The sequence below is a fragment of the Pseudomonas sp. GW821-FHT09H03 genome (genome assembly GCF_059415945.1).
Window position 1 is genome coordinate 1 of the sequence record NZ_JBWKOF010000003.1, and the last position, 55,144, is coordinate 55,144.

The 55,144-nt window shown below is 59.7% G+C and carries 54 protein-coding genes, 2 tRNA genes, 1 rRNA gene and 1 riboswitch (1 of these 58 cut by a window edge); of the genes, 27 read left to right on the plus strand and 30 right to left on the minus strand.

Features of this window, described 5'->3' with window-relative positions:
• Positions 1-205: 205 nt before the first annotated feature.
• The 4 genes from rrf (at position 206) to AC07OG_RS04870 (ending at position 4,025) form a co-directional block, all read left to right on the plus strand.
• Positions 206-321 (plus strand): 5S ribosomal RNA (rrf, locus tag AC07OG_RS04855).
• A 138-nt stretch (positions 322-459) separates the two neighbouring features.
• On the plus strand, positions 460-1,119 hold the full coding sequence (locus tag AC07OG_RS04860) for a paraquat-inducible protein A (protein WP_495066362.1): 660 nt from the start codon (positions 460-462) through the stop codon (positions 1,117-1,119).
• A complete protein-coding gene (locus AC07OG_RS04865; RefSeq protein ID WP_495066363.1) occupies positions 1,106-1,729 on the plus strand; it encodes a paraquat-inducible protein A in 624 nt (207 codons plus the stop codon). Before AC07OG_RS04860 ends, AC07OG_RS04865 begins: the two co-directional genes overlap by 14 nt.
• Positions 1,722-4,025: a PqiB family protein gene (locus AC07OG_RS04870; protein ID WP_060542303.1), complete on the plus strand. Its 2,304-nt coding sequence runs from the start codon at positions 1,722-1,724 to the stop codon at positions 4,023-4,025. Before AC07OG_RS04865 ends, AC07OG_RS04870 begins: the two co-directional genes overlap by 8 nt.
• 203 nt (positions 4,026-4,228) lie before the next feature.
• Here AC07OG_RS04870 and mksF read toward each other — a convergent pair whose 3' ends face one another.
• The 3 genes from mksF to mksB are packed head-to-tail and all read right to left on the minus strand — an operon-like array spanning position 4,229 to position 9,034.
• The gene (mksF, locus tag AC07OG_RS04875; protein WP_495066364.1) at positions 4,229-7,069 is read right to left on the minus strand and encodes an Mks condensin complex protein MksF; all 2,841 of its coding nucleotides are present in this window, start codon (positions 7,067-7,069) and stop codon (positions 4,229-4,231) included.
• A complete protein-coding gene (gene mksE, locus AC07OG_RS04880) occupies positions 7,066-7,767 on the minus strand; it encodes an Mks condensin complex protein MksE (protein ID WP_218424725.1) in 702 nt (233 codons plus the stop codon). The genes mksF and mksE overlap by 4 nt, the downstream gene beginning before the upstream one ends.
• A complete protein-coding gene (mksB, locus tag AC07OG_RS04885) occupies positions 7,757-9,034 on the minus strand; it encodes an Mks condensin complex protein MksB (protein ID WP_495066365.1) in 1,278 nt (425 codons plus the stop codon). Before mksB ends, mksE begins: the two co-directional genes overlap by 11 nt.
• 233 nt (positions 9,035-9,267) lie before the next feature.
• Here mksB and AC07OG_RS04890 point away from each other — a divergent pair, with 233 nt between their 5' ends.
• Both AC07OG_RS04890 and rimI read left to right on the plus strand, forming a co-directional pair.
• Entirely contained in the window at positions 9,268-10,020 is a 753-nt protein-coding gene (locus AC07OG_RS04890) for an energy transducer TonB (protein WP_495066516.1), read from the plus strand.
• A complete protein-coding gene (gene rimI, locus AC07OG_RS04895; protein ID WP_060539405.1) occupies positions 10,013-10,465 on the plus strand; it encodes a ribosomal protein S18-alanine N-acetyltransferase in 453 nt (150 codons plus the stop codon). The genes AC07OG_RS04890 and rimI overlap by 8 nt, the downstream gene beginning before the upstream one ends.
• Before the next feature lie 53 nt (positions 10,466-10,518).
• On the opposite strand, the gene AC07OG_RS04900 is transcribed toward rimI, so the two are convergent.
• A complete protein-coding gene (locus AC07OG_RS04900; RefSeq protein WP_060539406.1) occupies positions 10,519-10,923 on the minus strand; it encodes a hypothetical protein in 405 nt (134 codons plus the stop codon).
• A gap of 168 nt (positions 10,924-11,091) precedes the next feature.
• Here AC07OG_RS04900 and can point away from each other — a divergent pair, with 168 nt between their 5' ends.
• Positions 11,092-11,736: a carbonate dehydratase gene (gene can / locus AC07OG_RS04905; RefSeq protein ID WP_060539407.1), complete on the plus strand. Its 645-nt coding sequence runs from the start codon at positions 11,092-11,094 to the stop codon at positions 11,734-11,736.
• A gap of 64 nt (positions 11,737-11,800) precedes the next feature.
• Here can and AC07OG_RS04910 read toward each other — a convergent pair whose 3' ends face one another.
• A complete protein-coding gene (locus AC07OG_RS04910; protein WP_060539408.1) occupies positions 11,801-13,219 on the minus strand; it encodes a short-chain fatty acid transporter in 1,419 nt (472 codons plus the stop codon).
• Between the two features lie 200 nt (positions 13,220-13,419).
• On the opposite strand from AC07OG_RS04910, the gene AC07OG_RS04915 reads away from it, so the two are divergent.
• On the plus strand, positions 13,420-14,733 hold the full coding sequence (locus AC07OG_RS04915; protein ID WP_060539409.1) for an MFS transporter: 1,314 nt from the start codon (positions 13,420-13,422) through the stop codon (positions 14,731-14,733).
• Positions 14,734-14,857: 124 nt separating this feature from the next.
• Here the strand turns inward: AC07OG_RS04915 and ggt are convergent, their stop codons facing one another.
• From ggt to AC07OG_RS04930, 3 genes are all read right to left on the minus strand, one after another.
• Positions 14,858-16,690 carry a gamma-glutamyltransferase gene (ggt, locus tag AC07OG_RS04920; RefSeq protein ID WP_495066366.1) on the minus strand — a complete coding sequence of 611 codons (1,833 nt, stop codon included), beginning with the start codon at positions 16,688-16,690 and terminating at the stop codon, positions 14,858-14,860.
• A 365-nt stretch (positions 16,691-17,055) separates the two neighbouring features.
• Positions 17,056-17,132: transfer RNA gene (locus AC07OG_RS04925), tRNA-Met, on the minus strand.
• A 146-nt stretch (positions 17,133-17,278) separates the two neighbouring features.
• Positions 17,279-19,336, minus strand: a complete 2,058-nt coding sequence (locus AC07OG_RS04930) for a methyl-accepting chemotaxis protein (protein ID WP_495066367.1) — start codon at positions 19,334-19,336, stop codon at positions 17,279-17,281.
• A 332-nt stretch (positions 19,337-19,668) separates the two neighbouring features.
• Here AC07OG_RS04930 and AC07OG_RS04935 point away from each other — a divergent pair, with 332 nt between their 5' ends.
• A complete protein-coding gene (locus AC07OG_RS04935) occupies positions 19,669-20,880 on the plus strand; it encodes an MFS transporter (RefSeq protein ID WP_060539412.1) in 1,212 nt (403 codons plus the stop codon).
• A 186-nt stretch (positions 20,881-21,066) separates the two neighbouring features.
• Here AC07OG_RS04935 and ychF read toward each other — a convergent pair whose 3' ends face one another.
• From ychF to AC07OG_RS04975, 8 genes are all read right to left on the minus strand, one after another.
• Positions 21,067-22,167 (minus strand): redox-regulated ATPase YchF, encoded by a 1,101-nt coding sequence (gene ychF, locus AC07OG_RS04940; RefSeq protein ID WP_060539413.1) that lies wholly within the window; start codon positions 22,165-22,167, stop codon positions 21,067-21,069.
• A gap of 22 nt (positions 22,168-22,189) precedes the next feature.
• On the minus strand, positions 22,190-22,774 hold the full coding sequence (gene pth, locus AC07OG_RS04945; RefSeq protein WP_046030136.1) for an aminoacyl-tRNA hydrolase: 585 nt from the start codon (positions 22,772-22,774) through the stop codon (positions 22,190-22,192).
• A 169-nt stretch (positions 22,775-22,943) separates the two neighbouring features.
• Entirely contained in the window at positions 22,944-23,543 is a 600-nt protein-coding gene (locus AC07OG_RS04950; RefSeq protein WP_060539414.1) for a 50S ribosomal protein L25/general stress protein Ctc, read from the minus strand.
• A 141-nt stretch (positions 23,544-23,684) separates the two neighbouring features.
• Positions 23,685-24,626, minus strand: a complete 942-nt coding sequence (locus AC07OG_RS04955) for a ribose-phosphate pyrophosphokinase (protein WP_003171603.1) — start codon at positions 24,624-24,626, stop codon at positions 23,685-23,687.
• A gap of 45 nt (positions 24,627-24,671) precedes the next feature.
• Positions 24,672-24,746, minus strand: a tRNA-Gln gene (locus AC07OG_RS04960).
• A gap of 36 nt (positions 24,747-24,782) precedes the next feature.
• Positions 24,783-25,634: a 4-(cytidine 5'-diphospho)-2-C-methyl-D-erythritol kinase gene (ispE, locus tag AC07OG_RS04965; protein ID WP_495066368.1), complete on the minus strand. Its 852-nt coding sequence runs from the start codon at positions 25,632-25,634 to the stop codon at positions 24,783-24,785.
• Between the two features lies 1 nt (position 25,635).
• Positions 25,636-26,253 carry a lipoprotein insertase outer membrane protein LolB gene (gene lolB / locus AC07OG_RS04970; RefSeq protein WP_060539416.1) on the minus strand — a complete coding sequence of 206 codons (618 nt, stop codon included), beginning with the start codon at positions 26,251-26,253 and terminating at the stop codon, positions 25,636-25,638.
• A gap of 4 nt (positions 26,254-26,257) precedes the next feature.
• Positions 26,258-27,982: a tetratricopeptide repeat protein gene (locus tag AC07OG_RS04975; RefSeq protein ID WP_495066369.1), complete on the minus strand. Its 1,725-nt coding sequence runs from the start codon at positions 27,980-27,982 to the stop codon at positions 26,258-26,260.
• 314 nt (positions 27,983-28,296) lie between these two features.
• On the opposite strand from AC07OG_RS04975, the gene hemA reads away from it, so the two are divergent.
• The 6 genes from hemA to AC07OG_RS05005 all read left to right on the plus strand — a co-directional run bounded on the left by hemA (position 28,297) and on the right by AC07OG_RS05005 (position 33,658).
• Positions 28,297-29,586 (plus strand): glutamyl-tRNA reductase, encoded by a 1,290-nt coding sequence (hemA, locus tag AC07OG_RS04980; protein WP_060539420.1) that lies wholly within the window; start codon positions 28,297-28,299, stop codon positions 29,584-29,586.
• The gene (prfA, locus tag AC07OG_RS04985; protein ID WP_060539421.1) at positions 29,583-30,662 is read left to right on the plus strand and encodes a peptide chain release factor 1; all 1,080 of its coding nucleotides are present in this window, start codon (positions 29,583-29,585) and stop codon (positions 30,660-30,662) included. The genes hemA and prfA overlap by 4 nt, the downstream gene beginning before the upstream one ends.
• Entirely contained in the window at positions 30,659-31,489 is an 831-nt protein-coding gene (gene prmC, locus AC07OG_RS04990; protein ID WP_060539422.1) for a peptide chain release factor N(5)-glutamine methyltransferase, read from the plus strand. The genes prfA and prmC overlap by 4 nt, the downstream gene beginning before the upstream one ends.
• Complete coding sequence (locus tag AC07OG_RS04995) at positions 31,483-32,238, plus strand: molybdopterin-synthase adenylyltransferase MoeB (protein ID WP_495066370.1); 756 nt, start codon at positions 31,483-31,485, stop codon at positions 32,236-32,238. Before prmC ends, AC07OG_RS04995 begins: the two co-directional genes overlap by 7 nt.
• The gene (gene murI / locus AC07OG_RS05000; protein ID WP_060539424.1) at positions 32,231-33,022 is read left to right on the plus strand and encodes a glutamate racemase; all 792 of its coding nucleotides are present in this window, start codon (positions 32,231-32,233) and stop codon (positions 33,020-33,022) included. The genes AC07OG_RS04995 and murI overlap by 8 nt, the downstream gene beginning before the upstream one ends.
• Before the next feature lie 117 nt (positions 33,023-33,139).
• A complete protein-coding gene (locus AC07OG_RS05005) occupies positions 33,140-33,658 on the plus strand; it encodes an acyloxyacyl hydrolase (RefSeq protein WP_495066371.1) in 519 nt (172 codons plus the stop codon).
• A 127-nt stretch (positions 33,659-33,785) separates the two neighbouring features.
• Here AC07OG_RS05005 and AC07OG_RS05010 read toward each other — a convergent pair whose 3' ends face one another.
• The 6 genes from AC07OG_RS05010 to AC07OG_RS05035 all read right to left on the minus strand — a co-directional run bounded on the left by AC07OG_RS05010 (position 33,786) and on the right by AC07OG_RS05035 (position 39,640).
• Positions 33,786-34,091, minus strand: coding sequence for a YkgJ family cysteine cluster protein (locus AC07OG_RS05010; RefSeq protein WP_060539426.1), 306 nt, complete (start codon positions 34,089-34,091; stop codon positions 33,786-33,788).
• Between the two features lie 122 nt (positions 34,092-34,213).
• Positions 34,214-34,996 (minus strand): SDR family NAD(P)-dependent oxidoreductase, encoded by a 783-nt coding sequence (locus tag AC07OG_RS05015; protein ID WP_495066372.1) that lies wholly within the window; start codon positions 34,994-34,996, stop codon positions 34,214-34,216.
• 84 nt (positions 34,997-35,080) lie between these two features.
• Positions 35,081-36,535: a deoxyribodipyrimidine photo-lyase gene (phrB, locus tag AC07OG_RS05020; RefSeq protein WP_218424718.1), complete on the minus strand. Its 1,455-nt coding sequence runs from the start codon at positions 36,533-36,535 to the stop codon at positions 35,081-35,083.
• A 20-nt stretch (positions 36,536-36,555) separates the two neighbouring features.
• Positions 36,556-37,497 (minus strand): MerR family transcriptional regulator, encoded by a 942-nt coding sequence (locus AC07OG_RS05025; protein WP_495066373.1) that lies wholly within the window; start codon positions 37,495-37,497, stop codon positions 36,556-36,558.
• On the minus strand, positions 37,497-38,456 hold the full coding sequence (locus AC07OG_RS05030; RefSeq protein ID WP_495066374.1) for a YbgA family protein: 960 nt from the start codon (positions 38,454-38,456) through the stop codon (positions 37,497-37,499). The genes AC07OG_RS05025 and AC07OG_RS05030 overlap by 1 nt, the downstream gene beginning before the upstream one ends.
• 197 nt (positions 38,457-38,653) lie before the next feature.
• On the minus strand, positions 38,654-39,640 hold the full coding sequence (locus AC07OG_RS05035; protein WP_495066375.1) for an NAD(P)/FAD-dependent oxidoreductase: 987 nt from the start codon (positions 39,638-39,640) through the stop codon (positions 38,654-38,656).
• Between the two features lie 196 nt (positions 39,641-39,836).
• On the opposite strand from AC07OG_RS05035, the gene AC07OG_RS05040 reads away from it, so the two are divergent.
• Positions 39,837-40,739, plus strand: a complete 903-nt coding sequence (locus tag AC07OG_RS05040) for a TIGR01777 family oxidoreductase (protein ID WP_495066376.1) — start codon at positions 39,837-39,839, stop codon at positions 40,737-40,739.
• Between the two features lie 13 nt (positions 40,740-40,752).
• A complete protein-coding gene (gene hemH / locus AC07OG_RS05045; RefSeq protein WP_495066377.1) occupies positions 40,753-41,775 on the plus strand; it encodes a ferrochelatase in 1,023 nt (340 codons plus the stop codon).
• 189 nt (positions 41,776-41,964) lie between these two features.
• Here hemH and AC07OG_RS05050 read toward each other — a convergent pair whose 3' ends face one another.
• On the minus strand, positions 41,965-43,239 hold the full coding sequence (locus AC07OG_RS05050; RefSeq protein ID WP_060539434.1) for a uracil-xanthine permease family protein: 1,275 nt from the start codon (positions 43,237-43,239) through the stop codon (positions 41,965-41,967).
• Positions 43,240-43,241: 2 nt separating this feature from the next.
• Positions 43,242-43,880: a uracil phosphoribosyltransferase gene (upp, locus tag AC07OG_RS05055; RefSeq protein WP_060539435.1), complete on the minus strand. Its 639-nt coding sequence runs from the start codon at positions 43,878-43,880 to the stop codon at positions 43,242-43,244.
• Positions 43,881-44,052: 172 nt separating this feature from the next.
• Between upp and AC07OG_RS05060 the strand changes: the two genes are divergently transcribed.
• The 4 genes from AC07OG_RS05060 (at position 44,053) to AC07OG_RS05075 (ending at position 46,106) form a co-directional block, all read left to right on the plus strand.
• Positions 44,053-44,610 (plus strand): hypoxanthine-guanine phosphoribosyltransferase, encoded by a 558-nt coding sequence (locus AC07OG_RS05060; protein WP_495066378.1) that lies wholly within the window; start codon positions 44,053-44,055, stop codon positions 44,608-44,610.
• 3 nt (positions 44,611-44,613) lie between these two features.
• Positions 44,614-45,102 carry a WbuC family cupin fold metalloprotein gene (locus tag AC07OG_RS05065; RefSeq protein WP_495066379.1) on the plus strand — a complete coding sequence of 163 codons (489 nt, stop codon included), beginning with the start codon at positions 44,614-44,616 and terminating at the stop codon, positions 45,100-45,102.
• A 167-nt stretch (positions 45,103-45,269) separates the two neighbouring features.
• Positions 45,270-45,755: a hypothetical protein gene (locus AC07OG_RS05070; RefSeq protein WP_495066380.1), complete on the plus strand. Its 486-nt coding sequence runs from the start codon at positions 45,270-45,272 to the stop codon at positions 45,753-45,755.
• Between the two features lie 63 nt (positions 45,756-45,818).
• On the plus strand, positions 45,819-46,106 hold the full coding sequence (locus AC07OG_RS05075; RefSeq protein WP_495066381.1) for a PA4642 family protein: 288 nt from the start codon (positions 45,819-45,821) through the stop codon (positions 46,104-46,106).
• Positions 46,107-46,170: 64 nt separating this feature from the next.
• Here AC07OG_RS05075 and mqo read toward each other — a convergent pair whose 3' ends face one another.
• Both mqo and AC07OG_RS05085 read right to left on the minus strand, forming a co-directional pair.
• Positions 46,171-47,679: a malate dehydrogenase (quinone) gene (mqo, locus tag AC07OG_RS05080; protein WP_495066382.1), complete on the minus strand. Its 1,509-nt coding sequence runs from the start codon at positions 47,677-47,679 to the stop codon at positions 46,171-46,173.
• Between the two features lie 740 nt (positions 47,680-48,419).
• Positions 48,420-48,659 (minus strand): hypothetical protein, encoded by a 240-nt coding sequence (locus AC07OG_RS05085; protein WP_060539441.1) that lies wholly within the window; start codon positions 48,657-48,659, stop codon positions 48,420-48,422.
• A gap of 203 nt (positions 48,660-48,862) precedes the next feature.
• On the opposite strand from AC07OG_RS05085, the gene AC07OG_RS05090 reads away from it, so the two are divergent.
• Complete coding sequence (locus tag AC07OG_RS05090) at positions 48,863-49,447, plus strand: YajG family lipoprotein (RefSeq protein WP_060539442.1); 585 nt, start codon at positions 48,863-48,865, stop codon at positions 49,445-49,447.
• A gap of 92 nt (positions 49,448-49,539) precedes the next feature.
• Here AC07OG_RS05090 and AC07OG_RS05095 read toward each other — a convergent pair whose 3' ends face one another.
• Entirely contained in the window at positions 49,540-49,746 is a 207-nt protein-coding gene (locus AC07OG_RS05095) for a hypothetical protein (RefSeq protein ID WP_060539443.1), read from the minus strand.
• Between the two features lie 192 nt (positions 49,747-49,938).
• Here AC07OG_RS05095 and AC07OG_RS05100 point away from each other — a divergent pair, with 192 nt between their 5' ends.
• Entirely contained in the window at positions 49,939-50,217 is a 279-nt protein-coding gene (locus tag AC07OG_RS05100) for a hypothetical protein (RefSeq protein ID WP_060539444.1), read from the plus strand.
• A gap of 58 nt (positions 50,218-50,275) precedes the next feature.
• Here the strand turns inward: AC07OG_RS05100 and AC07OG_RS05105 are convergent, their stop codons facing one another.
• The gene (locus AC07OG_RS05105) at positions 50,276-51,442 is read right to left on the minus strand and encodes a 1-acyl-sn-glycerol-3-phosphate acyltransferase (RefSeq protein WP_060539445.1); all 1,167 of its coding nucleotides are present in this window, start codon (positions 51,440-51,442) and stop codon (positions 50,276-50,278) included.
• Positions 51,443-51,581: 139 nt separating this feature from the next.
• Between AC07OG_RS05105 and AC07OG_RS05110 the strand changes: the two genes are divergently transcribed.
• The 4 genes from AC07OG_RS05110 (at position 51,582) to AC07OG_RS05125 (ending at position 53,702) form a co-directional block, all read left to right on the plus strand.
• The gene (locus tag AC07OG_RS05110; protein ID WP_060539446.1) at positions 51,582-51,764 is read left to right on the plus strand and encodes a CPXCG motif-containing cysteine-rich protein; all 183 of its coding nucleotides are present in this window, start codon (positions 51,582-51,584) and stop codon (positions 51,762-51,764) included.
• 9 nt (positions 51,765-51,773) lie between these two features.
• Positions 51,774-52,034: a putative signal transducing protein gene (locus AC07OG_RS05115; RefSeq protein WP_060539447.1), complete on the plus strand. Its 261-nt coding sequence runs from the start codon at positions 51,774-51,776 to the stop codon at positions 52,032-52,034.
• A 35-nt stretch (positions 52,035-52,069) separates the two neighbouring features.
• A complete protein-coding gene (locus AC07OG_RS05120; protein WP_495066383.1) occupies positions 52,070-52,693 on the plus strand; it encodes an SOS response-associated peptidase in 624 nt (207 codons plus the stop codon).
• A 190-nt stretch (positions 52,694-52,883) separates the two neighbouring features.
• Entirely contained in the window at positions 52,884-53,702 is an 819-nt protein-coding gene (locus tag AC07OG_RS05125) for a M48 family metallopeptidase (RefSeq protein WP_495066384.1), read from the plus strand.
• A gap of 130 nt (positions 53,703-53,832) precedes the next feature.
• Here AC07OG_RS05125 and AC07OG_RS05130 read toward each other — a convergent pair whose 3' ends face one another.
• Together AC07OG_RS05130 and AC07OG_RS05135 are read right to left on the minus strand one after the other, a co-directional pair.
• On the minus strand, positions 53,833-54,417 hold the full coding sequence (locus AC07OG_RS05130) for a TMEM165/GDT1 family protein (protein WP_495066385.1): 585 nt from the start codon (positions 54,415-54,417) through the stop codon (positions 53,833-53,835).
• Between the two features lie 89 nt (positions 54,418-54,506).
• Positions 54,507-54,631: riboswitch (yybP-ykoY riboswitch) on the minus strand.
• A 50-nt stretch (positions 54,632-54,681) separates the two neighbouring features.
• Positions 54,682-55,144, minus strand: partial view of a methyltransferase gene (locus AC07OG_RS05135; protein WP_495066386.1) — the 3' end only. The gene runs 536 nt beyond the window's last position; only the last 463 of its 999 coding nucleotides appear in the window; its start codon lies beyond the right edge, outside the window; it ends in the stop codon at positions 54,682-54,684.

Below are 55,144 nucleotides of genomic sequence, written 5' to 3' on the forward strand. Positions count from 1 at the left end.
TAAGCGCTGTGAGGCGTTGAGCTAACCAATACTAATTGCCCGTGAGGCTTGACCATATAACACCCAAGCAATTTGCGCTTAAGAGCCAGATTGCGGTGTGTGAAGACGAAAGAACCGAAAGTTCGAATCTTACAAACACCGAAAGCTATCACATACCCAATTTGCTGAAGCGAGGCCGACTGGCCACGACTCGGTACCCGAATTTCTTGACGACCATAGAGCATTGGAACCACCTGATCCCATCCCGAACTCAGCAGTGAAACGATGCATCGCCGATGGTAGTGTGGGGTTTCCCCATGTGAGAGTAGGTCATCGTCAAGATTAAATTCCGAAACCCCTATCTGCGTATGCAGGTAGGGGTTTTGTTTTTGGTCGCGGGAAAATCCAGCACAAATTGGCAGAGTTATTTTTGCCTGAGAACACTAGAATAGGCCCAACTTATTCAGAGTCAGAGCCCTTATGCCGGATCCGGTTGACGCCTCCAGGCTGTCAGAATTACCGCTTGAGAACCTGGTTGCCTGTCACGAGTGCGACTTGCTGATGCGCAAGCCAGAGCTCGCCCACGGCGAAAAAGCCCTGTGCCCGCGCTGCGGTTACGAACTCTATGCCCATCGGCACAACGTGGTGCAGCGCAGCCTCGCCCTGGTCATCAGTGCCCTGTTGTTGTTTGTCCCGGCGAACTTTTTACCCATCATGCAACTCAATCTACTCGGACAATCGTCGCAAGACACTGTCTGGAGCGGGGTTGTCGCGCTTTTCGATACGGGCATGCAAAGCGTTTCAGTCATTGTGTTCCTGTGCAGCATGGCTATACCGCTACTCAAGCTGCTCTGCCAATTGGTCGTCTTGCTGAGTATCCGTTTTGACGTCGGACGCAGTTATGGCTTGTTGCTCTATCGCATTTATCACCATTTACGCGATTGGGGGATGCTCGAGGTTTACCTCATGGGCGTATTGGTGGCGATCGTAAAGCTGGCAGATATGGCAGCGATCACCGTGGGCTTGGGCCTGGTGTGCTTCATCAGTTTGTTGCTGGTCCAGATCTGGCTGGAGGTCGTAATGTCCCCACACCAGATCTGGCAGGCTTTATCAGGAGAGGATGCCCATGCGGGCGATTGATGCAGGCATTCTGATTTGTATGGAATGCCATGAATTGAACAGGCAGGAAGCCGAGATGCACGAGCAAGTCTGTACTCGCTGCGGTGCGTTGGTGCACGCCCGTCGGCCGAACAGTCTGGTGCGTACCTGGGCGTTGCTGATAACTGCCGCCATTCTTTATATACCAGCCAATGTTTTGCCGATCATGACTGTGAACACTCTGGGCAAAGGCGACCCCAGCACTATCATGTCCGGCGTCATCGACCTGGTTCATTATGGGATGTTTCCTATTGCGGCCGTGGTGTTTGTCGCCAGTATCGTGGTGCCCACTTTCAAACTGGTGGGTATTGCGCTGCTGCTGTTCTCCGTGCAACGCCGACAGCCACTTTCGGCGCGGCAGCGTATCTGGATGTACCGCTTCATTGAATTCATCGGCCGCTGGTCGATGCTCGATATCTTTGTGATCGCCATCCTGGTGGCGGTGGTGAATTTCGGGCGCATTGCCAGCATCGAAGCCAATCCTGGCGCCATCGCCTTCGCCTCCGTGGTGATTCTGACGATGCTTGCCGCTGTAACTTTCGATCCCCGACTGATTTGGGATAACACGGAGTCGGACGACGACCATGACTGATTTGCCTGTAGCGAAAACCCGACCGGCCTCGAACTGGTCTGCCATTTGGGTTCTGCCCCTGATCGCCTTGATCATCGGTGGCTGGCTTGGCTGGCGTGCCTATAACGAGACCGGCATCCTGATTCAGGTACGCTTTGAAAGTGGTGAAGGCATTCAGGCCAACAAGACCGAGGTTGTCTACAAAGGCATGTCGGTCGGCAAGGTCAAAAGCCTCAAGCTCGATGACGAAGGCAACTCAAAGGGCGTCATCGCCACTGTCGAGATGAACAAGGATGTAGAGCAATACCTCAAGACCAGCACGCGTTTCTGGCTGGTGAAGCCGAGCGTGACCCTGGCCGGGATTACCGGTCTGGAGACGCTGGTATCAGGTAACTATGTGGCGATAAGCCCGGGGGAGGGCGAACCTTTACGCAAATTCAAGGCCCTGAAGGAGGAGCCGCCGCTTTCCGATGCGCAGCCAGGTCTGCACCTGACCATCAAGGCCGATCGCCTGGGTTCGTTGAATCGTGGCAGCCCGGTGTTCTACAAGCAGATCAAGGTCGGTCAGATCAAGAGCTACGTGCTCTCCGAAGACCAAAGTACCGTGGAGCTCAAAGTCTTCATTGAGCCCACCTACGCCAAGCTGGTGCGCAAACATACGCGTTTCTGGAATGCCAGTGGGATCAGCATTGATGCCAACCTCTCGGGGGTGAAAGTACGCAGTGAGTCCCTGGCCAGCATCGTCGCTGGCGGTATCGCATTCGCCACACCGGAGAATCGCAAGGACAGCCCGCCCACCGATCCGAGTTTGCCGTTCAGGCTCTACGAAGACTTCGATGCGGCGGCGGCCGGTATTCGGGTCAAGGTCAAACTGACCGATTTCGATGGCTTGCAGGCCGGCCGTACGCCGGTGATGTACAAGGGCATCCAGGTTGGCAATCTCAAGGCTTTGAAAGTGGACCCGGACCTGTCTGGTGCGACTGCCGAACTGACCATGGACCCGCTAGCTGAAGACTATCTGGTCGAGGGTACGCAGTTCTGGGTGGTCAAACCGTCGATTTCCCTGGCAGGGATCACCGGATTGGAGGCACTGGTCAAAGGTAACTACATCGCCGTACGTCCTGGTGATAAAGGCACCGCACCACAACGCGAGTTCGCGGCTCGGCCCAAGGCGCCACCATTGGATCTGCGTGCGCCTGGCCTGCACCTGGTGTTGTTCACGGAAAACCTCGGTTCGCTGGAAGTCGGCAGCCCGGTTCTCTACAAGCAGGTAAAAGTCGGTTCCGTGCAGAGTTACCAGTTCTCGCGCACCAAGAAGCAACTCGTCATTGGCGTGCACATCGAGAAGGAATACGAAGGCCTGGTCAATGCCTCGACACGCTTCTGGAATGCCAGCGGGATTACGCTCACGGGCGGGCTGAGCGGCGGGATCCAGGTGAAAAGCGAATCCTTGCAGAGCTTGATGGCCGGCGGCATTGCGTTCGACACACCGCTGGCCAAGGCGCCGCTGGAGAAGCGGGTACCAAGGTTCCGCTTGTTTACCAGCAAGGAGGAGGCTACGCAAAAAGGCGAAATCATCACGATCAGGGTCGATCGTGCCGATGGCCTGAGCACCGGTACGCCGATTCGCTTCAAGGGTCTGGATGTCGGCAAGATCGAAGACGTGGACCTGAGTGACGACCTGCAATCGGTGCTACTGACCGCGCGTATCAATGAGGTGCCGGAGCGTATCGCCCGGGTCGGCAGCCAGTTCTGGGTGGTCAAGCCTGAGCTGGGGCTGCTCAAGACTGCGAACCTGGAAACATTGGTGACCGGGAAATACATCGAGGTGCAGCCCGCATCGAAGAATCTGGGGCCGCAGAAAAACTTTGTGGCGCTGCCCAACCCACCAGAGACTGCCAAGCAGGAAGCCGGTTTGAGCCTGGTGTTGAGCGCACCGCGACGTGGATCGTTGAAGCCCGGAGTACCGGTGACCTATCGCGAAATCGCCGTGGGCAAGGTCACGGGATACGAGCTGGGTCAGACCGCCGACCGTGTGCTGATCCGCATTCTGATCGAGCCGAAGTACGCGCCATTGGTACACAGCGGTACGCGGTTCTGGAACACCAGCGGGTTCGACTTCGACGTCGGTCTGTTCCGTGGGGCGACCGTGCGTACCGAGTCCCTGGAAACCATGATCCAGGGTGGCGTTGCCTTCGCCACGCCGGACGGCGAGCGCATGGGCAGTCCGGCGCGGCCGGAGCAGACGTTTGCACTGTTTGACAAGTTCGAAGATGAATGGCTGACCTGGGCGCCGAAGATTCCCCTCGGCAAATAGTTTTTCGGTGTCTGTGATGGCCTCTTCGCGGGCAAGCCCGCTCCCACAGGATTTGCGCGATTTCAAAGTCGGTGCAGGACCTGTGGGAGCGGGCTTGCCCGCGAAGAGGCCATCAAACTCACTGAAAGCCCCAAGCATGAGCCCAAAATGAAAAAGGCCGCGATCCATTGGAACGCGGCCTTTTTCGTATCTAACGGTTCAACTCAAACCGCATCCAGCTCCGGCTCATCCGCCTGTTCGTTAACGGCCGCCTTCACCTGATCATGCCGACGAATGTACTTCCAGTCCGCCTCGTCGATGTAGATGCCGGCCGGTCCGCTGCCGCCTTCCAGGTCGATGGCGACACTGGCGCAGACCTGCGGCTTCACACTGGCCAGGATCGGCACGAAGCCCAGTTGCAAGCTTGTTTCCAGCAACGCCGCCTGGTTTTTCTCATCGATGTCAGCAGCTTCGTCGAGGTAGTAGGGCAGACGTACGCGACCGGCCTGGTCGCGGTCCATCAAGTGCAGCAACAAGTACATGTTGGTCAGCGCCTTGATGGTCATGGTGGTGCCGTTGGAGGCAGCGCCGTCGATGTCGGTATGAATCACCGGCTGACTGTTGACCTTGGTGATCTCGAACGCCAGCTCGAACAGATCCTTGAGACCGAGCTGGTTGTGGTTGGCCGCCACCAGTCGCGCCAGGTACTCCTTGGCCTCTTCGTTCTTGTTGTCCTGCTCGGCGCTCTGGCTCAGGTCGAAGACGGACAGGGTTTCGCCTTCTTCATACTGGCCCGCGCTGTGGATGATCTGATCGATGTGCTTGAGCGCTTCCTTGTTCGGCGCAAGTACGATGCGGAAGCTCTGCAGGTTGGACACCTGGCGCTTGTTGATCTCGCGGTTGAACAGCGCCAGCTGGTGTTCAAGGCTGTCGTAGTCGCTGCGAATGTTGCGCAGGGTCCGGGCGATGTCGGTCACCGCCGCACGACGGGCCTTGCCCAGGGTCAGGGCTTCATCAGTACGGTGCGCATAAGCGTTGATCAGCAGTGACAGACGGCGCTCCATGTCGTCTTCGCTGTCGAACTTGGCCACGCCCTTGAGGCGTACCTGTGCGTACAGGGCTTCGATCTGCCCGTCGGCGCGCAGCAGGCCTTGCCAGCTGTCCTGATAGTCGTTGAGCAGTGGCAGCAGGTTGTCCATGGAGTCGTCGACCGGGTCCATGAACGGCGTACCGAACGGCAGATCCGCCGGCAGCAGCTGACGACGGCGCAGAGCGTCATCAAGGGTGCGTTGCTTGGCTTCCATGTCGCCGATCTGCCGGCCGACCAGTTGCAGCTTGGCCGACAATTGCTGGACGCGTTCGGTGAAGGCGTCGCTGGAACGCTTCAATTCGTCCTGGGCCGCCTCCATCTGCGCCAGCTGTTCCAGCTTGTCGCCTTCTTCTGCGCTCAGGGTTTGGGCGCGGCGGAAATCTTCCAGGGCTTTCTGCGCGTCCAGCACCTGCTGGTACAGCGCTTCGGTCTGGGTTTTGCTCGCGGCGCGGTCGGCGGCCACGGCTTGTTGGGTCTTGAGTTGCTTGAGTTCTTTGTCCAGACGCTCTTTCTGATCGCGCAACGCTGCGCGGTCAGCCAACGCCTGCAGCGCTGGCGGCTCGATGTGCGAGATGTCGATGGACAGGCCCGGCACTTCGAAGCGTTCGCCTTTGAAGCCGTCGAGGATCAATTCCATGGATTTGACCCACTGACCGTCCTCGTCCAGCGTGATGCCGTGTTCGCCCAGCGGCAGGCTGAACAGTGCGCTGTTGAACAGGCGCATCAGGCGTTCGACATCTTGCTGCGAGAACTCTTCGCGCAGTCGGGCGTAGCTATTGTTGTCGGCGTGATCGAGTTGTTGCTTCACCGATTTCAGGCGTTTTTCCAGATCGCGCAAACGCTCTTCGAGGTCTTCGGCAGAGAACTGCCGCGACTGGGCCAACGCACCGGCCAGTTCGTCGTGGGCGTCCTTGGCCGCCAGCAGCTGCTGCTCCAGCACCTTGACGTCATCGACCAATGCGAAGCGATGCTTGAGCACCGACAGTTCGCCAAGCCAGCGCTGGATGCCGGTGATTTCCCGTTCCAGACGCATCAACTCTTGGGTGCCACCGCGCTGATCGTTTTGCAGGGCGTCCTGCTCGTTGCGGTAGTGCTCGGCCTGAATGGTCAGCTCTTCCTTGCGCGCGCTGGCGTATTCCGACCAGGTACCCAGCAGGGAGTCGAGCAGTGGCGAGATCCGGTGCAGTTTGCCGCGCAGGATGTCGCGCTGCTTCACGCCATTGGCCAAGGCTTCGACCAACGGGCCGGCGGCGACCAGCGAGTTGTAGTCCTGCTCCATGCGGCGCACGTCGCGGAAGGCCTCTTCACAGGCGGCGATGTAATCGACGCTGCCGGAACGCAGGCTGTGCTCGAAGGCATCGAGGAACAGCTGCTTGAGCTTGGCCGCAGTGATCTCGCGCATGTGCAGCAGGTTGATGAACAGCGCACGGAAGGTCTTCAGGCTTTGCTCGCTGGTGGAGCGCAGCGGGATCAGCGTCAGGTCCAGCGGGATCGAAGTGTGACCGCCAACCAGCAGGCGGCGCAGTTCATCCGGTTTGAGCTCATAGGCTTTGAGGCCTTCGCGCTCAAGGTTGGTGAACAGTTCCTTCTGGCGCAGGCAGGTATCGTTTTTCTGGTAATGGGCCAGGTCCAGCTTGCCAGCATAGGCAAAGAACTGGTGACCGAAGCCGCCACCCGGGCCGCGACCGACCACGCCTATCACGTGCGGGCCGTGGGGCAGGTTCACTTCGACCAGGATGTAGCTGGTATCCGAGGCGAAATAGAAGCGCCGGGATTGTTCCAGGCTGTATTTGCCGAAACTCATGTCCGACATGCGCGCCAGGATCGGGAACTGCAGGGCGTTGATCGAAGCGGATTTACCGAGGTTGTTCGCGCCGTAGACTGACAGCGGCTCTTCCAGCGGAAACAGGCCAAGGCTGTAGCCGGCGGTGTTCAGAAGAGCAAAGCGGCGGATGCCGTAACGTTCATTGCTCATGCGTCGAGCTCCTGTTCTTCGGCGATGGCACGGGCCAAAGCGTCTTCTTCGCTTTCGCCCTCGAATTCACTGAGGTCCAGCGGGTCGTCGGTCTGCAGCAGTTTTTCGTCGCTGTCTTCGTCGATCAGCACAGGCACCGGCAATGGCAGCACGCTATGCAGGCTGGCCGCCAGGTCACGGTCCTGCTGTACCGACAGGCAGACATCCAGGAAGCGGTGCATCGGCGGCAGGAAACGGTACACGCCGTTTTCTTCGCCGGCGAAACCGAGCTGGGTCATGCGGCGCATGATTTTTTCTTCGAGTTCTTCCTGGGTCTGCACTTCGGCCTGGATGAACAGGTCGCGGTACTTTTCCAGCAGCGACGGCAACTCATCGCGACCGAGGCTGCCGCCGTCGAGCACCGCGATCGGGTCGCGGCCCTGATCGGCCAGGTGCTCGACGAGGATGAAGGTGAACAGCGCCAGACGCTGGGCAGTCTTGTTCACCGCCGCGGCGGCGAGGTCCGGCACGAAGTAGTAGAAGCCACGGGTGTCGCAGACCAGTTCGAAGCCCAAGGCCTTGAACAGCGTGCGGTACTGGTCCTGGAAATTCGACAACTGTGCGTACAGCTCCGGGTCGCGGCGGCTGACGTGGTAACCCTTGAACAGCTCGCGAAAGATCGGCGCCAGATGGGACAGTTCGGATAGATCAAGATGCATGGGGGATGCTCGCAGAATTCTCGTTACTGTCATCGCTGACCGAGAGCAGGGCGAAGGAGCGCAGGCTGACCTGGTGCTCGTGAGTATGGTATTCGCGACGTTCCAGACGCTCGCGCCTGAAGCGTTTCTCCCGGGACAGGCGCGAGAACCAGTACAGCAATTCGTCGGTGGCGCCCTCCGGCTCCTGTTCCAGCAGCCAGGTCATCAGGTCCGGCATCGGCAGGGCGTCCTCGCAGCGCTCGAGCATTTCCCGAACGGTACGAGGCGCGCGCGGGGCTTCACCTTTCTGGGTCTTGTGAGCCTTGGGGAAACGCGCCGGTTTCGGTTCGAAACGGGCCAGGGCATAAACGTAGGCTTCAACCTGGCTGGCACTGCCGAGGAAGGTACTTTGCGGGCGGGTGAACATCGGCATCGCGGCTTGCGGCACAGCGTCGATGCCTTTACGGCGAATGGCCGACAAGGCCAGTGCTGCGCCACGGGTCACGGCGTTGTGGCGTCGCGCTTCTTCACGCAGCGGCAGCAGCAGCTCGCGGGCGTGACGCAGGGTCAACTGGGCGCTGGTCTGCATTTCGAGGATGCGCGCGTGGGTGCGCAGCAGCATGTCATCATCGACCAGATGGCCCAGGCGCTGCTGCTCGCTGAGCATCTTCAGCAGCACGGTTTCGACCTTGCGCACGCCTTGTTCGAAGGCGCCATCGGCGTTCACCAGATCAATCATCGGCTCGACGTATTCGTCCCAGGTCGCCAGCACTTCAGCGTAACGCTGACGCAGCGGAATCTGCCGGTCGCTGGTTTTCGCCCGTTCGGCGACGGCTACCAAGGCCTGTTCGTCGTTGTCGAGCTTCTTCAAAACGTCGCGAACGCGCATGTCGAGCAGGCGCAACTGGCGCGCCAGGTCGTTGCCATCGCGGATGTCGAAAGCGTCCTGGATGTAACCGGCCAGGCGTTCGAGGTGGCGTAGGTAAGCTTCAATCTCCAGGCACAGACCCAGACGGTGCTCACGGCGCAGGTAGGCGAGGAAGTCGTGGATCTGCGCATTGAGTTCGAAGCGGTTCGGGCTTTTCGCCACCGGAACCAGGATATCGAGGCGGATCCACACGTCCAGCAGGCTGGTGATGTCCTGCGGCGTACTGTCGAGTTGCTGGGCGGCCAGTTGCGTGCGCAGTTCGTTCAGGCTCAGTGTGCCTTGGTCGAAGTGCTCGCACAGTGGCTCCAGAAGTGCCCAGTGTTCAGCGAGGGCGCGCAAGACGCGCTTGGGTTCGATCATCGGAATGGCCGGCTGCTTGGCGATTAAAAGCGGCGATTGTACTGCATCGGGGGCAATGCGATTCACTCTCGGGACAGGCTGTCGCCATTTTTCATAAGTGGACTATCGGTGAAACCAATCGATCAACTGCGGGCGATCTTCAGCGAAGGGCGGTAGAATCGGCGCACTATCAGTTATCCACAAGTGGCCGACCTTTGCTTATCGAGTCCCGTCGTCGCGCTTATCTGGCCGCCATGCAGGTGGTCAATTGGCTGCCGCGCACCGAATTGCCCTTTGCTGCACCGTCGCGGCCCGAGCTGCTTGAGATACCAAAGCCGCTGGTCGTCGTGCCGCTGACTCCTGCAGCGACGCCTGTGCCTGTGGCCAAAACAGCCGCCGAGCCTACTGCCGCGCCAGTTGAGCGGGTGAAGATCGAAGTGCCTCGTCCTTCACTGGCCAGCACGCGCACGGGCGCCAAGCCTGAAGAAGAGCTGGCCCCGGTCGTGGTCAAGGCGCCGGTGGTGCCGCCTCCCCGTTTTGCCCTGCAATTGCTGCGGGCCGGCCGCTGCCTGCTGCTGGTGGAGTTATCCACAGGCGAATCCTTCCAGACCCGCGATCCGGCGTACCTGCTGCTCAAAGACATGCTGCGCGCAGCCGGCCTGCCGGACAGCCCGCAAATCGTTGGCGAGCCGGTGCGCTGGCCCCTGCTGGCCCGGGGCTCGATGGATCAAGGGCCGGAAGCGGCCCGTGATTTTGTGCAAGGCTTCCTTAGCGTGCGAATGGAAGAGTCACCCTGTGTCTGTCTGTGGTTGATCGGCCTGCCCGCGGTACGGTTTGCCGGTGAGGCGGATGCCGAGGCGTTCAACCGCGAGTTGCAAATCGAAGGGCTGGGCTCGGCGTGGGCGTTGCCTGGCCTGGAATCATTAATGGAAGAGCCACAGCGTAAGGCTGATGTCTGGCAAGCCATGCGTCGGCTGATGGCGCGCTGGAAAGAATCGAATGAGTGACGCTGTATCGTTCCGCCCGATGACCGAGGCGGACCTGGAGCCCGTGCTGAAAATCGAGTACGCGGCGTATAGCCATCCCTGGACCCGCGGGATATTCCTCGACGGCCTGGGCAAGTATCAGATCTGGCTGATGTTCGAAGGCCAGCAACAGGTGGGGCACGGGGTGGTGCAGATCATCCTCGATGAGGCACATCTGCTGAACATTACCGTCAAGCCGGAAAACCAGGGCCGTGGCCTGGGGCTGACCTTGCTTGAACATCTGATGGCGATTGCCTACAAGGCCGACGCGCGGGAGTGCTTTCTGGAAGTGCGTGACAGCAATACCGCGGCGTTCAAACTGTATGAGCGATATGGTTTCAACGAGATCGGTCGGCGCCGTGATTACTATCCGGCGGTGGGCGGGCGCGAAGATGCGGTGGTGATGGCCTGTACCTTGGTGGATTGAACCAGAAAGCATCGCGGGCTCGCCCGCGATGACGCCCTCACTGATGTCAAAAATCAACGCTTGCGATCAAGCGGATCCCGCTGCGCCATCTCCGCCTCATCCAGCCCGTTACCTCCGCCGATATCGTCTTCATCAACCACGCTCAAGTCCCAATCGGCCCGACCATCTTCGCCTGCTTCACGGGCATCTCGCGCCCCGTCTTCGCGGATCAGGGTTTGCGGGCTCATGTCGTCATCGGTGGGTTCATGGTCATCGGTCGAGGCACCGGTCATGCCGGCTTCAATAACGCGCTGGCGGGGCATAAGCTGCTCACGCTCGCCCTCTGGCAATTCATCACCGATCCTGGCGCTGGGTTCTTCTTCGTCAAAATCCAGCTCATGCATCGAACCCATGCGATCTTCGTTGTCATCGATGGGCTCAGGTTGCACCGCATCGTATGGACGTCGTGAATCAGTCATGGCAATTCCTCATATACTGTGGGCCTTACAAGGGTGGACCCACCGTACTCATGAGAATTCCACCGGCGTGGAGCCGAGATAGAAATCAGGGGCATTTTCCACTCACGCACGTGACCCCGACGGACGGTTGTCTGTCAAAGCTGCGCATCATTCACGAGGCTACATCCCATGAACGAATTACAAGATCTGATTGATAACAACGAGCGCTGGGCTGACGCAATTACTAAGGAAGATCCTGACTTTTTCGCCAAGCTGGCCCGCCAACAGACTCCGGAATTCCTGTGGATCGGTTGTTCCGACGCCAGGGTGCCGGCCAACGAGATCGTCGGCATGCTGCCGGGCGATCTGTTCGTACACCGCAATGTGGCCAACGTGGTGCTGCACACCGACCTCAACTGCCTGTCGGTGATTCAGTACGCAGTCGATGTGCTCAAGGTCAAACACATCCTCGTGACCGGCCACTATGGTTGCGGCGGCGTGCGTGCTTCGATGCAGGATCGCCAGTTCGGCCTGATCGACGGCTGGCTGCGTTCGATCCGCGATCTCTACTACGAAAAGCGCGAAGAGCTCGCCAAACTGGCCACCGAAGAGGAGCAGGTCGACCGCCTCTGCGAACTCAACGTGATCCAGCAAGTGGCCAACGTCGCCCATACCAGCATTGTGCAAAATGCCTGGCATCGCGGGCAGAGCCTGTCGATCCACGGTTGCATCTACGGCATCAAGGACGGTCGCTGGAAAAGCCTGAACACCACCATCAGCGGCTTCGAGCAACTGCCGCCGCAGTACCGTCTGCGCCCGGTCGAGGCGCAGTAAGGCTTACAAACTTCTGATCAAAGACTGATTGCACCCGCGCGCAGCAGGTGCAATCAGCTTTCGCTTACGGCATCACCGGCGGGGTATACGTCAGTGTCGTCCCCAGCGCCCACAGCAACACCAGCACCAGCGGTGTGTGCACCAGCAACTGTACGAACGAGAAACCGATCAGGTCCCGCGCCTTCAACCCCAGCACGCCCAGCAATGGCAGCATGTAGAACGGGTTGATCAGGTTAGGCAGGGCTTCTGCGGCGTTGTAGATCTGTACGGCCCAGCCCAGGTGGTAGTTCAGGTCGTTCGCCACTTGCATCACATACGGCGCTTCGATGATCCATTTGCCGCCGCCGGACGGAATGAAGAAGCCGAGGATCGCCGAGTACACGCCCATCAGCAGTGCATAAGTGTCATGGGACGCGATGCTGACGAAAAAGGTCGAGATGTGATGGGCCAGGGTCTGCGCATCGGCACCTTTGACCGTGGTCATCAGCGCGGCGATGGAGCCGTACAGCGGGAACTGGATCAGCACGCCCGTGGTAGTTGGCACTGCACGGGATACGGCATCAAGGAAGCTGCGCGGACGCCAGTGCAGCAGGGCGCCGACCATGATGAACAGGAAGTTGTAGGTGTTAAGCCCGGAAATCGCGGTGATTGCCGGTTTGACCGAGAACTCGTGGAACAGCCATCCGGCGGCCAGCAGCACCAGCAGAATGATCAGAAGCGGACTGTATTCCAGCCATTCACCGGGTCGGGTGCGCGGTTGCAGCGGTGGCAGGCTGAAGCTCGGGTCCACTCCGCAGGCGCTGGCGTCTCGTGCGGTGTTCGGGCCAGGGGCGGTGGCGTAGGCAACGATCACGGAAACGATGATCAAGGTCAGCAACATCACGCCGGACTGCCAGAGAAAGATTGTCTCGGTGAATGGGATTACACCGGTGATCGCCAGGATCGACGGCGGCAGGCTGGCCGGGTTGGCCTGCAATTGCGCTGCGGACGACGACAGGCCCAGGGCCCAGACTGCGCCGAGACCCAGGTAGACAGCGGCACCGGCGGCGCGGTAGTCCATTTTAAGGTCGGTACGGCGGGCCAGGGCGCGCACCAGCAAGCCGCCAAATACCAGCGACAGGCCCCAGTTCAGCAATGACGCGACCATGGATATCACCGCCACCCAAGCCACGGCGGAACGGCCGTTTTTCGGGATCCTCGCCAGGCGGTCGATCAGCTTCACAGCAGGTGGTGAGCTCGCGACCACGTAGCCACCGATCACCACGAACGCCATTTGCATGGTGAACGGAATCAGGCTCCAGAAGCCGTCACCGAAGGCCACGGCGGCATCGGTGGGTTTGGCGCCCATGGCCAGGGTAGCCACGACGACGATAATCACTGCCAGCGCGGCAAACACCCAGGAGTCGGGGAACCAGCGTTCGGCAAAACCTGAGCAGCGCAGGGCAAAGCGGGCAGAGCGGGTATCTTCGATATCAGCGGCCACGGGGGTACCTCGTATTGTTATGTTTGTTGTGGTCTTCGGGCGAGTGAGGCCCGTCTGGAAAGGCGCCAACCTTAATTCAACCCGAGTTTTTTTGCGGGGCTGTTTTGTGGCTATGGGACTTTGGTCTAACGGGTTGTCCATGGGCGCTTTTGCGTAGACCATGGGCGCCTTGGTTTATTGCCCGCACCAGAGTTCTTTTCATGACTGCCAACACCGACTCGCGCCCGGCGCCGTTCAACCGCTCGGACTACAAGACCCTGGGGCTCGCCGCCCTCGGCGGGGCGCTGGAAATCTACGACTTCATCATCTTCGTGTTTTTCGCGCTCACTCTCAGCCAGTTGTTCTTCCCCCCGGAAATGCCCGAATGGCTGCGCCTGCTGCAAAGCTTCGGGATTTTCGTCACCGGTTATCTGGCGCGGCCATTGGGCGGCATTCTGATGGCGCATTTCGCCGACCGGTTGGGGCGCAAGAAAGTCTTCAGCCTGAGCATCCTGATGATGGCGCTGCCCTGCCTGCTGATCGGCATCATGCCGACCTACGCGCAAATCGGCTATTTCGCACCGTTGTTGCTGTTGCTCCTGCGCATCTTGCAGGGGGCGGCAGTGGGTGGTGAAGTCCCGAGTGCATGGGTGTTCGTCGCCGAGCATGCGCCGGCGGGGCATCGCGGTTATGCCCTGGGCTTTTTGCAGGCGGGGCTGACCTTCGGCTACCTGATCGGCGCATTGACCGCGACCTTTCTGGCGCAGGCATTTACCCCGGAGCAAATTCTCGATTACGCCTGGCGCTATCCATTCCTGCTGGGCGGCGTATTCGGCGTGATCGGTGTCTGGTTGCGTCGCTGGCTCAGCGAAACCCCGGTGTTCATGGCCATGCAGGCGCGGCGCGAGGCGGCCGGTGAGTTGCCACTGCGTACGGTCTTGCGTGAGCATCGCCTGGCCGTATTACCGGCCATGATCCTCACCTGCGTCCTGACCTCGGCGGTGGTGGTATTCGTGGTCATCACTCCAACCATGATGCAGAAAACCTTCGGCATGACCGCCAGCCACACCTTTGCCCTGAGTGCCTTGGGCATCGTGTTTCTCAATATCGGTTGTGTACTCGCCGGGTTGCTGGTCGATCGTATCGGCGCCTGGCGCACCGTGATGCTGTACAGCCTGTTGCTGCCGCTGGGCATCGGCGTACTTTATTCCAGCCTGATTCTCGGCAGTGACTGGATCGGGCTAGCCTATGCGGTGGCCGGGCTCGCTTGCGGGGTAGTCGGCGCGGTGCCTTCGGTGATGGTCAGCCTGTTCCCTGCGCGGATTCGGGTCTCGGGCATTTCATTTACCTACAACATCGCCTATGCCGCCTGGGCGAGCATTACGCCGCTGTTGCTCATTGGTCTGATGCCATGGAGTCCGTGGATCTGCGTGATGTTCTGCGCAGTGATGGGCGCGGTGGGTGCGGGTAGCGCGGTTTACTTCGCAAACCGAATCCCAAGCGTCGCCGGATGTCCGGCTACCGGCGTGGTGTGAGTGAAGGGCCGTGGCGGCGGAGGCGGGGACGGTGATCGTTGCCCGTGGGAGAATCCATGAGGATTTGGCCTGCATAAAAAAGGGCCTGCCATCCGGTAAGCCCTTTCTCGTTCGTGCATACGACTCAATCCCCTAACGCCTGTCCCTCACGCCGGGGATCGGCGCCCCCCGTCAGCGACGCCTTGCCTTGGGCATCCTTCAGCCGAACGATCGCCTGGGTGCCGCTGGTCATGTCGATCTCGGTCACGACGTGCCCCTTGTCTTTGAGCGCCTGAATCAGCCCCGGGCTGAACTGACCGAGCTCCAGTTCAGTCGGGCCGTTGCGGCTGCCGAAGTTGGGCAGGTTGATGGCGGCTTGCGCATCCAGGTTCCAGTCGAGCAGGCCGATGGTGGATTTGGCGACGTACTCGATGATCTGCGAACCGCCGGGCGATCCGATGGTGGCGAGGAATTCACCGCTCTGGCGATCGAAGACCAGGGTCGGCGCCATGGACGAGCGGGGGCGTTTGCCGGGCTCGACGCGGTTGGCGACTTTCTGCCCGTTTTCTTCGGGGATGAACGAGAAGTCAGTCAGTTCGTTGTTGAGCAGAAAGCCCTGCACCATCAGGTGCGAGCCGAACGCCGATTCGATGGTGGTGGTCATGGACACGGCACCGCCGGCGTCATCGACGGCTACCACCTGCGACGTGGAAATGCGCAGAGGCGAGCGATCCGGCGCGTAGGCCACCTGAATGCCAGGCGGGGTGCCGGGGCGGGCGGTGCCCATGCTGCGTTCGCCGATCAGGGCGGCGCGACTGGCCAGGTAGGTCGGGTCGATCAGGCCTTTGACCGGAACGGGTACGTAGTCGGAGTCGGCCACGTACTGCGCACGGTCGGCATAGGCCAGGCGCTCGGCTTCAGAGATCAGGTGCACGGCTTCAGGTGCAGGTTCGCTACCGGCAGGTGCGCTGGTTTTGACCGGTTTCAGCGCGGCAAGGGCCAGATGCCTGTCGCGAGTCTCCAGGGCCTGCAGCGTGCCGAGGATCTGCGCCAAGGCGATCCCGCCTGAAGATGGTGGTGGCATGCCGCAAACCTGCCAGCGTTTGTAGTCGGTGCACAGAGGTGCGCGTTCCTTCGCCTGATAGCGGCTGAGATCGTTCAGGGAAAGACTGCCAGGGTTGGCGTGGCCCTGCACCTTGGCCACGATTTCCTCGGCGACCGGGCCAGTGTACAAGGCATCTGGACCTTCGTTGGCGATACGTTTGAGCACCGCGGCCAGCGCCGGGTTCTGCAGATTGGTGCCGACTGCCTTGGGGCTGCCATCGGCGTTCAGGAAATACGCCGCCATCTCCGGCGAACGCCGTAAGGACGAGTCTGCAGCAATTAATCGATGCAGGCGTGGGGAAATGGCAAAGCCTTGCCTGGCGAGTTTGATCGCCGGTTCAAACAATTGCGCCCAAGGCAGGCGCCCGTGTTTTCGATGGGCCAGCTCCAGGGCGCGCAAGACCCCTGGCGTGCCCACCGAGCGGCCGCCGATCTGCGCCCGGGTAAACTCCATCGGTTGCCCGTTGGCTTGCAGGAAAAGCTTCTCGGTGGCGCCAGCCGGTGCGGTTTCGCGGCCATCGTAGGTGCGCACGGACTTTCCGTCCCAGAGGACGATCAGTGCGCCGCCGCCAATGCCCGAAGATTGCGGTTCGACCAGGGTCAACACAGCCTGCATCGCAATCGCCGCATCGATGGCCGAACCACCCCGACGCAACATCTCCCGGCCAGCCTCGGCCGCCAACGGGTTGGCCGCTGCCGCCATGTATTTCTCCGCGTGGCGGGTGCGCAGGTCGGTGCGGTAACCGGAGGCGCTTTCCGGTGCGGACGGTAAAGTCGGCGCCGAAGCGTTCTGGCATGCGGCAAGCGTCAGTGCACTGGCGATCAATGCCAGGGCTGACAGGCGAAAGCGGCTCAAATGCAGGGCTGAGAACACGCGGGGCACTCCGTCCGTTGGATAAAGGATCACTGGACTGTATCGGTCGAAAGGGAGGGGTGCAAACCGGCGCAGAAGCCGTCAGAGAATTCCGGTGGCGGCGACGGGGTTTCACAAGGGGTTGGTTGCGTACCTGACAGATCTGGGAACGGGCGTTGCCGGCGGTGTAGGAGCGAGCCTGCTCGCGATGGGCTCAAGAGCGCCGCGTTTAACCAGCTAACACACGTATTCGTTAACGACCATCGCGAGCAGGCTCGCTCCTACAGTCGGCATAAACAGCAGGCATAAACAGCAGGCATAAACAGCAGGCATAAACAGCAGGCATAAAAAAACGGCCTACCTTTCGGTAAGCCGTTTTTAGTACTTGGTGGCTACACAGGGACTTGAACCCCGGACCCCAGCATTATGAATGCTATGCTCTAACCAACTGAGCTATGTAGCCAAGTGGCGCGCATTATTCACCGGTAACGGGGATGCGTCAAGCATAAATCTAAAATATTTCTCTGCGCTTTCAATTGTTTATCAAAATCTGCCCCTGAGCAGCGGCCAAAGCAGCGAAAGCGGCGATCGGAGAGCGGGACACTCGTTTCAACTCAAACGGAATCGCCCGGTGTTGTCGCTCAGTGCCTTGCTGCCATGACTCAAGGTATCCGCTGTCCGGTTCACCGCACGAGCCCCTTCGAGCAAGCGCACCGCGGCTTGGTCGACCTGCTGGATATTGCTGCTGACCTCGTCGGCGGTACAGGCCTGTTCTTCCACTGCCGTGGCGATTTGCGCCAGGGTATCGGTAACGCTTTGCACGGCGCTGGCAATTTCCCCAAGCCGTTCGCCCAGGCCTGTGACCGCGTGGGCATCGGACTCTGCCTGGCCGCAGGCAGCTTCCATCAGGCTGACGGCTTCGTTCACCGTACTGCGCAAACTGTCGACCGTGCCGGCGATTTGCGCGGTCGAAGACTGGGTGCGCTGCGACAGGCTGCGTACTTCATCGGCCACTACCGCAAAGCCGCGCCCTTGTTCACCGGCACGGGCTGCCTCGATGGCGGCGTTCAGTGCCAGCAGGTTGGTCTGCTCGGCAACGCCGCGAATGGTATCGACCACCAGTTGGATCTGCTGCCCCTGCTCACTGACCCGGCCCAATGCCGCTGCCGTCTCGTTCAGGCGGTGATTGAGTTGCTGGATGCTCGCGGTGGTGCGCTGACTGTCACGGCTGCTGTCGGTGGCAATGCGTCGGGTGTGCTGAGCGCTGTCAGAGGCCTGTTCGCAACTGTGAGCCACCCCTTGGGAGGTCGCGGCCAGTTGCGTTGCTGCTGCGGCGATCTGGCTGATCTGCAATTGCTGGGCTTCGACTTCACCCAAGGCACCACTGGAATGATGATTGAGGGTCTGTACTGCGTTGCTCAATTGCAGGGTCTCGTGATCGACCCCCTGCAGGCTGGCGCGTAGCTGCACCACGGCGACATTCAGCGCAGTGCTGATCACTGCAAGCTCATCCCGGCCCTGAACCGCTACCTGCACGCTCAGATTGCCGTCGCGCAAGGCCTCGGCAAGCACGGTGATGCCGCTGGCACTGCGGCGGATCGAAGACTGCAAGCAGGTGAACAGGTAAAGCGCGGCCAGTAGCAGGAGGCTGAACACGCTCGCGACCATCGTGAACTGGCGGATGGCCGAGTCGTGGTAGTAGTTCAGGCGTTGATCCAGCGACTCCAGTGATTGCAGGCGCAAAGCAGCGAGGTCGGCGAGCAGGGCGTCCAGACTGCGCTCGAACTCTTCCGGTCTCAGAGTGATGCTGGCGCCGAACACTCCGTCATCCAGAACCTTGAGGCCTGTGTCGAGGTGTTTGAGGCTGTCACTGTATTGTCCGGCCCAGGTTTGCAGCTCGCTGGGCAGCCGTGCTTCGAGCACGCTAGCGGTTTTAACCATCTGCTCCCGGGCATCACCGATGCGGCTGCGCAAATCACGCAGTTGCAGTCGGCTCTGCAGGGTGAATTGTCCCGATACCACCGACGCCTGACCTACTGCCGCCAGTTGGCCGACCCGTTCGATCAGATCCGGTGCGTGCTGGGTGGAGATCTGCGTCAGCAGATACGTTTCCAGCCACGGCGCCAGGGTCAGGCGATTGTCCATGGCGATCTGCTCGCGCAAGGCGTGCAGGGCGCTCATGGCCTTGGTGAAGCGATCGTAGCCGTCCGGCCACCAGCCGACGTTGCCCAGGCTTTTTGAGTCGAGGCCGTTGAGGGTGCTTTGCAGGGCTTGATAGCGGACCAGGGTTTCGCCTTCGGCGCCTTCTTTTTGCAGGGCGTTGCCCAGCTGTGAATTGGCCTGGGTGACCGCCGGCTGCACTGCATCGAACGCAGCCATGGCGGCGAGGGTGGCTGGCGTTGGTTGTCGATTGGTTTCCGTCGCGCGCCAACGGGCAGCACGGTCACGCTGGGCGGCCAGCAGATTGTCGAGCGCATCGAGGGCGAGCAACTGACGCACGCCGGCCCGTTCACCGGCGATCAGGCTCAGCTTGTCACGATAGTCCAGACCGATCATCCACAGGCTGCCGGCCAGCGGCAGGATAAACAACAGAAACAACAGCTGGAATTTTCGAGCGAAGCCAAAACGCCCCAGTAATCCGATCCCCGGTGATAAAAAAGCCTGCATGCCCCAAGACTCCTCTGGACACCACGCACCATTGGCGTGCGTCGAGGCTGTCGCGCGCTCGACCTGTGCCCTTGTAATAGGCCTCGAAAGTTCACCCGCGCCAGCTCTGTGGGCCGACTCTGTAGCGAAACTTCCCATTCTCGGTCCCCTTTGTGAGGGGCCGCGTTCAAGCAGACAAACAAGGCAAGATTCAGACCATGGCTTTGCGCCACTAGTTACCTCGAAGTGATATTCAAGTTCGTTAGCTGGCTAAGGGGATGGCGCTGCCACGGGGAAAAATGGCACATTGTCGCTCCTGCCCGTTTGCACCCATCTGTTGTACGGAAACTCTCATGGCTATCAGCAACGCCCAGACCGGTTCAGCGCCGGCCACTTCCCAAAGCAGTCCCCTGGTCATGCGCATCATCGGCGCGGTAGCGCTGGCGCACTTGATCAACGACCTGATTCAGTCGGTGCTGCCGTCGATCTACCCGATGCTCAAGGCCAACTATGGCCTGACGTTCACCCAGGTCGGCCTGATCACTCTGACCTTTCAGCTGACGGCCTCACTGCTGCAGCCGTGGGTCGGCTATCACACCGATCGCCATCCCAAGCCGTGGCTGTTACCGGCAGGTACCGTCTGCACGCTGGTCGGGATTGTAATGATGTCGATGGTCGGCAGCTTTGCCCTGATCCTGCTGGCGGCGGGCTTGATCGGAATCGGTTCTTCGACCTTTCACCCGGAAGCTTCTCGCGTGGCGCGACTGGCCTCGGGCGGGCGCTACGGGCTGGCGCAATCGACTTTCCAGGTTGGCGGCAATGCCGGCTCGGCATTCGGTCCATTGCTGGCGGCGGCGATCATCATTCCCTACGGCCAGGGCAACGTGGCCTGGTTCGGTCTGTTCGCGGTGTTTGCGCTGTTCGTGCTCTATCGCATCAGCCGCTGGTACGCCAATCACTTGAACCTGTTCAAGCTCAAGCAGGGTCAGGCGGCGACTCACGGCCTGTCCAGGGGAAGAGTGATCAGCGCGCTGGTGGTGCTCGGGCTGCTGGTGTTCTCCAAGTATTTCTACATGTCCAGCCTCACCAGTTACTTCACTTTCTACCTGATCGAGAAGTTCGACCTGTCAGTGGCCAGTTCGCAGTTGCACCTGTTCCTGTTCCTGGGAGCGGTAGCGGCGGGGACATTCTTTGGCGGGCCGATCGGCGACAAGATCGGGCGCAAGGCAGTGATCTGGTTCTCGATCCTCGGCGTGGCGCCGTTCACCTTGCTGCTGCCCCATGTCGACCTGTTCTGGACCAGTATCCTCAGCGTGGTCATTGGCTTCATTCTCGCTTCGGCGTTCTCGGCGATCGTGGTGTACGCCCAGGAGCTGGTGCCGGGCAATGTCGGGATGATTGCCGGGGTGTTCTTCGGCCTGATGTTCGGCTTTGGCGGGATTGGCGCGGCGTTGCTCGGGTATCTGGCGGATATTCATGGCATCGAGTACGTGTACTACTTGTGCTCGTTCTTGCCGTTGTTGGGGATTTTGGCGATTTTCCTGCCACGTACCAAAAAGACCTGACCCAACAAAAATCCCCCTGTGGGAGCGGGCTTGCTCGCGAAGGCGGTGTGTCAGTTGGTATAACTCTTACTGACACACCGCCTTCGCGAGCAAGCCCGCTCCCACAATGAGTTGGTGGTGTTGCGGGCAAATATTCCAGGCACAAAAAAGCCGCGTATCAAACGCGGCTTTTTCTTGAGCGATGTTTTACACGTTGAAGCGGAAGTGCATCACGTCGCCGTCTTTGACGATGTAGTCCTTGCCTTCCAGGCGCCATTTACCGGCTTCCTTGGTACCGGCTTCACCCTTGTACTGGATGAAGTCGTTGTAGGCGATCACTTCGGCGCGGATGAAGCCTTTTTCGAAGTCGGTGTGGATCACGCCAGCGGCTTGTGGTGCGGTAGCACCCACGCGGACGGTCCAGGCACGGACTTCTTCGACACCGGCAGTGAAGTAGGTCTGCAGGTGCAGCATTTCGTACCCGGCGCGGATCACGCGGTTAAGGCCAGGCTCTTCGAGGCCCAGGGCTTCGAGGAACATGTCTTTCTCTTCACCGTCGTCGAGCTCGGCGATTTCCGCTTCAATCTTGTTGCAGACCGGAACCACCATGGCGCCTTCTTCTTCGGCGATGGCGCGAACCACATCCAGGTGCGGGTTGTTCTCGAAACCGTCTTCAGCGACGTTGGCGATGTACATCACCGGCTTGGTGGTCAGCAGGTGGAAGCCCTTGATCACCGCTTTCTCGTCGGCACCCATGTTCTTCATCAGGCTGCGCGCCGGCTTGCCTTCGGTGAAGTGCGCGATCAGTTGCTCCAGCAGGCCTTTCTGGACCACTGCGTCCTTGTCGCCGCCCTTGGCGTTGCGCGCGACTTTCTGCAGTTGCTTCTCGCAGCTGTCGAGGTCGGCGAAGATCAGTTCCAGGTCGATGATCTCGATGTCGCGTTTCGGGTCGACGCTGTTGGAGACGTGAATCACGTTCTCGTCTTCGAAGCAGCGGACCACGTGGGCGATGGCATCGGTTTCACGGATGTTGGCCAGGAACTTGTTGCCCAGGCCTTCACCTTTCGATGCGCCGGCGACCAGGCCAGCGATGTCGACGAATTCCATGGTGGTCGGCAGGATGCGCTTTGGATTGACGATGGCTGCCAGGGCATCCAGACGCGGATCCGGCATCGGCACGATACCGCTGTTGGGTTCGATGGTGCAGAAGGGGAAGTTCTCGGCCGCGATCCCGGATTTGGTCAGGGCGTTGAACAGGGTGGACTTGCCGACGTTAGGCAGGCCGACGATGCCGCAATTGAATCCCATGGTGTATCCCCTCGGATTAGAGTCAGGCCTTCTGGCTGTGCAGGTTTTTCATCGCGCGGTTCCATTCACCGGCGAGGATATCCGGCAGCACGCCGAGGGCAAAGTCGATGCTGGCATCGAGTTTTTCCTGTTCGGCGCGTGGCGCACGACCCAGGACGAAGTTTGAAACCATACTGGCAACGCCCGGGTGGCCAATGCCAAGCCGCAGGCGATGAAAGGTATTCTGATTGCCCAATTGCGCAATGATGTCGCGCAACCCGTTGTGACCGCCATGGCCGCCGCCCTGTTTGAGCTTGGCGACGCCCGGAGGCAGATCGAGTTCGTCGTGCGCCACGAGGATTTCTTCAGGCTTGATGCGGAAGAACCCGGCGAGAGCCGCTACGGCTTGGCCGCTACGGTTCATATACGTGGTGGGAATCAGCAGACGAACATCCTGACCCTGATGCGAATAGCGCCCGGTCAGGCCGAAATACTTGCGGTCCGCCACAAGGTTCACACCTTGTGCGTTCGCGATGCGCTCAACAAAAAGGGCCCCTGCGTTATGCCGGGTCTGTTCGTATTCAGCGCCTGGATTACCCAGGCCAACGATCAGTTTTATGGCAGTCACGATAGGGGCCCTTCCTTGGAGTGGTGGATAACATCGCCGCAATCTGGGGGTGCGGCGAAAGTGGACGAAAGTTGCTCATTTACCATTATGTAAACTCCGCGTTCTCGCCCGCTTTCTCGCTACGTTCCAGTCCGCGATGTTACTTGATCACTCCAGCGTGCAGAGTGAATTACTCTGCAGCGCCTTCTGCAGCTTCTGGAGCAACACGTGGAGCGTGAACGTTGGCAACAGCCTTGTCGTCACCGTGAGCCAGAGCAACAAACTCAACGCCTTTAGGGGCTTTGAGGTCAGACAGGTGAATGATCGAACCGATTTCGGCGTTAGCCAGGTCGACTTCGATGAACTCAGGCAGGTCTTTCGGCAGGCAGGAAACTTCGATTTCCGAAGTAACGTGCGAGATTTCGCCGCCTTTCTTGGTCGGTGCTTCTTCGTTGATGAAGTGCACTGGAACGATAGCGGTCAGTTTCTGGCCAGCTACTACGCGTACGAAGTCAGCGTGCATCACGTGGCCTTTGGCCGGGTGACGCTGCAGGGCTTTGATTACGACGTTTTGCTTGGTGCCACCAACGTTCAGCTCGATGATGTGGCTGTAAGCCGCTTCGTTTTCGAGCAGTTTGGCAACTTCTTTGGCCAGCATGCTGATGGATTCAGGGGCTTTTTCGCCACCGTAAACTACAGCTGGAACCAGGCTTGCGAGACGACGCAGGCGGCGGCTCGCACCTTTCCCCAGGTCGGAACGCACTTCAGCATTCAGGGTAAAATCGTTCATGTTGTATCTCCAAAATAACCACATTCGCCCCAGCGTTTGCGACCAGCGCTAAAGGCGATATGGGCAAAAAAGCCCCGCCCCGACAGGAATGCCGGGGCGGGGCGCTTTTCGTCAACGAGAGGTTCGAGAAGGGCAGGGCCCTTAGCGGAACATCGCGCTGATCGATTCTTCATTGCTGATGCGGCGAACCGCCTCGGCAACTACCGGTGCGATATCCAGTTGACGGATACGCGCACAGGCTTGTGCTGCAGCGGACAGCGGGATGGTATTGGTTACCACCAGCTCGTCCAGCACGGAATTTTCGATGTTTTCGATCGCCCGACCCGACAGCACAGGGTGCGTACAGTAGGCGAAAACCTTGGCAGCGCCATGCTCTTTCAAGGCCTTGGCCGCGTGACACAGGGTGCCTGCGGTATCGACCATGTCATCGACAAGAATACAGGTACGCCCTTCGACATCACCGATGATATGCATCACTTCAGAGTGATTGGCTTTCTCACGGCGTTTGTCGATGATCCCGAGATCCACGCCCAGGGATTTGGCAACAGCACGTGCACGCACGACGCCACCAATGTCCGGGGACACGATCATCAGGTTTTCGAAGCGCTGATCTTCAATGTCATCCACCAGAACCGGGGAGCCGTAGATGTTATCTACCGGAATATCGAAGAAACCCTGAATCTGGTCAGCATGCAGATCAACCGTGAGAACACGGTCGATGCCGACTACGGTAAGCATGTCAGCCACGACTTTCGCGCTGATAGCCACACGTGCGGAACGCGGACGGCGATCCTGACGGGCATAACCAAAGTAAGGAATAACAGCAGTAATACGAGTAGCCGAGGAGCGGCGGAAGGCATCAGCCATCACTACCAGTTCCATCAGGTTATCGTTGGTCGGAGCGCAAGTCGGCTGGATAATGAAGACGTCTTTACCGCGGACGTTTTCATTGATCTCGGCTGTAATTTCGCCGTCGGAAAACTTACCGACAGAAATGTCACCGAGAGGGATATGCAGCTGACGTACGACACGCCGAGCCAGATCGGGGTTAGCGTTCCCCGTAAAGACCATCATCTTGGACACGCGCAGTACCTAGAGGCTGAGGGTAACCTGGATGAGTATAGAAAATGGCAGGGGCGGCTGGATTCGAACCAACGCATGGCAGGATCAAAACCTGCTGCCTTACCGCTTGGCGACGCCCCTGTATCTGTTGCAACGATTACCCAGTAATCGGTTCCTTTAGAGCAGACTTTGAAGCTTGCGATGCAACATCGAAATGTTGCTTCCTTTTGCTACAAAACCTGTAAGGGTCTCTGTAAGAAGGGCCGAGACTTTATCAGCTTCAGCTTTGCTTGGGAAGCCCCCAAACACACAACTTCCAGTTCCGGTGAGTTTTGCTTCGGTAAATTTACCTAACAAATTCAAAGCGTTACGTACCTCTGGATAACGCCTTGTTACCACCGGCAAGCAGTCATTTCGACTGTTTCCCTTGGGAACGGGGCGCACTTTAATGGGCGGCGAGTTACGTGTCAACAACGGATCGGAAAAAATTTCTGCCGTACTTACAGATACTTGCGGTACCAGCACCAGATACCACGGTTCTTCCGGGTCCACAGGGGTCAGTTTCTCCCCGATACCTTCGGCGAAAGCGGCGTGGCCACGCACGAAAACCGGGACGTCGGCGCCGAGGGTCAACCCCAGGGCGGCCAGTCGATCCTCATCCCAACCCAGTTGCCATAGATGGTTCAGTCCGAGCAATGTCGTAGCGGCATTCGAGCTGCCGCCACCGATGCCGCCGCCCATGGGCAGGATTTTCTCGATCCAGATATCGACACCCAGCGCACACCCGGATTGTTCCTGAATTTTTTTCGCGGCCTTGACGATCAGATTGCTGTCGTGGGGGACGCCTTCGAACTCGGTGTGCAGGTGAATGACGCCGTCATCGCGCAGGGCGTAGGTGATTTCGTCGCCGTAATCGAGGAACTGAAACAGCGTCTGCAATTCGTGATAGCCGTCTTCACGGCGACCGGTGATGTGCAGCATCAAATTGAGTTTTGCCGGAGAGGGCAGAATCAGTCGATTGTCCGGCATGTCATTGCCCCAGTTTGCGCGGTTGCCAGGTCTTGATCACCAGGGTGACGTCAAGATCGGTGCCGTGCAGCTTGATCCGCTCGGGCAGCCAGTAACCATTGAGCTGAGTGTATTGGGTGTATTCCACCTTCCAGCCATCCTGTTCCAGGCCGGCCAGGCGACTGTCGGCATCCAGGGTCAGGCGACTCTTGCTGTCAGGCGCGGGAAGTCCGCGGACCCACCAGGCCAGGTTGGACACCGGCAGCTTCCAGCCCATCTGTTCCTCGAGCAGGACTTCCGGGGTCGCAGCCTCATAGCGGCCCTGGTTGGCAACTTCCAGCGAAACCTTGCCCGGGCGTCCGGTCAGTCGAGCCGCGCCACGACCCAGCGGGCCGGAAAGGCGGATGTCGTAGTAATCCTGGCGCTGCAGCCAGAACAGCGTGCCGCTGCCTGAATCCTTGGGCGCGCGAATGCCGATCTTGCCGTCGATCTGCCAGCCATCAAGGCCCGCAAGTTGGTCTTTGTGCTCGCGCCATTGGGCGGGGTTACCATGACCCTCGACCGATTCACGGGCACCGAAACCCGCGCAACCGGCGAGCAGGGCGATGAAGCTGAAAACGATAATGTGGCGCAAAAACATGATTTTAAAGAGTCTCTGATCCGGTCAGGCGTTTGATGGTGCTGCGTAGCGCAGGGCTGTCAGGCTGGTCCTTGAGGAATTTGCCCCATATTTGCCTGGCTTCGCGCTGTTTGCCGTTGGCCCACAGGACTTCACCCAGGTGAGCGGCGACTTCCTGGTCGGGGAAGCGTTCCAGGGCTTGGCGCAGCAGGCGTTCGGCTTCGTCAAGATTGCCCATGCGGTAATTCACCCAGCCAAGGCTGTCGAGTACCGCCGGGTCTTCCGGAGTGATCCGGTGTGCCTGTTCGATCAAGGCTTTCGCTTCGGCATAACGGGTCGTACGGTCAGACAGGGTATAGCCGAGGGCGTTCAACGCCATGGCATTGTCCGGGTCGCGCTTGATGATCAGGCGCAGGTCTTTTTCCATTTGTGCCAGATCATTGCGCTTTTCCGCCTGCATGGCTCGGGTGTAAAGCAGGTTCAAATCATCCGGGTATTGTTGCAGGGCTTGTTCCAGGACTTTCCAGGCCTTGTCGCCCTGGTTGTTGGCGGACAGGGTTTCGGCTTCGATCAGGTACAGCTGGATCGCGTAATCGGGCTGTTCTTCGCGCTCTGTCGCCAGCTTGCTTTGGGCTTGGGCGGTCTTGCCGTTGTTCATGAGGATATCGGCCTGGCGCAATTGCGCCGGGAGGAAATCGTTGCCTGGGCCGACCTGGTCGTACTCGATCAGTGCGCCCTGCGGGTCATTGCGTTCCTCGGCGATTCGACCGAGATTCAAATGCGCCGAGTCGACGTGGCTGTCCCGCGCGATCAAGTCTTGCAAATAGCCCTTGGCCTCGTCCCAGGCCTTGGCTTCCAGGCAGACCAGTGCCAGGGAGTAACGCAAATCGTCGTCCTCCGGATACTGCTGGACCAGGCTCGAGAACTCGACCTTGGCGTCATCCATGCGGTCCTGCTCAACCAGCATGCGCGCATAAGTCAGGCGCAGGCGCTTGTCGTCCGGATACTTCTTGATGCTTTTTTTCAGTAGCGGCAGGGCTTCGTCGCCGCGATCCAGGGATTGCAGCAGGCGTGCACGCAACAGGATCGGCGCGATTTCGTCGTCTTCGGGTGGATGGTCTTCCAGCAGGGCCAGCGCACCCTTGGGGTCACCGTCCTGTTGCATCAGCAATGCCTTGCCGAAAATCAGCTGACTGTTGTTCGGGTGGCGCAGCAACAAATTGTCGAAACTTTTCATCAATCCGTTGCGGGTGTCCTGGTCGGTGTCGGCCGCAGACAGCGCAAGGAAATCGAAGTGGGTGTCGCCCTTGCCTTGCAGGACTTTCTCCATGTAGACCATGGACTCGTCATAGCGCCCCGCACGCGCCAGTTGCACGGCTGCGGCCCGTTGCGCCTCAAGGTCATCCGGGGCGTTTTTCGCCCAGATCAGTGCAGTGTCCAGGGCGGGCTGATCGGCGCCCAGGTACTCGGCAATGCGAAATGCCCGCTCGGAGATGCCCGGGTCCTGGGTGTTGATGGCCTGGGTCACATAGTTGTCCAAAGCCAGGTCGTAACGATTGCGCTGGCCAGCCAGTTCCGCGCTTAGCAGGCTGAAGACGGTATCTGCGCTGAACGAGCTATAGACCTTGGGCTTTTCAGGGACCGGGGTGCTGTCTTCTACCGGCGCAGCACCGTCCGGCGCCACGGGTGCCAAAGCCTGGCAGCCGCTGAGGAAGACAAAAGCGAGGAGCAACGCGGAGGATCTATTCATATAAGAGGAGGACGACTAACCTGCGGTCGGATCATCATGACACAAGCTTTCGGCCAAACATAACCGCCCCGGCATTTTCCAATGTGTAGGAGCCGGCTTGCCGGCGATAGTCGTTAGAGAAGAGGTGTTTTTACGGTAAAAGCGCGGGGCCTGTCAGTTCATCGCTTGCAAGCCAGCTCCTATAGGGGGTCAGGTAAACGAGAACCGCTCGCAAACCAGGGAGTCGTCTACCGGGGCAATAGATATCGAGTAGTTGTTCTCAATGTGTCGAAGTAGGACAATTGCCGGCTTCACGTCACCATCAGCGACTTTGAATGGCCTTCCTTGCACTCGGTATTAACCACAAGACTGCTTCAGTAGACGTCCGCGAGCGCGTGGCTTTTACCCCTGAGCAGCTGGTTGAGGCCCTGCAGCAGCTCTGCCGACTCACCGACAGCCGCGAAGCTGCGATCCTCTCCACCTGCAATCGCAGTGAACTTTATATAGAACAGGATCACCTGTCGGCAGATATCGTGCTGCGCTGGTTGGCCGAATATCATAAGTTGAGCTTCGAAGAGCTGCGCGAAAGCGCCTATGTTCACGAAGATGATGCGGCAGTTCGTCACATGATGCGGGTGGCCTCCGGGCTCGATTCGCTGGTGCTGGGTGAGCCGCAGATTCTCGGCCAGATGAAGTCGGCCTATGCCGTCGCCCGCGAGGCCGGCACCATCGGGCCATTGCTCGGGCGGCTGTTCCAGGCCACCTTCAATGCGGCCAAGCAGGTGCGCACCGATACCGCCATCGGCGAAAACCCGGTGTCCGTGGCGTTTGCCGCCGTCAGCCTGGCAAAACAGATTTTCAGCGACCTGCAGCGCAGTCAGGCCCTGTTGATCGGCGCCGGTGAGACCATCACCCTGGTTGCCCGTCATCTGCATGACCTTGGCGTAAAGCGCATCGTGGTCGCCAACCGTACCCTGGAGCGCGCGAGCACCTTGGCCGAGCAGTTCGGTGCCCATGCGGTACTGCTGTCGGACATTCCGGCGGAGCTGGTGCGCAGCGACATCGTCATCAGTTCTACCGCCAGCCAGCTGCCGATTCTGGGCAAGGGCGCGGTGGAAAGTGCCTTGAAATTGCGCAAGCACAAACCGATTTTCATGGTCGATATCGCCGTACCGCGCGACATCGAGCCAGAAGTCGGCGAGCTGGACGACGTTTACCTCTATAGCGTCGACGACCTCCATGAAGTGGTCGCCGAGAATCTCAAAAGTCGTCAGGGCGCAGCCCAGGCGGCGGAAGAGATGGTCGCGGTCGGTGCCGAAGATTTCATGGTCCGCCTGCGCGAATTGGCAGCGGTGGACGTGCTCAAGGCCTATCGTCAACAGAGCGAACGCCTGCGCGACGAAGAGCTGCAAAAGGCCCAGCGCCTGCTGGCCAACGGCAGCAGCGCCGAAGAGGTGCTGGTGCAACTGGCTCGCGGCCTGACCAATAAACTGTTGCACGCACCGAGCGTGCAGTTGAAAAAGCTCTCTGCCGAAGGTCGCCTGGATGCGCTGGCGATGGCCCAGGAACTCTTTGCCCTCGGTGAGGGCCCATCGGATAGCTTTTCGGATAAAAAACCGCAATGAAAGCGTCACTGCTCAATAAGCTGGACATCCTCCAGGACCGTTTCGAGGAACTGACCGCCTTGCTTGGCGATGGCGAGGTCATTTCCGATCAGAATAAATTCCGCGCCTATTCCAAGGAATACGCGGAAGTCGAACCGATTGTGGCTGCCTATAAACAGCTGCTCAAAGTGCAGAGCGACCTCGAAGGTGCCCAGGCACTGCTCAAGGACAGCGACCCGGACATGCGCGAAATGGCCGTGGAAGAAGTCCGCGAGGCCAAGGAGCAGTTGGTCACTCTGGAAGCCGATCTGCAACGCCTGCTGCTGCCCAAGGATCCGAATGACGGGCGCAACGTGTTTCTCGAAATCCGCGCCGGTACTGGCGGTGACGAGGCGGCGATTTTCTCCGGCGACCTGTTTCGCATGTATTCGCGTTATGCCGAGCGTCGCGGCTGGCGCGTGGAAATCCTCTCGGAGAACGAGGGTGAGCACGGCGGCTATAAAGAAGTCATCGCCCGGGTTGAAGGCGATAACGTCTACGGCAAGCTGAAATTCGAGTCCGGCGCGCATCGCGTGCAACGGGTTCCGGCGACGGAGTCCCAAGGGCGCATCCATACCTCGGCCTGCACCGTGGCGGTGCTGCCCGAGCCGGATGAACAGGAAGCCATCGAGATCAATCCGGCAGACTTGCGGATCGACACTTACCGCTCCTCCGGTGCTGGCGGCCAGCACGTCAACAAGACCGATTCGGCGATCCGCATCACCCACTTGCCGTCCGGTATCGTGGTCGAGTGCCAGGAAGAGCGTTCGCAGCACAAGAACCGTGCCCGGGCGATGTCCTGGCTGTCGGCCAAACTCAACGACCAGCAGACCAGTGCCGCCGCCAACGCGATTGCCAGCGAGCGCAAGTTGCTGGTCGGTTCCGGTGACCGCTCCGAGCGTATCCGCACCTACAACTTTGCCCAGGGCCGGGTCACCGATCACCGGGTCAACCTGACGCTGTATTCCCTCGACGAAATCCTCGCCGGCGGAGTTGATGCGGTGATCGAACCGTTGCTGGCCGAGTACCAGGCCGATCAGTTGGCGGCAATAGAATGACGATCATTGCCAGCTTGTTGCGCGCTGCCGATTTGCCCGACTCGCCCACGGCGCGCCTGGATGCCGAACTGTTGTTGGCCGCGGCACTGGGCAAGTCCCGCAGTTTCCTGCACACCTGGCCCGAACGCATCGTCCCGAGCGAGGCTGCGCTGACGTTTGCCGAGTACCTGCAGCGTCGTCGTGGCGGTGAACCGGTGGCCTACATCCTCGGGCAACAAGGTTTCTGGAAACTCGATCTGGAAGTGGCGCCACATACGCTGATCCCGCGTCCCGACACCGAACTGCTGGTGGAAGCCGCTCTGGAACTGTTGCCGGCCACCCCCGCCAAAGTGCTCGACCTTGGCACCGGCAGCGGCGCGATTGCCCTGGCCCTGGCCAGCGAGCGACCGGCGTGGAAAGTCACTGCCGTGGACCGGGTGCTGGAAGCTGTCGCCCTGGCCGAGCGCAATCGCCAGCGTCTGCACCTGACCAACGCTACGGTGTTGAGCAGTCACTGGTTCAGCGCCCTGGTGGGCCAGCGTTTTCAATTGATCATCAGTAATCCGCCGTACATTGCGTCTGCCGATCCTCATCTGGTGGAAGGTGATGTGCGCTTCGAACCGGCCAGCGCCCTGGTGGCGGGCGTCGACGGGCTCGACGATTTGCGTCTGATCGTCGCCCAGGCCCCGGATCACCTTGAAACCGGAGGCTGGCTGATGCTCGAACACGGTTACGATCAAGCCGGGGCAGTGCGCGACTTGCTGCAGAGCCGCGGTTTTGAAGAGGTCCACAGCCGCACCGATCTGGGCGGTCACCAACGCATCAGTCTGGGGCGCCTGCCGTGCTGAATGATCAGGAATTGCTGCGCTACAGTCGGCAGATTCTGCTGCAACACATCGACATCGACGGTCAGATGCGACTCAAGGAAAGCCGCGTGCTGATCGTCGGGCTGGGTGGCCTGGGCGCGCCAGTGGCGTTGTACCTGGCTGCCGCCGGAGTGGGTGAGTTGCATCTGGCGGACTTCGATAGCGTCGACCTGACCAACCTGCAGCGCCAGATCATTCACGATACCGACAGCGTCGGCATGAGCAAGGTCGATTCGGCGATCAAGCGCCTGAGCGCGATCAACCCCGAAATCGGCTTGATCGCCCATCGTGCGGCACTCGACGAAGACTCCCTGGCCGCTGTCGTGGCTGGCGTGGATCTGGTCCTCGACTGTTCCGACAATTTCTCCACCCGCGAAGCGGTCAACGCCGCTTGCGTGGCGGCACGCAAACCGCTGGTCAGTGGTGCGGCGATTCGCCTTGAAGGGCAGTTGTCGGTGTTTGACCCGCGTCGCGAGGAAAGTCCGTGCTACCACTGTTTGTATGGGCATGGCAGTGAAGCCGAATTGACCTGCAGCGAAGCAGGCGTGGTCGGGCCGCTGGTGGGGCTGGTCGGCAGCCTGCAAGCCCTGGAAGCGTTGAAGTTGCTGGCCGGTTTCGGCGAGCCGCTGGTGGGGCGCCTGTTGCTGATCGACGCACTGGGCACGCGCTTTCGAGAGCTACGGGTCAAGCGAGATCCGGGCTGCAGCGTCTGTGGGTCGAAACATGCGTGAAGCGCCGATCGGCGTGTTCGACTCCGGCGTCGGCGGGCTCTCGGTACTGGCCGAGATCCAGCGTTTACTGCCCAGCGAGACGCTGATGTACGTCGCCGATTGCGGGAATATTCCCTACGGTGAGAAAACCCCGGAATTTATCCGACAGCGTTGCAGCGTGATGGCGGATTTCTTTCGACAGCAGGGTGCCAAGGCCCTGGTGTTGGCCTGCAATACGGCAACCGTTGCCGGCGTCGCCGACTTGCGGCGCGACTATCCGCAATGGCCCATCGTCGGCATGGAGCCTGCGGTCAAGCCGGCCGCCGCCGCGACCCGTAGCGGCGTCGTCGGTGTGCTGGCCACCACCGGCACCTTGCAGAGCGCCAAGTTCGCCGCGTTGCTTGATCGTTTTGCCACCGATGTGCGGGTTATCACCCAACCCTGTCCCGGTCTGGTCGAACTGATCGAGAACGGTGACCTGCACAGCGCGGCCCTGCGTCAGTTGCTTGCCGGTTACGTCGAGCCGCTGCTGGCCGCCGGCGCTGACACCCTGATCCTGGGCTGCACTCATTATCCGTTCCTCAAACCGCTGCTCAAACAGATGATCCCCGAAGACATCAGCCTGATCGACACCGGTGCCGCTGTCGCCCGGCAGTTGCAGCGCTTGCTCAGCGAGGGCGATCTGCTCGCCGACGGGCCTGCACGTCCAGCACAGTTCTGGACCAGTGCCGACCCTGCACATTTCAGAAATATCTTACCAATACTGTGGAATACGTCCGGCATTGTGCGTAGCTTCGACAGGTAGGCACATTCCGGGGGAAAGTAAAGTCGGAGTGAACTCCTGATTGAGCGCCGACTTCTATAGCTTTGATTGCTGGGCACCAAAAAACCATACGAAATCGTTCGGAAAGGGAAGTTTCTAGTGAAGCGACTATTCTGCTTGGCCGCGATTGCGGCCGCACTAATGGGGCAAAGTTTTACCGCGCAGGCGACAGGTGTTGAGTTCTCGGTTGGCCAGACCGGCGAATCAACCATGACTTACCGCCTGGGCATGCAATCGGATTGGGACCAGAGCTGGTTACAGAGTGATGTCGGTCGTTTGACCGGCTACTGGAGCGGCGCCTACACCTACTGGGATGGTGAGGAGACCTCGAGTAACCACAGCCTGTCGCTTTCCCCGGTGCTGGTTTACGAATTTGCCGGTGACGGCGTCAAACCCTATGTCGAATTCGGCGTCGGCGTAGCGTTGTTCGCCAGTACCGAAGTCGAAGGCAACGAGCTGGGCAGTGCCTTTCAGTTCGAAGACCGTTTCGGTGTCGGGCTGCGCTTTGCCGGTGGTCATGAAGTGGGTGTTCGTGCAACTCACTATTCCAACGCCGGGATCACAAGTCCAAACGATGGTATAGAAAGTTACGCGTTGCACTACACCATGCCGCTGTAAGACGAGACTCGATTAAATGTGGGAGCGGGCTTGCTCGCGAAAGCGGATTAACATTCAACACTGATGTGACTGACACACCGCTTTCGTCGCAACGCCGTTGGGAGCAAACCCGCTCCCACTTTCTCGTTTAGCGATACGCCGTAGAAATCCCCTGGCGCTCCTCGATGCATTCCGGCGCCCCCATCTCGAACTCCCGGCAGATCAGCGGGCGCTTTTCGTAGATGGTGCACATCATCGTGTTGCGATCCAGGGCTGCGCACCAGCCGTCATCGAGGCGCAGCATGACTTCCCCGCCCCAGTCATCGGTATCGATGAAGCGTTCAGGCACACCCGTGTCGGTGATCAGCATGACTTCGAGCTGACAGCAGCAGGCTGCACAGGTCGAGCAGGTGATTGCCGGGTCCGCGATTTGCGTGTGGGGGATGGTATTCATGGCGCGCAGTGTAAGTCAGTCATCGGCTGCTGTGTAAAAGCACTGACGGACGCCCGTCCGGGCTTTCACGCATCGCAGCGACCTCATGGCTGCGTCACGGGGTGAAAGGTCGTCGGGATGGTTTATGGCCGGTCCATGATCGGCGGATTACTGCGCACGATGCGATTGCCGATCGCCAGTTTTACCCGTGCAGGCAAGTTGGAAAGTGGCCAGAGGGTAGCCATGAACGCTGCGGGGAAGGCAATTTCCGCCGGGCGTTCGCTGAGTTTTTCGAAGAGGTATCGCGCGGCTTTGTCCACCGTCCAGCTCAACGGCATGGAAAAGTCGCGGCTGGCGGCCAGCGGCGTTTCGACAGTGCCAGGGTTTATCACCGTAACGTCGATGCCTTCCGGGGCCAGCTCAATGCGCAGGGAGTCGAACAGGTAGGGCAAGCCGGCCTTTGAGGCGCCATGAGCTTCCGCTCCGGGCAAGGGCAGGTAGGTGACCGAACTTGCCATGCCCACCAGATGCGGTGTGGTGCCGGCCCGCAACAGGGGCAGGGCTGCTTCGGCACAAAAACTGCTGGCCAGCAGGTTGGTACGTATCAAATGCTCGACGATCGATGCGTCGAACTGCCTGGCGTCCACGTACTCGCAGGTACCCGCATTGAGGATGAGTGTGTCCAGTGAGCCCCATTGCTCTGCGATCTTCTCGCCGATTTCGCGTACGGTCTGACTGTTGGTCAGGTCCCCGGCCACCACCAGCACTTGTCCTGGAAAACGTTGCGCCAACGCATTCAGTGGCGCTTTCGAGCGGGAGCTGACAGCCAGTTGCGCGCCGGTTTTGAGAATTTCTGCGGCCAGTGCGGCGCCAATACCGCTGCTCGCTCCGGTCAGCCAGTATCGTCGTGCGGGTGTTCGACTCATTCAGATCTCCTTTTCTGCCAGGCGGCAGGGAGGGCCGCCTGGCGCAGTCGTTTTTTTGCCAACTTGGCGAACCGTTGAAGGCAACTACTCATAGTCACTGCCGACCGGATCGGCGCAGTCTTGTCGTGATGGCAGATTCCTGAAGGCGCTCAGGGCACGCTCGCGGGACGTGCTCAGATTGACGATCGGTGGCGGGTAGTCCGCGACACCAAACAAGCCACGCGCAGCAGGGTTGTGCACATCCTTTCGGTCCAGTTCAGTCAGCTGCGCAAGCCAGTGCCTGATGAACACGCCATTCGGGTCGAATTTTTCCGACTGGCTCAGCGGATTGAAAATCCGGAAGTAGGGCGCGCAATCGGTGCCGGTGGATGAGCTCCACTGCCAGCCGCCGTTGTTCGCGGCCAGGTCACCATCGATCAGGTGACGCATGAAAAAGCGCTCGCCTTCGCGCCAGTCGATCAGCAGATTCTTGCTCAGGAACATTGCCACCACCATGCGCAGGCGGTTGTGCATCCAGCCGGTTTCGTGCAGTTGGCGCATGGCGGCATCAATGATCGGCAACCCGGTGCGTCCCGACTGCCAGGCCGCAAGGTCCGCGGGGGCGTCGCGCCAGGCCAGGGCTTCGGTTTCCGGGCGGAACGCGCGGTGCCGGGAAACCCGTGGGTAGCCCACCAGGATGTGTTTGTAGAACTCGCGCCAGAGCAATTCGTTGATCCAGGTAATGGCACCGGGTTTGCCGCTCTCGAACTCGCCGTGATTGCTTTGCAGGGCGGCGTGCAGGCATTGGCGTGGCGAGATCACACCGGCGGCGAGGTAGGCCGAGAGTTGACTGGTGCCGGGTTTCGCCGGGAAGTCCCGGTCGCTCTGGTAGTGCTCGATCCTGGCATCGGTAAAGCTGTCGAGGCGTCGTTGTGCTTCAGCCTCGCCGGCCGGCCATAGGTTGCGCAAACTGTCACTGGGGGGCGCAAAGCCTTCGATATGTTCGGGGATCAGGTCGCTGACAATATTCATCGACGGTTGCGCCAGCGGCGCACGCACCAGGCCCGGCAGCGAATGGTGCAGGCGGTCGTAACACACCTTGCGGAACTGGCTGAAAACCTGGAAGTAAGTACCGGTCTTGGTCAGCACGCTGCCTGGCTTGAACAGCAACTGGTCGAGGTACGCGCGAACCGTAACGCCTTCGTTGGTCAACGCCCTGTCTACGGCAGCATCCCGCCGGCTTTCATTGACGCCGTATTCTTCGTTGAGGTGCAGCGTATCGATCTGCAACTGCCGGCACAGCTCCAACAGAACGTTCGGCGCGTCATCCCAGCGTGTGGCCTTGCGTATCAGCAGGGGAATGTTCAACGCGGCCAGCGCATGGCTCAACGCGCGCAGGTTACGCAGCCAGAAGTCCACTTTGCAGGGCGCGTCGTCATGCTCCAGCCATTGCTCCGGGCTCAATAGATACACCGCGACAACGGGGCCGCGAGCAGCCGCGGCCGAGAGGGCGGTGTTGTCATGTACGCGCAAGTCGCTGCGCAGCCAGATCAATTGCATTTTGCAGTCCGCTCGATTCATCAGATGAGCCCACACTGAACCAGCGCCCGATGTGCCGATAACGGATCTTCGGCCAGGTATAAATCAGCGATACCGGTGGTGCTTGCGGACAACTCGGCGTGGTGGATGCATACCGTTGGTCCGGCAATCATTTTTGTGCAGCCCACGCCTTTCAACAGTCGCGGCAGCTGTGCCAGGTTCATGGCCTTGCTGGAATACAGCAGGACGCCACGGGGTTGTAGATGTTCGACGGCCAGCGTTAGTTCACCGGCAGGCAGCGGCCAGTCGAAAACTTCCACCGGGCAATCGGCACTGCTGATCAACCAGGCGGCAAGCCACAAATGAGGCTCCAGTGGCAGGTCCGAATGGTTGATCAACAACAAGGGGGCGGTGCGCAACTGACGATTGTTATGGTAGATGCGCGCACCGAATTTGCTACGCAGCCAGGAATAAAAAAATACCCGCTCCATCTGCGCACCGAACTGGCCCTGCCAGCGCTGTTCCAGAACCGCCAGCAATGGCATCAGCAGTTGCTCGCACAGCGTTCGCGGCGGATACAGCGCCATCGACTGATTGACCGTGTCATCAACGACGCGCTCGTCGAGTCGGGTGACCGCTTGCACCAGTGTTTGCAGCAATATGTGCCAATCGTTGTCAACGGACTCGCTGAACGCCAGCGGCGTGTCGAGCAGCTGTTTGACCTGGCTGACCGCCACGCCGCGATTGAGCCAGGTAAGAATGTTGTGGATGCGTTCTACATGTTCGGCGCAGAACAGACGATGTCCTTTGGGCGTGCGTTGCGGGACGATCAGACCGTACCGCCGTTCCCAGGCACGCAAGGTCACGGCATTGACTCCGGTTTGGCGTGCCACCTCGCGAATCGGCAACCAGCCGTCGTCCAGGGATTTTTTGAAGTCATCGCCAAGGTCTTCGCTGGCGCTGGTATCGACAGTGTTTTTCATTAAATGGCATTTCGCAGGCTGAGATATTCCGGATACGGTTGCAGGTAAACCTGCTGTGCAATGTATGGGTCCGGGTGTTGGCGAAAGTAATGCTTGAGCAGCGTCATCGGCACCACCAGCGGCACGATGCCCAGGCGGTATTGACTGATGACGTACTGCACTTCTTGTTTGTCCTCGGCGCTGATCGCCCGTTTCAGGTACCCGCTGATGTGTTGCAGGACATTAGTGTGAGTGCGGCGAGTGGCGCATATTTTCAAAGCAGCCATCAACTCGCTGAAGTATCGCGGGCCGATTTGTTGCGGATCGGTGTCGCCCATGCTGCCCAGCAGATTACCCAGCACTTTGTATTGCACCGGGTTGTGGGCCATCAGCAGGTACTTGTAGTGCGAATGAAAGTCTGTGAGTGCGCGCCGGGTCAGGCCTCGCCCCAGCAATTGCTGCCAGGCGCTGTAGGCGAACACTCGGGTGATGAAGTTCTCCCGCAGCACCGGATCGTTGAGCCGGCCGTCCTCTTCCACAGGCAAGTCGGGGTGCAGGCTGCAGAAGGCCCGAGCGTAAATCCCCTGGCCGTCATCGCCCTGCGAAGCGCCATTGGTGTGGTAGACCTTGACCCGATGCAGCCCGCAGGAAGGAGATTTCTGCATGAAGATGTATCCGCAGATGTCATTGAGTTCCGCAGCCATTTTCCGGCCATAGGCGGCCAGCGGTTGGGTCACGTCGAGAGACTGATCGACCGAGCCTCTGGCTTCGGGTTGCTCGGCGCGTCCTACCAGCCGAATCGGCTGGCGTGGAATGCCCAGGCCAATGGCGACTTCCGGGCAAACCGGGATGAAGTCGAAGCAGTCAGTGAGGGTGCGGGTGCACAGCCGGGATTCCTTGTGTCCGCCGTTATAGCGCACATCGAACCCCATCAGGCAGGCGCTGATGGCGATTTTCGGTCTCGCGGGAGTGGGGAGCATCGGCGTACCTCGAATCCAAACCTGTACAGCCACGAGGATCTGTACAACATTGTTACATCTTAGATTCGAAGCTGTACAAGTCAAACTATATGTACAAGTTTTTTGGATTGATCAACGCTCCCTGTAGGAGCAGCCTTCGGTAGCTCCTACACGACCATCCGTATTCGCATACACACCCATACACCTGCGGCAATGGATCATTGCAGATGCTCATGCAACCGGCGGGCGGCTTCCTGGCCGCTGAGCCAGGCACCTTCGACTCTCCCGGACAGGCACCAGTCGCCACAGGCATACAGGCCCAGGTCGGCGTCGGCCAAAGTGCCCCATTCGTGACTGCTGGCGGGGCGGGCGTAGAGCCAGCGATGGGCGAGGCTGAAGGTAGGCGCGGGCATGGAGTCGTGCAGCAATTCGGCGAACGCACCATGCAATTGTTCGATCACTGCCTCTTTAGACAGGTCGATGTGCTGGCGGCTCCAGGCGCTGTTGGCGTGCAGCACCCAAGTATCGAGGCTGTTGTCGCGTCCCGGTTTGCTGCGGTTGCGGGCCAGCCAGTCGAGTGGGCTGTCCTGGACGAAGCAGCCTTCCATGGGCGTTTCCAGCGGCGTATCAAAGGCGAGGGCGATGGCCCAGCTCGGGTCCATTTTGACCCCGGCGGCGGCTCCGGCGAGTTTCGGCGCGGAGGCCAGCAGCGCCGTGGCCTGAGGGGCTGGCGTAGCGACCACGACATGACTGAACGGCCCGTGGGTGAAGCCTTCGGCGTCCTGCAGGTGCCAGTGTTCTTCGCCGCGATAGACCTCGGTGATCCGGCAGGCGAAATGCACCTCCAGGTCGCCGAGCAGGGCGCGGGTGATCGCGCTCATGCGCGGTGTGCCAACCCAGCGTGTCTGCTCGTCCGGCGACAGATTGAGCTGGCCGCCATGGTAGGTGTACAGCTGCGGTGTCCATTCGGCTACCCAGCCGTTGACTTGCCAGCGCTGAACTTCTGTTACGAAGCGGCGATCGCGGGCAGTGAAATACTGGGTGCCCATGTCCAGCGCACCCGCATCGCTGCGTTTGCTCGACATGCGCCCGCCACTGCCGCGGCTTTTATCGAAAAGTTGAACCCTGTGCCCGAAGTCCGTCAGGGCCTGGGCGGCGGAGAGTCCGGCAATGCCGGTGCCAATGATTGCGATAGGTACAGTCATAGGGGCCTCGTTTACCTTTCTGTACAGACTACGCCGGGCTTTGAACCTGTACAATATTGTTTTTTGGTATAACTTTTAGCGTTCTCGTTCTGACAGCTTGGCCTATTGTTAACCATAGCGCCTGCTCGATACCAAAGATCCCTGCTTATAAAAATAGACTAACGGACAGGGTAAAACGCCACGCGAGGAACAAGTCATGCACATATTGCTGACCGGCGGTACTGGTCTGATAGGACGTCAGCTCTGCCGGCTGTGGTTGAGCCAGGGACATCGACTGACCGTCTGGAGTCGCAAGCCTGAAACAGTCGCGAAAACATGCGGTGCTCAAGTGCAGGGAATTGCCCGGTTGGAGGACGTCGGGCAGGAACCGGTAGATGCCGTTATCAATCTGGCGGGTGCGCCGATTGCCGACCGGCTCTGGACGCACAAACGCAAAGCCCTGTTGTGGAGCAGCCGTATCACGCTGACCGAAACCCTGCTGGCCTGGCTTGAGACTCGAGAGCACAAGCCACAGGTGCTGATCTCCGGTTCCGCAATCGGTTGGTACGGCGATGGCGGTGAGCGCGAGTTGACCGAAGAGTCACCGCCAGTCATCGATGATTTCGCCAGTCAGCTGTGCATCGCCTGGGAGGAGACCGCCCAGCGCGCGGAAGCCTTGGGCATCCGCGTAATCCTCATCCGTACCGGGTTGGTGTTGTCGGCAGAGGGCGGCTTTTTGTCGCGGCTTACAATGCCGTTCAAACTGGGCTTGGGAGGGCCGATTGGCAACGGCCGGCAATGGATGCCGTGGATTCACATCAAGGATCAAATCGCCCTGATTGATTTTCTTCTGCACCGTAATCAGGCCAGCGGTCCATATAATGCGTGCGCGCCTGCACCGGTGCGCAACCGCGAGTTCGCCAACACGCTAGGCAGTGTGCTGCATCGTCCGGCGTTCATGCCGATGCCGTCCTTCGTGTTAAAGGTAGGCCTGGGCGAGTTGTCCTTGTTGTTGCTGGGCGGCCAGCGGGCGACCCCGATGCGTTTGTTGCAAGACGGTTTCATCTTTCAGTTCACGGATTTGCGCGCGGCGTTGGACGATCTGTCCAGCCGCCTTTGAAATAGGATGTTGCATGACCGATCACGCATTGCTTCTGGTCAATCTGGGTTCACCTGCCTCCACCTCGGTGGCGGATGTACGCAGCTACCTCAATCAATTTCTGATGGACCCGTACGTGATCGACCTGCCCTGGCCGGTGCGGCGTTTGCTGGTATCGCTGATCCTGATCAAGCGTCCGGAGCAGTCGGCTCATGCCTACGCCTCGATCTGGTGGGAGGAGGGCTCGCCACTCGTGGTGCTCAGCCGTCGCCTGCAACAGGCCATGACCGCTCAATGGCATCATGGCCCGGTCGAGTTGGCCATGCGCTACGGCGAGCCGTCGATCGAGTCTACGCTGGTGCGCATGGCCGCAGCGGGGCACAAACGAATCACCCTGGCGCCGCTTTATCCACAGTTCGCCGACAGCACCACTACCACTGTGATCGAAGAAGCCAAGCGTGTGCTGCGGGAGAATAAACTCAATGTGCAGCTCTCGGTTCTCCAGCCTTTTTACGATCAGCCGGAGTATCTCGATGCATTGGTGGCGACAGCCAGGCCACATCTGCAGCAGGATTTCGATCACTTGCTGTTGAGCTTTCACGGTTTGCCGGAGCGGCATCTGAAGAAGCTCAATCCAGGACACTGCTTCGAGGGCGGCGGCGACTGCTGCGCCGGTGCGCCAGCGGAAGTGGTCGCCACCTGTTATCGCGGCCAGTGCCTGCGTACTGCGGCAGAGTTTGCCAAGCGCATGGGATTGCCGGACGGCAAGTGGTCAGTGTCGTTCCAGTCGCGTCTGGGGCGGGCGAAATGGATTGAGCCCTACACCGAAGCGCGCCTCGACGAGTTGGCCAAAAGCGGGGTGAAGAAAATTCTGGTGATGTGCCCGGCATTCGTCGCCGATTGCATCGAGACCCTGGAAGAGATCGGTGATCGCGGGTTGGAACAATTCCGCGAAGCAGGAGGGGAGGAGTTGGTGCTGGTGCCGTGTCTCAACGATGACCCGCAATGGGCAAGGGCGTTGAGCACCTTGTGTGAAAGAGCGCCGTTGTCACTGTAGGAACACAAACTGTGGCGAGGGGGCTTGTCGGACCGCCGCACCGCCCCGTTCGGCTGCGAAGCAGTCGTAAACCCGGCAAACGCATTGTGTCTGGTGCAACGCGTTTGCCGGATTTAGGGCCGCTTCGCGACCCAACGGGGCGGTGCGGCGGTCCGACAAGCCCCCTCGCCACAGGGATCGAGTGAACTATTAGAGCAACGGCTCATCCGCCTTCTTATGCTTCCAGCCGTCATTGCCCGGCAGCAACAGGTTCAAGCCAATCGCCACCACCGCGCACAGCGCAATGCCTTTGAGGCCGAAGTCGTCCGGGCCGGTGCCGGTGCCGATCAGCACGCCGCCAATTCCGAATACCAGGGTCACCGAGACAATCACCAGATTGCGCGCTTCGCCCAGGTCGATCTTGTGACGGATCAGTGTGTTCATCCCTACCGCCGCGATCGAACCGAACAACAGGCAGAGAATCCCGCCCATCACCGGCACCGGGATGCTTTGCAGCAGTGCGCCGAACTTGCCGATGAACGCCAGGCTGATGGCAAAGATCGCCGCCCAGGTCATGATTTTCGGGTTGTAGTTCTTGGTCAGCATCACCGCGCCCGTCACTTCGGCGTACGTGGTGTTGGGTGGGCCGCCAAACAGACCGGCTGCCGTGGTGGCAATGCCGTCGCCCAGCAAGGTGCGGTGCAGGCCGGGCTTCTTCAGGTAATCGCGACCGGTCACGCTACCCACCGCAATCACGCCACCAATGTGTTCGATTGCGGGCGCCAGGGCGACCGGGACGATGAATAGAATCGCCTGCCAGTTGAACTCGGGGGCAGTGAAGGCAGGGATGGCGAACCAGGGGGCGGCGGCAATTTTCGCCGTATCGACCACGCCGAAGTAGAACGCCATGGCAAAACCGACCAATACGCCGGAAATGATCGGCACCAGGCGGAAAATGCCTTTACCGAACACCGCGACGATCAGGGTTGTCAGCAGCGCCGGCATCGAGATCAGCATCGCCGTCTGGTAATGAATCAGTTCGCTGCCATCACCGGCCTTGCCCATCGCCATGTTGGCGGCAATCGGCGCCATGGCCAGGCCAATGGAAATAATCACCGGACCGATGACCACCGGAGGCAGCAAACGGTCGATGAAGCCGGTTCCTTTGATCTTCACGGCAAGGCCGAGGAAGGTATAGACGAAACCTGCCGCCATCACGCCGCCCATGGTCGCGGCCAGGCCGAACTGGCCCTTGGCGAGAATGATCGGGGTAATGAAGGCAAAGCTCGATGCCAGGAACACTGGCACCTGACGCCCGGTGACGATCTGGAACAGGATTGTCCCCAGGCCGGCTGTGAACAGCGCAACGTTCGGGTCAAGGCCGGTAATCAGCGGCATCAATACCAGGGCGCCGAACGCCACGAACAGCATCTGCGCGCCGGACAGCACCGTGCGCCAGAGCGGATCGTTGAACTCTTGCTGCATGGTCAAGCGTCCTTCTGCTTGGTGCCGAAGATTTTGTCACCGGCATCGCCCAGGCCCGGGATGATGTATCCGTGTTCGTTCAGTTTTTGATCAATGGAAGCGGTGTAGATGATCACGTCCGGGTGAGCCTTTTCTACCGCAGCGATGCCTTCCGGGGCGGCAACCAGCACCATGGCGCGGATCTCGCGGCAACCGGCCTTCTTCAGCAGGTCAATGGTGGCAACCATGGAGCTGCCGGTGGCGAGCATCGGGTCGATGATCATTGCCAGGCGTTCGTCGATTTCCGGAACCAGTTTTTCCAGGTAAGTGTGCGCCTGCAGGGTTTCTTCGTTGCGGGCCACACCCACGGCGCTGACCTTGGCGCCCGGGATCAGGCTGAGCACGCCTTCGAGCATGCCAATGCCGGCCCGCAGAATCGGTACTACAGTAATCTTCTTGCCGGCGATTTTCTCGACCGACACAGTGCCGCACCAGCCTTCGATATCGTAGGTTTCCAGCGGCAGGTCTTTGGTGGCTTCATAGGTCAGCAGGGCACCGACTTCCTGAGCGAGCTCACGGAAATTCTTCGTGCTGATGTCTGCGCGGCGCATCAGGCCAAGTTTATGACGGATCAGCGGATGGCGGATCTCGAGGATGGGCATGGGAAAGGCTCCGGCGGCGGGCAAAAAAACCGGCCTAGATTAATCTATCCGAGGGTGATGTCCTATAGACATAAAGTACGTTAGTCCATAAACGCTTGATCTGGCCGGGCTTGATGCGTACCTTTGCCCGCTTTTCCTGAACCGTCCCCCCCTTAATCCCCTGGAGAGCCCCATGTCCGCTGATCTCGAGCATATCCGTCAAGTCATGCGAGAGGCTGACTGCCTGTACACCGAGTCTGAAGTCGAAGCGGCCATCGCCCGCGTCGGTGCACAAATCAACGACCAGTTGGCCGACAGCAACCCGGTGGTGTTCTGCGTGATGAACGGCGGGCTGATTTTCTCCGGGAAATTGCTGACCTACCTGCACTTCCCGCTGGAGGCGTCGTACCTGCACGCCACCCGCTATCGCAACGAAACCAGCGGCGGCGACCTGTTCTGGAAAGCCAAGCCGGAAGTTTCGTTCATCGACCGCGACGTGCTGGTCATTGACGACATCCTCGACGAAGGTCACACCCTGGGCGCGATCATCGACTTCTGCAAACATGCCGGTGCCCGTGCCGTGCACACCGCGGTGTTGATCGACAAGGACCACGACCGCAAGGCCCGTCCGGACCTGAAAGCCGATTTCGTCGGTCTGCCGTGCATTGACCGTTACATCTTCGGTTACGGCATGGACTACAAAGGCTACTGGCGTAACGCCAACGGGATTTTTGCCGTTAAAGGAATGTAAACGATGGCGACGCCGAGCTTTCTTGATCAAACACTGTTTACGCAGTTGGCCGAAAAAGCTGCGGCTAACCCTCGTGGGCGACAGCACCACAACTTCCATCAGATGGAAGAGGCTTGCCATCGTATGGCGGTGGCGTTGCAGCCATCCACGTACATCCCGCCTCATCGCCATCTGGGAGAGAACAAGGCCGAAACCTTGCTGGTCCTCAAAGGCCGCCTCGGTGTGCTGATTTTCGACGAAACCGGTGCCGTGCTGAGCAAGACAGTTCTGCAGTCCGGTGGCGACTGTGTGGGCGTGGATCTGCCAACCGGCGTATTCCACGGCCTGGTGGTGCTGGAAGCCGATAGCCTGATGTTCGAATGCAAGGCTGGCCCTTACCGTCCTGTTGGCGAGGGCGAGCTGGCTCACTGGGCTCCTCGTGAGGGCGAGCCTGGCGTTGCCGAGTATCACGCCTGGATGCGCGCGCAGTTCGACTGCACCCCCCTCTTGTAGGAGCGAGCCTGCTCGCGATGGGTTAGAGAACGCCGCGGGGTGTCAGGCTGCCAGCGTTATCGTTGACGACCATCGCGAGCCTGCTCGCTCCTACAGGGGGGCGGTGTTCACAGTTGTTTTTTCCATACCCATGCTAGAGTGCCCGGCCCCGCCCTCCGGAGCCTGCCATGAGTGTTTTGACCCGCTGCTGCGCCGCCCTGTTGTTGACACTCACTCTGCCTCTGGCCGCCGCCCCGGCGCCGATGCACAGCCAGTTCCTGCCGCCTGACGACCTCACTTTGCGCGCTGTCGAGCCCGAGCAGCAGCAATTGCTGCAGGTCACCGATTATTCAGTGGTGGTCGGCGCTCAGCGCCAATCCAGTCAACAGCCGATTCCGATCACCTCGCCGCTGTTGATTCGCCTCAAGGGCAAGTCCCTGAATAAAGGCGCGACGATCAATCAGGTGCTGGTCAATTTCGATGGCGAGAGCAAGAGCCTGAAAAAGCCGGTCTACGACGAGCAGAGCAAGACCCTGACGCTGTATTACCCGCTGGCTCAGTACCGCGTGGTGATCGATTTGTTGCGCAATGACACGGTGTACTGCCAGTTTCTCAGTTACGCCAACGGCCATGTCTGGGCCGATCTGCACACTGGCAGCATTCGTCCGCGTTGAGCCCCGAGCCTGCACGGGGGTAAACTGCCCGCCCCGTGTAATGTCTGCGAGTTGGAGTCGGCAATGCGTAAAGATAAGAAACAAGTGATTGGTGATGAGATCGGCGATGAGCAGATCAAGTTGTTCCTCGATTTCGAACCGGTCGACGCGACTTCTCCGTCCCTGCACAAACTGATCAAGGCTTATCGTGGCCTGCGTATCGACGATTTCGAGCGGTTCCTGACGTTCTTCGTCGAGGCCGGTTTTGACGTCAACGGCCAAGACGAGCACGGCAACGACTTCATTGCCCTGATCAAGGATCAGCGCAACGCGCCGGAGTACATCGAGCTGATCGAGAAGGCTCGCGCCTAAAACCTGCTCACAGAGGACCGGCAAAAAAAAACGCCCCGATGGGGCGTTTTTTTATGCGGCCGAATCAAGCGTAGCTTTCGGTCTCGCTGCTGGCTTCAACCAGTTCCAGGGCAACGTTGTTCTGCGCGTTGATCTTGCGATACAGCGCCGCGTCACTTTCCAGAACCTTTTCACGGGCGGGGAAGATTTCCGCCAGTTTGCCAGCCCATTCGCTTTTGGCTTTGTTCGGGAAGCATTTTTCGATCAGCTCGAGCATGATCGAAACCGTCACCGATGCACCTGGCGAAGCGCCGAGCAGGGCGGCAAGGGAGCCGTCCTTGGCCGCGACCAGTTCGGTACCGAACTGCAGGATGCCGCCTTTCTTCGGGTCTTTCTTGATGATCTGCACCCGTTGGCCGGCCACTTCCAGGCGCCAGTCTTCGGCTTTCGCTTCAGGGTAGAAGCGACGCAGGGATTCCAGGCGCTGCTCCATCGACTGCATCACTTCGCTGACCAGGTACTTGGTCAGGTCCATGTTGTTTTTCGCCACGGCCAGCATCGGGCCGATGTTGCCGGCGCGAACCGACAGCGGCAGGTCCATGAACGAACCGTGCTTGAGGAACTTGGTGGTGAAGCCGGCATAAGGTCCGAACAGCAGGGACGTTTTGCCATCGACCACACGGGTGTCCAGGTGTGGCACGGACATCGGTGGCGAACCCACGGCGGCCTGGCTGTAGACCTTGGCCTGGTGGTGCTTGACCACTTCCGGGTTGTCGCAGCGCAGCCACTGGCCGCTGATCGGGAAGCCGCCGAAGCCTTTGCTTTCTTCGATGCCCGAGGCCTGCAACAGCGGCAATGCCGCGCCGCCAGCGCCGAGGAAGACGAATTTGGCGTCGACTTCACGGGTATTGCCGCTGTTGACGTCCTTTATGCTCACCGTCCAGCCGCCGTTGCTGCGCTTGAGGCCGGTCACGCGCTTGCAGTACTTGACCTGGGCATCGGGTGCGCTGGTCAGGTGCTTGAGCAACTGGTTGGTCAGGGCGCCGAAGTTCACGTCGGTACCATTGATCACGCGGGTGGCGGCAAGGGTTTCGCCTGCATTACGCCCCGGCATCATCAGTGGCATCCACTGCGCCATCGTTGCCTTGTCTTCGGTGTATTCCATGTCGGCGAAGGCGTGATGCTTGCTCAGCACCTTGAAGCGTTCCTTGAGGAAGGACACGCCGCTGTCGCCCTGTACGAAACTCAGGTGTGGCACCGGGCTGATGAACGTTTTGCACGAGCCGAACGTGCCTTTTTTGGTCAGGTACGACCAAAACTGCTTCGACACCTCGAACTGGGTGTTGATGTGTACGGCTTTCTTGATGTCGACGGTGCCATCAGCCGCCTGGGGCGTGTAGTTCAGCTCACACAGCCCGGCGTGACCGGTACCGGCGTTGTTCCACGGGTTGGAACTCTCCGCGGCACCGGAATCCATCAGCTCGACAACTTCCAGCTTGATCGCGGGGTCGAGCTCTTTGAGCAGTACTGCAAGGGTGGCACTCATGATGCCGGCCCCAACCAGTACTACGTCGACTGCTTCGTTATGCGCCATTTAACGCGTCTCCAAAATCTGCAGCACCAAATTGACGGCATGGCTGCCAGGCGTTCCGGGGCGAGTCAGTGATGCCCCTCAAACTCATGGCAGGATCGCCATGTCCGAATCTTCGCAATTTTTCGCAACTTCGACGGACGCTACCTGCCGGGCCTATGAGCCATATGAACTCATTTCAGCGCGCGGGAGGCAATTCGACTTATGGTCGATACATCCGTTTGTGCAACCAAAATCCGTAGCGGACAGGCTTCAGGCTCCGGTGTTCGAGGAATACTCGGTCCTGTGTCGTTGGGCTGATGTAGACGCTAATGGTGCATGTTCAGACGCAAAACTATTCATTTGCTCGCCACACTCTTGTGAAGTTGTGAAAACCCGTTTTTTTCACGCTCTTTTGAAGACGTGAACCTCAAAAAAGGGCTGCCCCAGCCTGGCACCGGGCCCGGATGGTTTGCCGCCACGGGATTCATGGCAGGCAAAAACGGGCAAACAGCTCAGTGACCGAGCGTAATGGCAGCTCTGCAGATTCGCGGAAAGAGGAGGTTTTGCTCAGGGAAACAGCAAGCGCACCCGCTTCACTCGATCTGTGTGGGCGGCTCTCTGTGGGCGGTGCGGGGTGTCAATACAAGCGTATTGACGATGCTGCGAGGCCCGATCAGGAGACGTCCTTATAATCGGGGGGAGATTGTATCTAAGAAACGCAGGGAAATGGTCGTGTTTAATGACTTTTATTAGCCGTTTGGTCAGGTGGCCAGCAGTTGCCGGGCACGTAGTCGTGGTTGCTGCTGTTGTTGAGCGACGCGCGCGCTTGCAGGCAGGGGCTGATTCAGCCAGTTCAGGCGCACTTCTTCGATTTCGACCCAGCCATCGCCCATGGGTTGCAGGCTGCACTGTCTGAACGCCTGGCAGTGGCCATTGTGGTCGAGCAGGGCGAAGCAGCGATGCAGCGGGCGTGGCGCGAACAGCGACATCAGATAGCGCATGGGAAAGTACCTTTGGCGATTGTCCAGAAGGCTGCCTTCTAGCCGTTACGTGCAAGTGTATGGACAGTGACAACTGTGTGACAGGAACCGCTGCCCGAAAGGTCTGTCAGAAATTTCAGTAATCACTGTGCGGCGCTGGTTCCCCGCAGTGGCGCACCGCTATACTGCCGGCCTGTTTTATGCCTGATTCTGGAGAGAAGAGCATGTTGCAACGCCTGTTGTTCGGTTTGATCACTGTGACCAGTTTGACCCTGGTCGGCTGCGCCCACAGCCCGCAACAACTGAACCCGGAACCAAAACTGACCACTCAGCTGGCGCCGGTCGGTCATGGCCAGCCTGTCGTGGTGCGTGTGGTCGACGGGCGTCCGTCGGCAACCCTGGGCACCCGTGGCGGCCTCTATCCGGAAACCAGCGCGATCACCGTGCAGGGCGCGCAGATCCTGCCGAAACTGCAGGCTCAGGCCGAAGCTGCCGTGCGTCTGCTGGGTTTCACCCCGACGACCAACGCCATGAACGCACCGCAGCTGACCGTGACCCTGGCAGAACTCAAATATCAGTCGCCCAAAGAAGGCATGTATGTGACTGAAGCGACCATCGGCGCCACCTTCCGCTCTGATGTGCAGAACGCCAATCGCCGTTACAGCGGTCGCTACGGCGCTTCCCTGGACCAGCGCTTCGGTATGGCGCCCAATCAGGAAACCAATACCAAGCTGGTCAGCGATGTGTTGAGCGATGCGTTGACCCGTCTGTTCAAGGACCCGACCGTGGGTCAGGTTCTCGGCGAATAACGGTTCGCTGGATGTAAAAAAGCCCGGTGCCAGTGATGGCCCCGGGCTTTTTCATGCCTGTTGGTATTGCGGGTGCCAGCTACAGGGGGCAATCAGGCGGCTTCGGAATAAAAATCCAGCACGCTCACGCCCGTCAGCAAATCCGCTTCCGGCAAGTCCGCATGCTGATGCCCACCCAGGGCGCAGTACACCAGCCAATGGCGATCCTGCACGTTGAAGGCGAGGCTGCCAACAAGGGTTTGTTGCTCGTCGTTGTGAGCGATGAGGTAGAGGCGGTCCTGGTTCTCGGCGTGCAGCATGTCGCATTCCATGTCGATTTAGAGGCGTGCATGGTGGTTGATGCAGATGACAGCGTCGTGACTCAGGACAGCAAAGGCTCAATTGTTTCGTTTTTTGTCGGAAAGCCAGGGCATGGTCGCAGGCTTTCGGTAGAATCCGCGCCGCAGTCGCAGCTCCCGCGTCTGCCACACTGGTTTTGCTCGAGGTTTGTGATGTCGCTGCATTTGATGACGCTGTTTACTGCCCATCCCGCCAAGTTGATCAATCTGCTGGCCTTGCTCTTCGCCTTCCCGGGCGGCTGGTTGCTGCACGCCACCCGTCGTCGCGAACTGCGCGCGATGGCCAGTCTGCAGACGCAGCGCCAGAGTCGTGCCAATGAAGAGCCGATGCTGGATTGGGCGACCTTGCGCATGAACCGGTTTTTCTACTGCTTCGGGTTTGCCTGCATGGGGCTGGCGTTGCTGGTGTCGTGGATCAGCACGCAGGTCTGACTTGTGATCCTGTATTGAAAAAAAACGGCGCCATCAGGCGCCGTTGTCGTATCCGCGATTACAGCGGCAATCGCGCCTTCACCCGATACTGATTGCGCACCGGCGTCGCATATTGCAGCACCAGGAATGGCCGATGCTCGGCGGGGCAAGCATCCAGGCGTTGCTGCCATTCTTCCTGGGCCTTGGCCAGTTCATCGGCGCCGAACACTTCGGCGGCTTTGGGCACCTGCAGTTGCGGATCCGCGTCTTGCCATTGTGCATACGCCAGGTAGTGCACCGGGAACAGGCGATAGCCCCCCAGAATCTGCTTGTCCATCTCGACCGCAAGTTGCTTGGTGTCTTCGAACAGTTCGGTGATTGGCGCTGCGAAGTTCACATGCACCCGGCCCTTGTAGCCGGTGATGCCCTTGGCGATGCTCACGTCGTCCTCGCCCGGCACTTTTGTGTAGCTGCCGGTGGTGGCGCGGATGTACAGCTCGCGGGCCTTGGCCTGGTCGCACGGGTCGTATTCGTAGCTGATCGATACAGGCGTGAGGTTCAGCGAACGGATGACCTCACCGAACGGCTCATCCTTGCGGCTCATGTGGAACATCTTGAGGATCGCCGACTCGGTACGGTCGTCGCCGTCCTTGGCACGGCCTTCGGCCTGGGCGATCCAGATCGAGGCGCAGTCGTTGCGGATCGAATGGTTGATGTACGCCGACAACAGTTGATAGGCGGCCATCTTCTCGCGACGTCCGGTAATCGAACGGTGCACGATGAAACTCTTGTTCAGGCGCATCAGGTCGCTGACGAAGGGCTTTTGCAGCAGGTTGTCGCCAATCGCGATGCGCGGCGTCGGCAGGCCGGCGTGGTACACGGCATAGTTGACGAAGGCCGGGTCCATCACGATGTCGCGGTGGTTGGCGATGAACAGGTACGCGCTGCCGGACTTGAACTGCTCCACGCCGGTATAAGTGACGCCGTCGGTGGCCCGCTCGATGGTGTGGTCGACGTAAACCTCGACTTTATCCTGCAGCGTGGCGACCGAATGCACACCGGCGAACTCACGGCGCAACCGATGAGCTATAAGAGGTTTGAGCGCCCAGCCTAAAGCGCCAGCGAAACGCGGGAAGCGGAAGTGGGTGAGGATATCTAGAAACGCCTTGTCGCCGAGCAGCCGGTCCAGCACCGCTGGGACTTCGCTGTCGTCGTAAGGTCGGATGGCATCGAATTCGCCCATCATGCTCTCTTGTTAGAAACGGCTAGGGTAAGTAAAGGTTTTGATCGAAAACCGGCAGGGTACGGTCTGAAAAAGTAGCCAGACAAAAATAGCCCTGCAAATAGACCGGCGATTATACGCACAAGTCACCTGGGAGACCGCGATGCTGGAAACCGAGCGCTATGAATGTCCGTATTGTGGTGAGCCCGCTGAGGCCGTCCTGGATTTGTCCGGGGGCGATCAGAACTACATTGAAGACTGCCCGGTCTGTTGTCGGCCGATCCGGTTCACGCTGCAAACCGATGGTCAGGAATGGATGCTCGAAGTTCACAGTGAAAATGAGTGAGACTCCTTTATGCAGCGAATCTACGAACCGGAAAACCTGATGGAAGGCGAGTTGCTGCAAGGCATGCTCGCCAGCGAAGGTATCGAGGCGCATCTGGTGGGCCGCGATCTGGTGGGGGGCAGTGGTGAGTTACCGATCTTCGGCCTGCTGGGACTGGCGGTCGATAACGACCAGGCGCAATACGCCCGCGAGCTGATCACCGCGTACAATGCCGCGCTGCCGCTGTCCGGGGATGAACCGGAGAGCTTCCTCGGCACGCTGGTCTGTTAGGCTGGCGTTCGTTTGATCAAGAGTCGTGCTGCCCCATGTGTGGACGTTATGCCCTGTTTCGCTGGAACCCCGCCTTCGCGGCCCTGCCAGGCTTTCCCGCCGACCAGAAGGCGCAGTGGAACATTTCCCCCAATGATTCTGTATTGATGCTGCGTGCCGGACTCGACGGTCAGCGTGAGTTGGCGCGCGCGCGTTGGGGGCTGACACCGCCCTGGCTGACCGACCTGTCCCGCACGCCGGCCCATGCTCGCGCGGAAACCGTGGCCGAGCAGCCGATGTTTCGCCAGGCGTTGCGCGAGCGCCGCTGCCTGCTGCCGGCCAACGGTTTCTACGAATGGCGCGGCACCACGCGCAAGCGTCCGTACTGGCTGACACCGGGGGAGGGTTCGTCGTTGTTCTTTGCGGCGATCTGGGAAGCGTATCCGGTACAGGAACAAGTCTGGCTGAGCACAGCGGTGATTACCCAGCCGACAGCAAGCCAGCGGCGGCCGTTGATTCTCGATGAGGCAGGGCAGGCTGCGTGGCTTGACCCCGAGACACCGCTGCATGCCTTGCAGGCATTGCTCGCCAGTGAGCCTGCGGCATTGCGCGAGCGGGTGCTGGCAAACATGGTGAATGATCCCAAGCTCAATGGGCCGGAGTGTCTGACTCCGGGCTAGGCGGGGCCGCCGAAAAGATCGCAGCATAATGCAATTCCTTCAGGGTGTTCCCACGCTCAACTCAACAAATGTGAATTTTTTCTCCGGGCAATGAGAGCTTTAGCCCAATTGCGCGTCTTAATTCTATTGTATCTGGCGTCAATACATCTCCACGCCTAGGATACGCGGCATGTTTTCAGGGAGTTTTTTGATGAACAAGACATTGGCTTTGTGTGCGCTGAGCACAACTCTGCTGCTCGCTGGATGCCAGTCGGTCAATACCACCAGCGGTGGTGCGGTGGGCGTCGAGCGCAAGCAGTACATGTTCAGCATGTTGTCCTCGCAAGAGGTCGACCAGATGTACGCCCAGTCCTATCAGAAGAGCGTTGGCGAAGCGTCCAGCAAAGGCGCGCTGGACAAGACCAGCAACGATGCTAGGCGCGTTCAGGCGATTGCCGACAGGCTGATTGCCCAGGCGCCGAACTTCCGTCCTGATGCAGCCCAGTGGAAATGGGAAGTCAACTTGATCAAGAGTGACCAACTCAACGCCAGCTGCGGGCCTGGCGGCAAGATCTTCTTTTACAGCGGGCTGATCGACAGCCTGAAGCTGACCGACGATGAAATCGCCGCGATCATAGGTCATGAGATCGCCCACGCGCTGCGTGAGCATGGCCGTGAAGCCATGTCCAAGGCTTACGGCATCGAAATGGCCAAGCAGGGCGCCGGTGCCTTGCTCGGCTTGGGTCAGGATACCCTGGCGCTTGCTGATACCGTGGCCAACTACGGCATGACCCTGCCCAACAGCCGCGCCAATGAAAACGAGGCGGACCTGATCGGCCTCGAACTGGCCGCGCGTGCCGGGTACAACCCGAATGCCGCGATCACCCTGTGGAACAAGATGAGCAAGGCCTCCGAAGGTTCGCCACCAGAGTTCATGAGCACTCACCCGGCTTCTGCGAGCCGTATTGCTTCGTTGCAGGCGGCGATTCCGAAGGTTATGCCGCTATATGAGCAGTCCAGGAAATCCTGATACTTATTTGTCATCAGTAACGCCTCATCGCTAGCCGGCTAGCTCCCAAAAACAGGTGCGCGATGCCAATCCATTGTGGCAGCCAGCCTGCTGGCGATGAACGATAACTCGGTGTTACTGACTCACAGCATCAAACCCAGCCGCTACTCTGCATCGCTTTGTACACCGCAACGATCGCCAGGATGAAGAACGCCGAAGCCGCCAGGCGGCGGATCAGCGTCAACGGCAATTTATCCGCGGCAAAGTTACCCGCCAGAACCACCGGTACGTTGGCGATCAGCATGCCCAGCGTGGTGCCGATGATCACCAGCCACAGTTCCGGGTATTGCGCGGCGAGCATCACGGTCGCGATCTGGGTCTTGTCGCCGATCTCGGCGAGGAAGAATGCGATCAGGGTGGTCAGGAAGGGGCCGAACTTGCGAGCGGTACTGGCTTCGTCGTCATCCATCTTGTCCGGCACCAGGGTCCATAGTGCGGTTGCGGCAAAGCTGATTGCAAGAATCCAGTGCAGCCAGGTATCCGAGAAGAAGCCGCCGACCCAGGCACCTATCGCACCGGCAGCCGCATGGTTGGCAAGGGTGGCGGCGACGATGCCGGCGATGATCGGCCAGGGCTTGCGGAAACGTGCTGCGAGAATGAGCGCGAGCAGTTGCGTCTTGTCGCCGATTTCGGCCAAGGCAACGACAGCAGTAGGTACGAGTAGTGAATCCAGCATCAGGGGTTTTCCTAAGGGGCGGGTCGACACGGCTATGACACGTACAGCCTTCCCGCCCCGGGTAAGGTGTTCGTGTCATAGGTCTTGTCAAACCCTGCGATCCGTCTGATGCGGACGCTGGGGTCGCATACGCCATGGTCTGAGGACCAAGTATGTTGACGTATGCCGGACGAGCATGGCGCTCGTGGGAGACTACTCCCCTAGGACGGAGCGGATTCTGCCTATGCAAAATCCATTCGGCAAGCCTTCTTTTTCGAGGAAGTATTAACCGCGTTTGGCCCGGTAGATTCGAAAACCCTGTCCCTCGGCCTTGATCGCGCAGACGCCGAGATGCTCCTCGATCAGTGGCTGATACTTCAGGAAGCTATTCGCCACCAGTCGTAGTTCGCCACCGTTTTTCAGATGTTTAGCCGCTTTTCGCAGCAAGTTCTCTGTGGCGAAATAATCGGTGTGGACCCCGACATGGAACGGCGGGTTACTCAGAATCGCGCTCAGACCCATGGGTGCGGCATCGATGCCGTCACCGGTAATGACCTCGGCTTCCAGACCGTTGGCAGCCAGGGTCAAGCGGCTGCTGGCGGCGGCGAAGGCATCAACGTCCAGCAACGTCACCTGATTGTGCGGGTAACGGCGTTTCACCGCCGCACCCAGAACCCCTGCACCGCAACCGAAGTCCAGCAAGTGGCCGCTTGGCAGTTTGTCCAGGTGTTCGAGCAACAGCGCGCTG

What these genes read in the sequence shown, in the direction of transcription:
- AC07OG_RS04860 (WP_495066362.1), top strand. Translation starts at nt 460, where the DNA reads ATGCCGGATCCGGTTGACGCCTCCAGGCTGTCAGAATTACCGCTTGAG.
- AC07OG_RS04865 (WP_495066363.1), top strand. Translation starts at nt 1,106, where the DNA reads ATGCGGGCGATTGATGCAGGCATTCTGATTTGTATGGAATGCCATGAA.
- AC07OG_RS04870 (WP_060542303.1), top strand. Translation starts at nt 1,722, where the DNA reads ATGACTGATTTGCCTGTAGCGAAAACCCGACCGGCCTCGAACTGGTCT.
- mksF (WP_495066364.1), bottom strand. Translation starts at nt 7,069, where the DNA reads ATGAGCAATGAACGTTACGGCATCCGCCGCTTTGCTCTTCTGAACACC.
- mksE (WP_218424725.1), bottom strand. Translation starts at nt 7,767, where the DNA reads ATGCATCTTGATCTATCCGAACTGTCCCATCTGGCGCCGATCTTTCGC.
- mksB (WP_495066365.1), bottom strand. Translation starts at nt 9,034, where the DNA reads ATGATCGAACCCAAGCGCGTCTTGCGCGCCCTCGCTGAACACTGGGCA.
- AC07OG_RS04890 (WP_495066516.1), top strand. Translation starts at nt 9,268, where the DNA reads ATGCAGGTGGTCAATTGGCTGCCGCGCACCGAATTGCCCTTTGCTGCA.
- rimI (WP_060539405.1), top strand. Translation starts at nt 10,013, where the DNA reads ATGAGTGACGCTGTATCGTTCCGCCCGATGACCGAGGCGGACCTGGAG.
- AC07OG_RS04900 (WP_060539406.1), bottom strand. Translation starts at nt 10,923, where the DNA reads ATGACTGATTCACGACGTCCATACGATGCGGTGCAACCTGAGCCCATC.
- can (WP_060539407.1), top strand. Translation starts at nt 11,092, where the DNA reads ATGAACGAATTACAAGATCTGATTGATAACAACGAGCGCTGGGCTGAC.
- AC07OG_RS04915 (WP_060539409.1), top strand. Translation starts at nt 13,420, where the DNA reads ATGACTGCCAACACCGACTCGCGCCCGGCGCCGTTCAACCGCTCGGAC.
- AC07OG_RS04930 (WP_495066367.1), bottom strand. Translation starts at nt 19,336, where the DNA reads ATGCAGGCTTTTTTATCACCGGGGATCGGATTACTGGGGCGTTTTGGC.
- AC07OG_RS04935 (WP_060539412.1), top strand. Translation starts at nt 19,669, where the DNA reads ATGGCTATCAGCAACGCCCAGACCGGTTCAGCGCCGGCCACTTCCCAA.
- ychF (WP_060539413.1), bottom strand. Translation starts at nt 22,167, where the DNA reads ATGGGATTCAATTGCGGCATCGTCGGCCTGCCTAACGTCGGCAAGTCC.
- AC07OG_RS04950 (WP_060539414.1), bottom strand. Translation starts at nt 23,543, where the DNA reads ATGAACGATTTTACCCTGAATGCTGAAGTGCGTTCCGACCTGGGGAAA.
- ispE (WP_495066368.1), bottom strand. Translation starts at nt 25,634, where the DNA reads ATGCCGGACAATCGACTGATTCTGCCCTCTCCGGCAAAACTCAATTTG.
- lolB (WP_060539416.1), bottom strand. Translation starts at nt 26,253, where the DNA reads ATGTTTTTGCGCCACATTATCGTTTTCAGCTTCATCGCCCTGCTCGCC.
- AC07OG_RS04975 (WP_495066369.1), bottom strand. Translation starts at nt 27,982, where the DNA reads ATGAATAGATCCTCCGCGTTGCTCCTCGCTTTTGTCTTCCTCAGCGGC.
- hemA (WP_060539420.1), top strand. Translation starts at nt 28,297, where the DNA reads ATGGCCTTCCTTGCACTCGGTATTAACCACAAGACTGCTTCAGTAGAC.
- prfA (WP_060539421.1), top strand. Translation starts at nt 29,583, where the DNA reads ATGAAAGCGTCACTGCTCAATAAGCTGGACATCCTCCAGGACCGTTTC.
- prmC (WP_060539422.1), top strand. Translation starts at nt 30,659, where the DNA reads ATGACGATCATTGCCAGCTTGTTGCGCGCTGCCGATTTGCCCGACTCG.
- murI (WP_060539424.1), top strand. Translation starts at nt 32,231, where the DNA reads ATGCGTGAAGCGCCGATCGGCGTGTTCGACTCCGGCGTCGGCGGGCTC.
- AC07OG_RS05010 (WP_060539426.1), bottom strand. Translation starts at nt 34,091, where the DNA reads ATGAATACCATCCCCCACACGCAAATCGCGGACCCGGCAATCACCTGC.
- AC07OG_RS05015 (WP_495066372.1), bottom strand. Translation starts at nt 34,996, where the DNA reads ATGAGTCGAACACCCGCACGACGATACTGGCTGACCGGAGCGAGCAGC.
- phrB (WP_218424718.1), bottom strand. Translation starts at nt 36,535, where the DNA reads ATGCAATTGATCTGGCTGCGCAGCGACTTGCGCGTACATGACAACACC.
- AC07OG_RS05025 (WP_495066373.1), bottom strand. Translation starts at nt 37,497, where the DNA reads ATGAAAAACACTGTCGATACCAGCGCCAGCGAAGACCTTGGCGATGAC.
- AC07OG_RS05030 (WP_495066374.1), bottom strand. Translation starts at nt 38,456, where the DNA reads ATGCTCCCCACTCCCGCGAGACCGAAAATCGCCATCAGCGCCTGCCTG.
- AC07OG_RS05035 (WP_495066375.1), bottom strand. Translation starts at nt 39,640, where the DNA reads ATGACTGTACCTATCGCAATCATTGGCACCGGCATTGCCGGACTCTCC.
- AC07OG_RS05040 (WP_495066376.1), top strand. Translation starts at nt 39,837, where the DNA reads ATGCACATATTGCTGACCGGCGGTACTGGTCTGATAGGACGTCAGCTC.
- hemH (WP_495066377.1), top strand. Translation starts at nt 40,753, where the DNA reads ATGACCGATCACGCATTGCTTCTGGTCAATCTGGGTTCACCTGCCTCC.
- AC07OG_RS05050 (WP_060539434.1), bottom strand. Translation starts at nt 43,239, where the DNA reads ATGCAGCAAGAGTTCAACGATCCGCTCTGGCGCACGGTGCTGTCCGGC.
- upp (WP_060539435.1), bottom strand. Translation starts at nt 43,880, where the DNA reads ATGCCCATCCTCGAGATCCGCCATCCGCTGATCCGTCATAAACTTGGC.
- AC07OG_RS05060 (WP_495066378.1), top strand. Translation starts at nt 44,053, where the DNA reads ATGTCCGCTGATCTCGAGCATATCCGTCAAGTCATGCGAGAGGCTGAC.
- AC07OG_RS05065 (WP_495066379.1), top strand. Translation starts at nt 44,614, where the DNA reads ATGGCGACGCCGAGCTTTCTTGATCAAACACTGTTTACGCAGTTGGCC.
- AC07OG_RS05070 (WP_495066380.1), top strand. Translation starts at nt 45,270, where the DNA reads ATGAGTGTTTTGACCCGCTGCTGCGCCGCCCTGTTGTTGACACTCACT.
- AC07OG_RS05075 (WP_495066381.1), top strand. Translation starts at nt 45,819, where the DNA reads ATGCGTAAAGATAAGAAACAAGTGATTGGTGATGAGATCGGCGATGAG.
- mqo (WP_495066382.1), bottom strand. Translation starts at nt 47,679, where the DNA reads ATGGCGCATAACGAAGCAGTCGACGTAGTACTGGTTGGGGCCGGCATC.
- AC07OG_RS05085 (WP_060539441.1), bottom strand. Translation starts at nt 48,659, where the DNA reads ATGCGCTATCTGATGTCGCTGTTCGCGCCACGCCCGCTGCATCGCTGC.
- AC07OG_RS05090 (WP_060539442.1), top strand. Translation starts at nt 48,863, where the DNA reads ATGTTGCAACGCCTGTTGTTCGGTTTGATCACTGTGACCAGTTTGACC.
- AC07OG_RS05095 (WP_060539443.1), bottom strand. Translation starts at nt 49,746, where the DNA reads ATGCTGCACGCCGAGAACCAGGACCGCCTCTACCTCATCGCTCACAAC.
- AC07OG_RS05100 (WP_060539444.1), top strand. Translation starts at nt 49,939, where the DNA reads ATGTCGCTGCATTTGATGACGCTGTTTACTGCCCATCCCGCCAAGTTG.
- AC07OG_RS05105 (WP_060539445.1), bottom strand. Translation starts at nt 51,442, where the DNA reads ATGATGGGCGAATTCGATGCCATCCGACCTTACGACGACAGCGAAGTC.
- AC07OG_RS05110 (WP_060539446.1), top strand. Translation starts at nt 51,582, where the DNA reads ATGCTGGAAACCGAGCGCTATGAATGTCCGTATTGTGGTGAGCCCGCT.
- AC07OG_RS05115 (WP_060539447.1), top strand. Translation starts at nt 51,774, where the DNA reads ATGCAGCGAATCTACGAACCGGAAAACCTGATGGAAGGCGAGTTGCTG.
- AC07OG_RS05120 (WP_495066383.1), top strand. Translation starts at nt 52,070, where the DNA reads ATGTGTGGACGTTATGCCCTGTTTCGCTGGAACCCCGCCTTCGCGGCC.
- AC07OG_RS05125 (WP_495066384.1), top strand. Translation starts at nt 52,884, where the DNA reads ATGAACAAGACATTGGCTTTGTGTGCGCTGAGCACAACTCTGCTGCTC.
- AC07OG_RS05130 (WP_495066385.1), bottom strand. Translation starts at nt 54,417, where the DNA reads ATGCTGGATTCACTACTCGTACCTACTGCTGTCGTTGCCTTGGCCGAA.